The following is a 57,671-nucleotide window of genomic DNA, read 5'->3' as shown; positions in this document are numbered from 1 at the left end:
CAGTTGCAAATCCAGCAAAATTTGCACAATCTTCTTGAAAAGCTTCTGCATCACTAACATCCTCAATTTTATAAGACATGATGCGCGTACCATCTGGCATTTTTTTGGAACCAATCAATTCACCTTGATATTTCGCTGCGATCGCTTTAAAATCAACACCATAGATTTTCCAGGCATCACCCGAACAAGTAATATTTACTTGCCACATATTTCACTCCTAATTACTACCACTAAATATTCATCATCTCATAAATGGGTAACATCTTACACATCACCTCTTTGGGATTGGAATTTTCTATCTAAAGGAAGTACCAAGCCTGATCGGGCTACGCCATAATATTGATGTAAGAACATCTCTAGAAAATTTTATCCAAATTAGTTAAATCCCAAGAGTTGAAAATGCCTAACAATATCAAGCAACAAATTCAAGCCGACTTGCAACAAGCGAAAGAAACTGGACAATTAAGAACTGAGAGGATTCGAGAAATAGTAAAATCCGCAGTTTCTCAAGTAGCTTCTGAGTTTAAACAAGGTTCTAGTGAAGTTCGTAGCATCGTAAAAGATGCAGTGTCTGCTGTAATTGAAAACTTCCAAGAAAAAGGTGGCGAACTCAAAGATGAAGTGACAGCTTCCATTGAAGGAGCGCTGGAAGGGATTAATAGCAAAAGACACGAAAGCATTGCTCAAACTCAAACAGATATAAAAAGGTTACAAGCTCAACTTGATGGTGAAGAAGAACAACTCCAACAAGAGGTTGATGTAATTTTGGCAGAGATTGAAGAAACGGGTAAGGAAAAACCTGCTAGTACTAAAACTGCAATAGATTCTGCTGTCAATGCTATTAAAGATAGTGAAGAAGTCGGATTGTTAAAGAAGCGTTACGCGCAACTGCAAGCACAGCTAGCCATTGTCCGAGCTAATATGGCTGCACGCTACGGCGGACGTAATATGGAGGTTCAAGATTATCTAGACGAGGCTAAACACTGGTACGATAAGGCTCGTCCTCAAGCAGAGTCTATGGCTGTACAGGTAGAACAGAAGCGATCGCAGTTAGAAGATAAACTGGGTGAAGCTGGTACATCTCTAGCCAGAAAAGAGCGGCAAATCAAACAAACATTGAGAGAGTTACTCTTAACGGCGGCTGACTTATTCAAAGATAAGGAACCTGCTACTAAAGAGCGGGAGACTATTCATAAATAGACTAGACTGCTTTTCACGAAAACTCTGATACATATATAATTTTAGTAGGGACACGGCAATGCTGTGTCCCTACTAACGTATTTGTTTGTATATTTCTTAAATACTCAGATTTAGTAGGGTGCGTTAGCACAGAAAGTACGGCAATATTCCAAGCTTGTGATACCTTACACTCTGTTAATACACCCTACAAGACTACTAATATTTTTTTATAAATTAAATATGATTCTTATATGCAAGTTCAACTTGAAATAACTTATAACTTCTTATTCTAGTAAAAACTGAAATGGTGCGTTACGGTTAAAGCCGTAACGCACCATACTTAGGATTACCTAAGATTCATCTTGCGTATTAGTAGATATTTCCTTCTCTATTCATTTGTTCATCATGCTTGGCTATAACCCAAATTGCATGAATACTACCAGGAAGCCAACCTAAAACTGTGAGCAAGATGTTAATAAACAGAGTTGGGCTAACTCCAACAGTCAGGAAAACGCCTAAAGGAGGCACTAACAAACCTAGAAGAAAACGAACTAATTTCATGATTTTGCCGTATTTTTGTGAGTTTCTTTAATTACATTCTGCTGAATATACCGAATTATAAAATATCCACCTTCGGATATTTTATTTGGAGTAGAGATGTGATAAAACTGGTATTTCTACTCCTTATAATACTTACTTATCTAGAAGGTAATTCACCTTGGGTTTTTACATCGCCACTGCTGGTTAACAGGTTTCTTTCAACAAAGTAGTTGTTAATAAAGGTGTTAGCAAAAGTTAGAATCACTGGCCCAAGAAGGAAACCAATAATTCCGCGAACTGCGAACCCAGGAACTAGGACTGCTGCTAACCAGAAACACAAACCGTTGACAACGAGCGAAAATGCTCCAAATGATAGAAAGTTAAGTGGTAGAGAAAGAGCAGACAAAACTGGTTTAACTGAACCGTTAATTAGACCAATTACTAAAGCAGCAATTATAGCCGCGGGAAAGTTAGCAATATTAACGCCTGGAACAACTAAATCAACAATCAACAGGCTCAAAGCTGTAGCTAGGGCGGTTAATAATGGTGTTAACATTTTTCTTACCTAATCACTAAAGATTTTTTGTAACTTCTTATCTCATCTTCAGCTATGTTCTAGGTTTTAACCTCTCTTGTAAGGTAGAATTTGGTTCTACCATTAGGCCTATCATTGAGAAAAATATAGCGGTTCCAATCCTGCGTAGGTTTTACTTAAAAAAGCACTCCGAGGTAGGTTGGGGAGCCACTGCGCCCTTGCAGTTCCCCAACTTGTACCCCTGCGGGGAAGCAAGCTACGCGCAGCGTCTGCCCTTCTACCTTTGGGCTACGGTGTACACACAAGTCTTGAAATCCTACCTAAAACTTGATTTCATCGCCCTATTCCTAAAATTAGGTGGANNNATGAAGTTTCCAGTTGCCCAAAATTTGGGCATTTCGGGGACTAAAAGAGTTGAAACCTTTGCTGCATATACTTGTGTGTACACGGTAGCCTTTGGGAGAGGCTCGCGCCAAGGGAGAAGCACGTGGCGTTTGAGGAACGAAACCCAACATTTTCACGATTTTGTCGGGTTTCACTACCTTTAACCCAACCTATAAATCTTCTTAACCGATTAGTATTGCGATCGCTCAGACTTTCCAGACTCAGGCTTATAATAAAGGGCTGATTTATATAAGACTTGTTCTTGATGGGTTTCTAAAGTGCAATCAGACAAAGGATAAGTTACACAAGTAACAACATAACCAGCCTGTATTTCGCTGGGGCGTAGAAATTTTTGCTCACTTTGATCGACTTCACCACTAATAAGTTTAGCAATACACGCAGAACATTCGCCTTGTTTACACCCAGATGGTAGGCGGATACCAGCTTCTTCCGCCATATCCAGAATATATTGATCGTCTGGTACTGGAATGGTGCGATCTAATCCAAGTGTAGGATTGATAAATCGAACTTGATAAACTGCCATCTGCTGTTTCTAATTATTGTTTAACTGCTTTCATCGATAAACTAATCCGTTTGAGTTTCTCGTTGATTTCTAACACCTGGACTTTGACTACTTGTCCAACTTTGACAACTTTGTTGGGATCGTCTACAAATCTATCAGCAAGTTGGGATATATGCACCAAGCCATCTTGATGTACGCCGATATCGACAAAAGCACCGAAGTTGGCGACGTTCGTCACAATTCCCTCTAGTTCCATTCCCACATTTAAGTCCCTGATTTCCTTAATTCCTTCTCTGAAGGTGGCATACTTAAACTCAGCGCGAGGATCTCTACCTGGTTTTTCTAGTTCGCTGAGAATGTCGCGCAGTGTGGGTTCGCCGACGCTATCGGTAACATATTTCTTCAGATTGGTCTTTTTGAGTTTTTCGGCAATTTCTGTTACCTGATTTAATGGCACATTTAGATCAGATGCGATCGCTTCTACTACAGAATAACTCTCTGGATGCACTGCTGTATTATCCAATGGGTTATCACCGCCGCGAATCCGCAGAAAACCCGCTGCTTGTTCAAAAGCCTTTAGCCCCAGCTTCGGAACTTTCAACAGTTGTCGGCGATTTTTAAAGGCTCCATTCTGGTTGCGATGGGCAACAATGTTATTGGCAACGGTTGCCGTAATCCCAGAGACAGATGTCAGAAGTTCTTTGGAGGCGGTGTTTAAGTCTACGCCGACGTAATTCACGCAGCTTTCTACAGTGTCATCCAATTTCTTTTTCAACAACTTCTGATCGACATCGTGCTGATATTGTCCCACACCAATAGATTTGGGATCGATTTTCACTAGTTCCGCCAAAGGGTCTTGCAAACGGCGGCCGATACTAATTGCGCCACGCACAGTAATATCTAAATCGGGAAATTCTTCTAGCGCCACTTTGCTAGCAGAATATATAGATGCGCCAGATTCATTCACCATCACCTTAACTGGTTTGCGTTCTATATTTTGTAATACTTGCGTAACAAATTCCTCTGTCTCGCGGGACGCTGTACCGTTACCGATGGCGATTAACTCAATTTTGTACTTTTCAATCAGATTTTTGACAGTTTGTGCAGCTTTGAGTCGCTGTTCAGCCGCTTGGTGGGGAAATACTGCCTGATATTCCAAAAATTGTCCCGTTTGGTCGAGGACAGCAACCTTACACCCAGTTCTAAATCCAGGGTCTATCGCCAAGGTTGGTTTCATCCCTGCTGGTGCAGACAGCAGCAACTCCCGCAGATTAGTTTCAAATGTCTTGATTGATTCTATGTCTGCATAAACTTTTTTCTCGGAAATTACCTCTCCCATTAGAGAGATTTTCATCAAACGGTTGAATGCATCCTTTAACATTGATTGATAAAAATCTCGAATTGTCCGTACTTTGGTTTTAATTTCTTTCGACTCAAGATAGTAAAGTACCGTATCCTCATCGAAAGCAATTTCAAAGCTTAATATTTTTTCGGTTTCACCCCGACACAACGCCAGCATATTGTGGGGTGCAATATTTTTTACCCTTATTTGATAGTTACGGTACATCTCAAATTTGGTTGTACCTTCGGGATAATCATCTTTGATGCGGGAGACGAATACCCCTTCTTCTAAAAGATAATCGCGGATATACGCACGTAACTCAGCTTTTTCAGCTACTTCTTCTGCCAAAATATCAGCAGCACCTTTGAGCGCTTCTTCTGCTGTTTTTACTCCCTTGGTTTCAGAAATATACTTAGCCGCTTCTTCTTCCAAAGAAGCCGTTGCACCATTTTTGACATTTAGCGACTTGATGAACTCTGCTAGTGGTTCTAGTCCTTTTTCTCTGGCGATGGTGGCACGGGTGCGGCGCTTTGGGCGATAGGGTAAGTATAAATCTTCAAGTTCGGTTTTTTGTAAGCAAGATGAGATTTTAGCTTTGAGTTCATCTGTAAGTTTATCTTGTTGGGCGATCGCACTTAAAATCACCGATTTTCGTTCTTCCAGTTCTGTTAAATAAGTATATCGATCGGCCAGTTCGCGTAGTTGCACTTCATTCATTTCATCGGTGCGCTCTTTGCGGTAACGTGCAATAAAGGGAATTGTTGCACCCTCCGCCAAAAGTTCCAGCGCGTTTTGCACCTGATGGGATTTGAGGTTTATTTCAGTTGCCAGTATTTGAGGAATGTTCAGCATTAGGTGTCTAAAATGAAAATGCTACTTCTAAAGGTAATATGCTAGACCCTTATCCTGGCGCAAGGCCAAAGTTTTAAGCTAATTTACCAGATGATTGCTCGCAAGAGTGCAATTGGCGAAATAGACAAAACCCACCTACGCAAGTTTTATAACCCTTTCAATCCGCGTAGATGAATCAGAACTTGTCTAGCACAGGGCAGCTTGGCTGATTGAGGAGAACGACAAAAGTAGCATCACCCATAGGAATTGTCTGTTTCTCGGGGACTTCCAAATAAAAAAACATCCCAAATTTTCTTGTCGGATGGGTGTCCCCACCCGTCCCAGATTTAGGGCGCTCATGTTGCCCACCCCACAAAATGGATAATTTATTTCTTGCTTGGAAGTCCCTTAAACACTACGCAATTTCGCGTAGCGTCTCGTACCCACTTTTAAAGCTTGCTACGCTCACCATCGAACACAGAAAAAGGGGTTGTCAAGTTTTTTGGCGCTTCATCTATCGCAATAATTATTCCAATTGGCGTAAAATACAACCTTGCGTAATCTTGATTTTCTATAATATTTATTTCGCTCGACTGTTGTAGCCAAAACCTTATTGGATGTAAGATTAACCACACTTCCAAAAAATTTGTTTGTTCTAAAAACACTACAACCTTTAGTTCAGAGGTTAGTAAAATGCTTTTGTTTTTCTTGATACCACTATGTACTGCTTTAGCTACAGGCTACTTGTTCAAAAATAGTAGTGATGAAATTGCATATCTTGCAGGTGTATTTGCAGCGATTAGCTTTATATTAAGTTTAGTATTAGCACCTTGGCAGATTCAGTTTGGATTATTAATCATTGTCTTCGTCATTACCAACAGACTTTTGCAGGATAATGAGTCCAAACAATAGGAAAACAACCTAGAGAAACCTCTATCCAGCCAATGAAACTCAGCGTTGTTTTTCTTGATACCACTATCTACTGTTTTAGCTACTGCCTACTGGTTCAAAAAGAGTACTAATAAAATTGCATATTTTGCAGCGATTAGCTTGATTTTAAATTTAGTACTAGCATCTTGACAGATTCAATTTGGATTGTTAATCATTATTACCAACAGACTTTTGTGAGGATAATGAATCCGAACAATAGAAATATCTCTACCCAGCCAAGTCAAATTGGCGGACTAATAGCTCTGTCTAAAATATGTGAATTTAGATGGAGATTTTTGTGGATATAAAACAATTCAAACTCTCGATTGTCATCTAAAATTCTGGCTGTAATTTGGTGTAACGTTGTGTGATATTATCAGTGCCAGTACTGTTGTTCGAGCTTAAATTTTCCTTTGGTAAACTTTTAACTTTGCATTTATCGAGTCTAATACTAACTCTTTACTTAATACAAGTAATACAAGTTTAAGTATCTAGGCATAAATAAACTTAAAGTTTGTAGTAAGGACTTTAGTCCTGATAATCCTTACTCTGAGCGATAAATCGCTCACCACAAACTAGGAGTTTATTTTGTATTTAATTATGTCTACCTACTTAATACCCAGAAATTAGTTCATAAATGTACAAAATTCTAAGACAAAAATTTATAATGGAGGAGGGCTTTTATTTTATGAAGTTTTTGTTTAAGTGTATTTGTCAGTAGATAAATTTTTGATAAAGTATAACGATAAATTTGCAACACACCTTTCTCGTGGTATTCTAGTAAGTAATTACATGTAGCAATAAGTTTGGAGAAAAAAGCCTATTTAAAATTACGAGGAGAAATCAAGCAAACCTAATACTGAATGGTGTAGAAATATCTCAAATTCAATACAACTAACGTCAACTTAAAGTTGATTAGCCGACGCTAGTTTGCATTAGTTGTTTTGTTAAAAAGGCTCCATTTGGACATTCAGCGAAATTCCCCATAAACCTGTAAAGCGTATTACTGTAGATTGATTTATCTCCTCTCTATGATTTACGCCCCCAGTCATACTTGTATTACTTATTGCGTTACCATACCCAAAAATAGCACGTATACATACTCAATTTGAGTAAAAGCCTTTACTTTTATAAATCGGCTTAATTGCCAGCCGAAATTACAGATATGTCTGTGAGTCGGGAGAAATTTTATGATATGTTCAGTACATTAATCAACTTTCCTGGAGCAAATAGAGAATATTTATCAATCCAGCTAGGTTTTAGAGCTTGAGAAGAGCAATAGTATCTTCAAAAGATTTCGACAGCAGGATACAACTGATGAAAGTTAATGAATGGGTTAATCAACAATTCNNNCAATCNCATTTTGGTTTAGGTGCATCTGTTGAATATGTGGGTGGAATTAGAGTTCAGCATCAGCGATGTCTACAACTGTCTACACCTACGCACACTGCAAACTTTGTGTATGTAGATATAATTTGTGACAAAGTTATCAACCTTCTCTATATCTGCATCTACTATNNNATTATCGCGATCGCGCTAAAAATAGCGTTAGAGCAAACCTGGGTAGCACAGAAAATATGTGTAATTCACAGTTGGGCAAACTCTAAATTGATTGTGTCAATTGCCAAGCAATAAATTGGTTTGCTTGAGAGTATAACCCAGTAAAAAAAAATAAGCGTGCTTTACTCCCAATCATATCGAACGCTGTCATGATAGAGCAACTATACTGAAATATTACATAGTATTTAGTTTTTAACTTTAGGGCATGAGCTTCAACGATCATTTTGATATCAGTCACTTCAGCATAGCCTTCCTAATTTTGTTGTCTATTTACTGAAGTGGAGATCGAATTTTAGAGAAGGTGTTGCCGGGATATGAAACGTTCAAAACAACTGACTTTTTACTGCTCGGTTCATACCTACTATCTTGATTAAGGCAAAGTACTATGAAATCTATGTCGCAAAGCTCAAACTTTAAAATAATCCCTTATACTATTTTATTTGTAAGTATTTTACTTAGTATCTGTGGACAACTGCTGATGAAAAATGCCATGCTTTATACAAACGAGGGAGTATTTAATTGGGATTTTCTTCAAAAATTATCATTAGCTATTACTGTTTACTGTTTAGGAATAGTAAATTGGATATTGGCTCTGCGCTCTGTAAAATTAAGTATTGCTTATCCACTGACAAGTTTAAATTATGTCGGGATACTTTTCGGTTCATACTACTTTTTTAATGAGGTGATTACATTAACTCGAATAGTAGGAGTAATCACTATCTTCTTGGGTGTTCTTTTAGTAGTTATCCCCATAAAAAAGCTCAAGTTTAGATAATTAATTACTGCAAAAATTAAAAATGAGTATTTTTACTTGGATAAATTTAATGCTTGTTGTTTTGTTTGGAACAACAGCTCAACTCTCACTCAAGTATGGATTTTATATCTCTAACTCTAATAAAGGAGAAAGCGGCTCTCTCAAAAATCTCTTATTATCTCGTTATTTTTTGATTTGGTTTATCTGCTATACATTTATGACTATATTGTGGCTTTATGTATTGCGGACAATTCCTTTAAGTCAAGCGTTTCCCGTTTTAGGATTAATGTATGCATTTGTACCAATTGCTTCTCACTATCTTTTAAAAGAAGAAGTTGTTTTTAGTCAGTGGTTAGGAATTTCCGTTATTATAACTGGCGTAATTCTAGTTGGACATTGATAGATTAACAAGCGAATAATCAGATTATTAATATTAATAGTTTTTGAAGATCATCCTCTAAAAATTTTCACAAAATCTAAATTTAATTTATGAATATCGGCATCGTTGGCGGAGGTATAACTGGGCTAGTATTAGCTCAACGTCTTTCACATCAAGGACATAAAGTCACCATATTTGATAGTAGCAAGCAGCTTGGTGGACTTACTACCTATCATGATTACGGATTATTTACCTGGGATCGCTTTTATCACGTTATCCTACCTTCTGATACTCACTTAATAAACTTTATCAGAGATATTGGTCTTGGAGATAAACTACGTTGGCATCGAAGTTTAACAGGCTTTTATGACAATAAAAAGTTTTATTCTATTAGTAATACTATAGAATTCCTGCGTTTTCCTCTATTTGGAATTATAGGTAAAATCAGATTAGCTTTTACTCTTCTATATGGTTCACGTCTTAATAACTGGCGGCGCTTAGAGAAGATTTTAGTTGAAGATTGGCTATTAAAACTAGGTGGTAAAAACACATACGAAAAGCTTTGGAAACCTTTGCTTTTATCCAAATTAGGAGAAAATTATAAGCGAATCTCAGCAGTTTTTATCTGGGCTTATATCAAACGACTATTTTCAGCGCGTGATTCTTCATTAAATAAAGAACAACTTGGTTATGTCTCCGGCGGTTATAAAACTGTTTTTGACCATATAGAGAAATTAATTTATGCGGCTGGAGGTCATATCCACAAAGGTGTTGCGGTTGAATATATCGCACCTCATCCAGGGGGTGGAATGTGGGTAGAATCTCAGGGTAAAAAAGAGCATTTTGATAAAGTCATCTTTACTGGCCCAGTTAATATCTTGCAACAGGTTGCTGCGAGGGAACTGGTGAAAGTTTCAGACACTACTAAAACAGTAGAATACCTGGGTGTAATCTGCATGGTACTGATTACTCGTAAACCTCTAGTTCCTTATTACGTAGTCAATATTGCCGATAAAAACATTCCTTTTACCGGAGTTATCGGTATGAGTAACTTAGTTTCTTTAGAAGAGACAGCAGGGTATCACATTACATTCCTACCAAAATATATTCTTTCCACCGACCCATTGTTAAAACAACCAGATGACGAATTACGTCCAATATTTTTCCAAGGTATACGTTTAATGTTCCCCGAACTTAAAGCAGATGACATTGTAGCAGCACATATTAATCGAGCGATTAAAGTACAGCCACTACAAGTTTTAAATTATTCCAGCCTTGTTCCAAAAGTGAGTACTGAAAACGATGATTTTTTCGTCGTCAATACCTCACAGTTGGTCAACGATAGCGTCAACAACAACGCAGTAGTTCGACAAGTCGATGAATTTCTCAAAAAATCAGCATTAGTGAATTATTGAAATTTGAGTAATCACACTTTATTTTAAAAATCACGCGAGGTCTTTATGAGTCTTTTTGTTCTTTTACCCGCATATAACGAGCAAGAGTCAATTCGACCCTTGTTCAAAAAGTTCCAAACATTGCAGCAAATCTTTAATATAGAGATAGAACTGATTCTTGTCGATGATGGCAGTAGTGATAAAACTGCTCAGACTGCAATAGATGAATCTCAATCACTAGGTATATTACTGAAGTTAGTCCAACATCCTAAAAATGCTGGTTTAGGTCAAGCAATTAAAACAGGTTTCACGACTTTCTTAGAAATTTCCAAAGAAGGTGATTTTTTAGCGGCGATGGATTGTGATAATACTCAACCACCAGAGCTATTAATAAAAATGTATGACACTATGATAGCTGGTAGCTATGATATTGCGATCGCGTCTAGATATCGCAAAGGTTCTAAAGTCATAGGCTTATCAAAATTTAGAGAGCTGATGAGTTACGGAGCCAGCTGGCTTTTCAGAATTGCCGCCCGTGTACCAGGCGTAAAAGACTACACTTGTGGTTACAGACTGTATAACCGTACTTTCCTCAGTAAACTGGATATGTATTATGGAGACAATCTATTCACTGAAAGTGGATTTGCTTGCATGATAGATTTACTGCTGAAAGCCAAAGCCCTCAAACCAAAAATCGTAGAAATTCCAATGGTTTTGAGATACGACCAAAAGCCGACTGCTAGTAAAATGAAAATTCTTAAAACTATTACTCGAACACTAAAGCTCTTGTTTAAGAATCTACTATCAACAGAGCCAGCTTCTAATTTAGGTCAGACTTTCAAACAGCAAGAAACACTCAGAATTCCACTAAGAATGGCAAACCGTAAATAAACCTGAGAAGAAAAGTCTGGATTCTTTGGTTGAGAAGAGTGCCAGTAAATACATAAATACAAGTGTATTTTTCTACACTTATACAAAAGCGGAGCTTTCCTTGCTCCGCTTTTGTATTCTGACTTCTGAATTATTCGTCAAATAGCTCCAAATTTCTAGTCTGTGGGCGGATTTGCCAAGGCGTTGTTAAAGGGGAGGGAAATCCACACGTTTTTCTAGCAACTGTGGCTTTTGCTCATTTGTTAGACTGAACAAACCAGGATTTTTTCAGTCAAATCTCTGAACTACGCCAGCAGACGAGGCTACCCATGCTTACAAGTACGCTACTTCTCTCGAATCAACTTCCCACTCTCCAATATTCCTCCACACCAGAGCGTTTCGATGAAACCTGGGAAGCCCCCCTGGCTACCCTTCTGGGACTAGGACGCGCCGCTGGTGCTGACTTCATCGAATTATTTTTAGAGCGTCGCAACTATATTAGTTCTCTTGCAGAAGATGACGCCATCACGAGTATTTCACCCAGTCTGTCTACAGGCGCGGGAGTCAGAGTATTTCGTGGTAAAGCTGACTGCTACGTTAGCACCAATGACCTTTCGTTTTCCGGTTTGAAAGCAGCCTTAGAAAAAGGTCTTTCTATCTTGGGATTGCAGCTACCCACTGCTAAGGCTTTCATCCCAGAAATCAACCTAGAATTACTCAGAGATTACGCCACCAAAAGAGGTAAAGATGCATGGCTACCAGTGTGTAGCTCCATCCGAGAAATGGGAGAAATTCTCCTAGATGGTACTGCCCACCTGAAGCAAAAAGCTAGCCATGTTCAATCGCGCCGTGCTACCTATTTCCGGGATTGGCAAGAAGTTTTAATCGCTGCTAGTGACGGGACTTTTGCCCGTGATATTCGCCTCACGCAATCAGTCGGATTTAACCTATTGTGTGCTGATGGTGCTAATCGTACCTCAATTGGCGATCGCGCGGGTAATACTAGTGATGCCAACTTCTTGAGAACTTGGGATTCTCAACAAGCCGCTGAGAAAATAGCAGAATCGGCTGGAAAAATGCTCTACGCAGATTACGTGGAATCAGGTACTTACCCGATTATTATGGCCAATCACTTTGGTGGGGTAATCTTCCACGAAGCTTGCGGACACTTGCTAGAAACCACTCAAATAGAACGTAATACCACTCCCTTTGCTGACAAAAAAGGCGAAAAAATTGCCCATGAAAGTTTGACAGCTTGGGATGAAGGGCGTTCTGAAAATGCCTTCGGAACAATTGACATGGATGACGAAGGTATGCCTGCTCAAAGAACCCTCTTAATTGAAAAAGGTGTTCTGAAAAACTTCTTGGCAGATAGAACAGGTTCCTCACGCACCGGACACCCCAGAACTGGAAGTGGACGCCGCCAAAATTATACCTATGCCGCTGCTAGCCGGATGCGTAATACTTATATTGATTCTGGCGAATATAGCAATGATGAATTATTTGCCTCTGTTGATAAAGGTATTTACTGTAAAAAGATGGGTGGTGGTAGCGTTGGTGCTACAGGTCAATTTAACTTTAGTGTTGATGAAGCTTATTTAATTGAAAATGGCAAAATCACCAAACCGTTAAAGGGAGCAATTCTCATCGGTGAAGCCAAGGAAATCATGAATAAAATTTCCATGTGTTCCCAAGATTTGGAAATTGCACCAGGTTTTTGTGGTTCCGTTAGTGGCAGTATTTACACCACAGTCGGACAACCCCATATCAAGGTTGATTCTATTACCGTAGGTGGACGATAAGAATTTTAGATTTTAGATTTTGGATTTTGGATTGTGAATGAGCAGGAGTTTAAGGCTAGAACAAAGCAGCTGGCGTTATGAGTTATTCGTCTAGTTGAGCAACTACCACAAACTAGAGTTGCAGTCGTAACATCCAAAATCCAAAATTTAATATCAAAAATGGAATCGCTTCCAATCCAAAATATGAAATCCAAAATCCAAAATAGACTATGCCGAATATAAATGAAATTGCAAATTCTGCCAAGGACAATGCTGATAAACTTGGCATTAAGAAATTCGACATTTATGGCTCAACAGTAGATGATACTAGCGTGCAAGTAGACCAAGGTGAGCCAAAACAAGTGAAAGCTTCAAACCGCTCTGGTGTTACTGTTCGTGTCTGGAATGAAGATAATACAATGGGTGTTACCAGCACCACAGATGTAGACCCCAAGGGACTAGAATTAGCTTTAAAAACTGCCTACGAAGCCAGTTTCTTTGGTGTTAAAGAAAATGTTCCTGATTTTAGTCCAGAGGCTACTACTCCGATTCCAAGTAAACCTCAAGATAAAGTACCCCAAGCACCTGTTGCTGAACTCATAGAAAAATTGTTGGTAGCTGAAAAAGAATTACTGGCAGCCCATCCAGCAATTAAAGGTGTACCTTATAACGGTTTATCGCAAAGAGATATTGACAGGTTTTATCTCAATAGCGATGGTGCAGTCAGAACTGAATCTCACTCTCTAGCATCAGTTTATCTTTATAGCAAAACTGAGGAAGATGGCAAAAAACCTCGCAGTGCAGGCGCTTATAGAATCAACCAACGTTTAGATAATCTAGATATTAATGGTTGCATCAAAGAAACCGCCGATAAAACTATCAGTCACTTGAATTATGAAAAAATCAAGACTGGTAAATATCGAGTTGTTTTCTCAGCAGAAGCTTTCTTAAGTCTGCTGGGTGCTTTTTCTAACTTGTTCAATGCCCAAAGTATTTTAGACAATCAAAGCCTATCTACCCCTGATGATTTAGGTAAGCAAATTGCTTCTCCTTTGATTTCAGTTTCCGATGATGCACTGCACCCAGCTAACGTTGGTGCGGAAACTTTTGATGGCGAAGGAACTCCCACTCGTCAAATTTCCCTGATTGAAAATGGCGTTTTAACAGGATTTCTTCATAGTGCTGGCACTGCTAAAAGGTTAAATGCCCAGCCAACGGGTAATGCTAGTATTGGTGCAAAAGTCAGCGTCAGTCCCAATTTTTATCACGTATTTTCAACAGCAACTCCTGAGCAAGAGTTTAGCTTAGACACTGCTGAAAATGTGATTTTTATCGATGATTTACAAGCTCTCCATGCTGGAGTTAAATCCTTGCAAGGTTCCTTTTCTTTGCCGTTTGATGGTTGGCTAGTTAATAAGGGTGTCAGGACGAGTATTGAGTCAGCAACAGTTGCTGGCGATTTCTTGGAACTCTTGAAGTCAATTATTTATGTAGAAAAAGAAGCAGAGTTAACGCCAGGTGGTGTTTGCCCGAAAATCTGGGTTAATGAACTATCGATTACTGGCGAATAAAAGTTAAAAAGTAGAGAGTTAGGAGTTAAGTTAAACTCTTAACTCATTACTTTTGTATAATGAGCGATCATTAATATTCACCACCTACGCTAATGTCAGTATTAAAGACATCAGCACCAGTTAAATCAATATTAGCCAAAACTGCGCCATTTACGTCAGTATTATATAAATGAGCATTACTCAAATCAACGTTGGTAAGATTAGCATTATTTAAGCTAGTACCGCTGACAAAAGCATCTGTAAGATTAGCAGACTTTAAATTAGCACCAGTTAAATCTGCACCTTCTAAGTTAGCACCTTCGAGATTAGCTCCTTTTAAATTTGCATTTCTTAAGTCAGCACCGATTAGATGAGCGCCTTTGAGGTTAGCTCCTGCTAGATTGCATCCCATACATTCTCTAGTTTCTAACAAGCGGCGGACAGGGGCGGAATTTTCTGCTTTGACGGGAATGGGAGCAGCTAAAGATAGCGTGCTGAGTAAGGCTGCTGCCGTCAAAAAAATTCGTTTCATAATTTACCTCGGACACTTCTAGAAGTCATGAAATTCTGATCTTCTACGATACCAGTGTGCCAAGATTAGAGAATTCTGTCCTCATGCGATCGGAAGAATAATAAATGCCATGAGATGAGATATTCTTCCGTAACTTAGTCCGATGGGAGTAAATTTCCAACTGAGATTATATTAAGCTTTGCCGCTACCTAACAAATACAGCAAGGCCATGCGAACGGCAACACCGCTGGTAACTTGTGATTGAATGAGACTAAATTCTGGATCATCCATCAATTCAGAACTAATTTCAACACCACGGTTGACTGGGCCTGGATGCAAAACTTTGACGTTCGGTTTACAAAGTTGCAGTTTTGTGCGTGTAATGCCAAACAGTTGATGATATTCTCGCAAACTTGGCAGTAAATGAGCTGTCATCCGTTCCTTTTGCAGACGTAAAGTCATGACAAAATCGGCATTCTGCAAAGCTGGTTCTAATTGCCAGTGTAGAAATAGTTGGGGATTGGGGGAATAATTTCTGCCTTCTACTTCCTCCGAGATAAACTCGGCAAATAATTTAGGTAAAAGGGTTGGTGGTGCTGCCAGATGAACTTCAGCACCACTAGCAATTAAACTCCAAATATTCGATCGCGCCACACGAGAATGGAGAATATCCCCAACAATGGCAATCTTTTTCCCCTTTAAAAGTTCCAGTCTGGGACTAGCTGGGTCAATTAGAGTAGTTATGGTAAATAAATCTAGCAGTGCTTGAGAAGGATGCTCGTGTTGACCATCACCAGCATTGAGGACGCTAACTCGTACACCTAGACGATCCATTTCAGATGCGATCGCATTTGGTACTCCTGCCTCTCGATGGCGGACTACCATAATATCAGTTCCCATTGCCAAATAGGTTTTCGCCGTGTCGAGAATTGTTTCTCCCTTAGTCATAGAAGATGTGGCGGCGGCGAAGTTTAGTGTATCTGCACTTAAGCGTTTCGCTGCAAGTTCAAAACTGCTGCGGGTGCGGGTAGACGATTCAAAAAATAAATTCGCCACCACCTGTCCCTGCAAGGTTGGTACTTTCTTTGTCCGCCGTGATAGCACCTCTTGAAAACTGGCCGCAGTTTGCAAAACTGTATCGTATTCAGTAGTAGTGAAGTCAGCTAGGGAAAGAATGTGATGACGATTCCAAGTTGTAGTAGGCATAGAATTTGGGGAGTGGAGACAAGGGGGACAAGGAGACAAGCGGGACAAGAAGACAAGGGGGACAAGGAGGACAAGGGGGAATTATTGAACAAGCCTCTCCCTTGTCTCCCCCCTCTTCTTGGTCTACCTTGTCTCTTCTCCATGCCCAATGCCCAATCCCTTTATGTTGGTAAATGCAAAACGTTTAAAGCTAGAGAAATTAGACTAAGGAACGTTAAAAATCCAATTGTATCTAGCATTGTAGTCACTAATGGGCCACTAACCAAGGCGGGGTCAAGCTTCAGTCGTTTCAAAGCCATTGGCAGTAAAGTGCCGAGTGTAACAGCCACAATTGTATTAGTTGCCATGACCATTCCGGCAATTAAAGCCACCCATCGCTCTTGGGGTCGCGCCCAAATTAAGGAAAGCAGTATCATGGTCGTGGCTAAAGCGAGAGCTGTACCTAAACCAGCTAGAAGTTCTTTGCGAAGAATTTTTAAGGTATCTTTGGGTGTTACTTCTCCCACTCCCAAGCCGCGAATTGTTACCGTTAATGATTGAATACCGACAGTACCACCAGTGTTAGAAAAAATTGGCATGATTACTGCTAGAACTGGTACTGCGGCAATTACAGATTGAAAAGGCGCGATCGCACTGGCTGCACCAATATACATGGCCATAATCCCCAACAGCCAAGGCAAGCGGTTGCGGATGGTTAACAGGGGAGAGGATAAAGCTGCTTCATCACCACTCACACCCCCCAGTTTTTGGATATCTTCTGTGGCTTCCTCTTCCAAAATATCCATGACATCATCAATGGTGACAATGCCCACCAATCGGTCTTCCCGATCAACTACGGGGATAGCGATTAAGTCGTAGCGCTGCATAATTCGCGCCACTTCTTCTTGGGGAGTTTCAGTTCTCACTTTGATGACGCGATCGCTAGCAATATCCTTGATGAAAACATCGGGAAAGGTAAACAGCAATTGCCGTAGTGAAACTACTCTCACCAGCGTCCGGTTATCATCGGTGACGTAGGCGTAGTAAATCGATTCCTTGTCTTCGTCCTGACGGCGGATTTTGCTCAAAGCTTCGCCTACAGTCAATCCTTGCCGCAAGCGGACATATTCGGTTGTCATCACCCGCCCAGCAGTGCCTTCTGGATAGCCGAGAATTGTTGCTGTTGCTTGCCTTTGTTCTGGACTGAGTTCTTGCAATAGCCGTTTGATTACCCCAGCGGGTAGTTCATCAAATAATTCTGCCCGTTCATCGGGACTCATCGCTTCTACAAGTTGCACTACCTGGACATCATGTAGAGAATTAATTAGTTCTTCCTGCACCACTGTAGGCAAATATTCAAATACATCAATTGCCTGAGCTTTATTGAGTAAACGAAATGCGATCGCCCGTTGTTGTTCAGGCAATTGTGTAATGTAGTCTCCCACATCCACAGGTTGCAAGCGATTTAAATCCCATTTCAACTGGTTTAAATCGGTAGTATCAGTTAGCAAATCACGAATATCTTCTGTGAGCATGATATATATCTCCTAAGTCTCCCCCGCGCTGGGAGACTTCCTCACCACAGCTCAGAGGAGGTTGATACTGCCATCTTGTGGACTATTGCCCATAAAATTTCAACAATTCAATATCGATAGCTAAATCAAAGCATTGCTAGTCATCATCCTAACCCGGAATAGCGCTGTCCGGTAGATAGTGAGGAAATTTTATATCTTTAGTAGCTTTATATAAATTTTTAGCTTGCTACCTTGATTTTTTTGGCGGAATTATTCTGCGATCACAGTAAGTTTTGCTACTAATATAATCTGTGAGAGCTGGCGATCGCGAATAAATAACCATACGGATGGCTAAAAAAAGGGAGTTGTCTCCAAACAGGGCATTAAAAAACTTCTGCTCATTCACAAATGCTTGAGATTCAGTAATCTAAATTGAGATACTCTTACTTGAGTGTCGTTAACTGATTACTAAATCATAAATAGCTTCTAGCTTGGCAGTTTGCTTGCGGATATCAAAATTTTCGCAAATAAACTCTCGTCCTTTTTCACCCATACTTTTAGCTAAAGCTCGGTCAGACAAAAGAATATCTAATTTTTCTGCGAGAGCTTGATCGTCTTTTTCATCAACTAAAAAGCCAGTTTCTCCATCTAAAATAGCATCTGGGATAGCGCTATGCCAGGTAGAAGCTATTGGTAAACCAGAAGCGGCAGCTTCTAATATTGAAAGCGGTAAACCTTCGCTATCACCGTTTTTTGCTGTTTGACTGGGTAGAGAAAATATTTCTGCATTTCTCATGGTTTTTTGAATCACTTCATAAGGTTTTGCCCCCATAAAATTGACTCTATTACTAATACCAAGCTCATCTGCTAGAGTTTTGAATTTTTCAGTCATTGTGCCATTTCCAATTTGAATAACTGACACATCTGGATGCTTACTGGCAATCCGGGCAAAGGCTTTTAATAGGGTATCAATTCCTTTTTTTTCAGTATGTCTGCCTACACATAAAATATATCTTTCACCTTTTGATTCACTCGCTGGGGCAAATTTTTCTAAATCTATACCACTATTTAGTTTAATAATTTTATCTTCAGGATAACCATATTCAATCATTTTTTTATACAAGAAACTAGAAAAAGCAATAAATTTAGATGCTTTTTGTTTTAATTCTTCTTCATGCAAAAGAAATTGATAAAATGCTGGATTACCTGATAGCCACATGGCACGACGTGAAACTGTGATATCAAAACCGTAAAATGTAACGATGAAAGGAATATTTAATTTTTCTGCCAATCGCATTGCATAAATACCATCTGGCCCAAAATGTCCGTGAATTAATTTTAGATTTTTTAGTTCAGACTCTTTTCCAAACATATCTGGTGAAGCAGAAATTATATGAAATAGTTGCTTAATTTTCCATTGATCGTTATCACTAATAGCAATATTATCAAAAGGAATTTCTTCTAATAGTTTACAAGTAAGAAATAACGGTTTGTAAGTTTGTAAATTATGGGCTTGCTCTCCAATAAAGGTTTCTGATACTCTCGGATAAGCTCGACGATACATCCCAACTGTTTTCATTGTGTTACTCCTATTTAAGATTAATATTTCTCTTTGCAAAAAAAGGAACAAGATATTGGGTAAAAAACTTTTAAGTTCTTTATATAGTTATGCCCCTGGTTCTATCTGCTGCTATTTTGGATAAAATAGTAATTACCTGATTCATTCAGAACAGCAATAAAAATTGTTAGTTTTTTCAAGCTAATACTAGTCTAAATAAGTGCTTAAATTATTTATGTTAGTAAATGAAATAATAATTTTTTTGAACCTATCCTTTAGTAGATATCTTAGGGTGTAATAAAGCAAACTAGGATATTTATTATGTAAACAAACTGATTAATTTTTTATCACTTAGGAATTGACAGGAAAGCCAAAATAGCAACTATGCTTTTCAAGGCTTCTAGGTAGAGTTTTGCGATACGTGCGGTAAATGCTCGCCCACGCAACTAATAAAATATGGTTTGTAAAAGGCTGAACCGATGTCTAGATGTGAATGCACAAGATGATTTATTTGTAAAGTACACAAGCCCTATTTTTTATCAAACTTGATTGGGTTGAGGATAGCCTCCCTTTTTTGACTGCAATTATTTGCTGAATGTCCAACACAAACACATCAATCTTAAAACATATCTACATTAAAATTATATTTATTAAAATTTTTGCAAAAAAATGATTTAGTTTATACCAGCATAAGCATAACCTCGGAGTAGTGATTTAGTTTAGACTAGCATAAGCTCATCCTTCGGAGTGAGGCACTCTTGATTTTTTGACATCATCCCATCACTGATATTATGTCTGGCTAATTAGTTATAATTCCCGAATCTATGTACAAAGCCCAAAAAGCCCTCACCTCTGCGGTCTTAATGATAAGTCTTTAACCGGACACGATATGATTTATTACACCGAATCAATAGTAGATTCCCAAGACTACTCTTGAGAGTCACCTTTCTAAGACTCGACTTACTTGGAGGGATTTATTCCACCCACGCAGAGATCGATATTTCTAGATAAGATTAACGTTTCCGTATACCCTACGGTACGGAATCCTATCTCAATGTCCGATTCCCCATAGCCCAAGTGCAAGAAACCCACTCCTTTAAGGGGTTGAATTCTGCAAGTAGTTCTAAACCAAACCATGAAAACATCTACTAAATTGCTATCTCGCCTAGACTATTACTACCAGCAAATCAAAACGATTATCCTGACTCGTCAAAATCCAATTACGGGTTTACTACCTGCAAGCACAGCGATTACAGCCCACGGTGATTATACTGATGCGTGGGTGCGAGACAACGTTTACAGCATTTTGGCAGTTTGGGGTTTAGGACTTGCATACCGTAAGATTGACGACGACAAAGGACGCACTTATGAACTAGAACACAGTGTCATCAAACTGATGCGCGGCTTGTTGTTTGCGATGATGCGACAGGCTCATAAAGTCGAGACATTTAAACATACTCAGTCGCTACTAGATGGACTGCACGCCAAATATAATACCGCGACTGGTGACATTGTTGTTGGGGATAACGAATGGGGACATTTGCAACTTGATGCCACATCTATATTTTTGCTGATGTTGGCGCAAATGACGGCTGCGGGATTGCCAATAATTTATACAATTGATGAAGTTAATTTCGTCCAAAATTTAGTTTACTACATTGGACGAGCTTACCGCACGCCAGATTACGGCATTTGGGAACGCGGTAATAAAATTAATCGGGGAAATGCTGAATTAAATGCCAGTTCTGTAGGCATGGCAAAAGCTGCTTTAGAAGCTATCAATGGGCTGGATTTGTTTGGTGTGCGTGGTAGTCAAGCATCGGTAATTCATGTGCTACCAGATGAAATCGCCCGCGCCCGGATTACTTTAGAATCGCTATTACCGAGAGAATCTGGTTCTAAAGAAATTGATGCAGCGCTGTTGAGTATTATTAGTTATCCTGCCTTTGCAGTGGAAGATTTGGAGTTACGCGATCGCACCTTAAACGATATTATCAATAAACTCGCAGGTAAATACGGCTGCAAACGTTTTCTGCGTGATGGACACCAAACGGTTTTAGAAGATAGTCAGCGCTTACACTACGAACCGTGGGAACTCAAGCAATTTGAGCATATTGAATGCGAATGGCCGTTATTTTTCACTTATTTAGTTCTAGATGGATTATTTCGTAGCGAACAAGAACAAGTTAAAAAATACCAAGAGCTTTTAGAATCATTACTCATAGAACAAGATGGTTTGCGTTTATTGCCGGAACTTTATTATGTTCCAGCAGAAAATATAGAGGCAGAAAAGTTAGCACCTCAAACGCAACCACGTTTGCCCAATGAAAATATTCCTTTGGTATGGGCGCAGAGTTTATATTTCCTCAGTCAAATGTTGAGTGAAGGGTTATTGGCGGTTGGTGATATCGACCCTTTGGGAAGACATTTGTGTGTAGGAAAACAGCGCGAATCGTTGGTACAAATTGCTTTATTAGCAGAAGATGAAGATTTACAGACGAAACTAGAAGTTCACGGAATTGAAGCCCAAACACCTGCCCAAGTTGAACCGATTCAGGTGAGAAAAGCTGGAGAATTTTCAGCAATTTATACCCAAATTGGACGTAACAACAAACTTGGGTTAACTGGGCGGCCAGTGCGGCGGCTGCGGAGTTTAACAACATCTAGAATCTTTCGTATTAGTGGTGAAACAATTGTATTTTTGCCTTCCTTTTCAGACTCTCAGCAGTTTTATTTAACTCTTGATTACCATTTTTTGCTAGATCAAATTAGAAGCGAACTAGCTTACATTCAAAAGTATTGGAGCGATTTAGGGCGTCCTACTCTGACTTTAATGTTGACACACACCATGTTAGAAAGTGGTTCTGAAGCATTATTAGAACTGATGCAAGAACTGAAAGATGGTGTTTGTAATGGTGTACGGGTAAAATTAGGGCGGCTAAATCAGTTAATGTTGACAGCCGGAATCCAAAGAATTGATTTTCTACCCAATGCAGAATTCTCGCGATCGCCAGTGAAAAATGCTAGCCCACGTTGCTATTATCTAGCATATCATCCTGAGAAAAACTGGCGCTTAGGACATACCCAAGAATTTCAAATGGAGTATGAAACCAACTTTGGGTTATTACTTTCTTCTTTGCGCTCATCAGAGAACATCTACGAGCAAATTGAGTTATTGCAAACTTTAACTCGCTTACAGGGAATGGAATTTGATACAGGGTATGGCGGCCCAGGATATCCTGTCACTGTAGCCGATTTACTCGATGAAGTTTACACCAAAGCTGGAGATTTAGGCATTTGGGCAGTAGTGCGTCGGGCTGCGGGGTTGCGCCAAATGGTTGATATCAGCCTATCAGATGCAGTAACGAGTATTTTGGTGCGGGGTAAGCAAATTGCTGTGGGTAAAGCTTACAGCGAAGCGTCCTTAATTACCGTACCCATGTCTCACGATGAGATTGCCGATAAAATTAACCATTTTTGTCGTGAAGATATCCGCGATCGCGTCCTCACTCAAGAGATTTTAATCTATCTTGGTATCTTAATTCGCTCAGAACCTGAACTATTCCAAGGACTACTAACGCTGAGAGTCGGCTATCTTATCCTGTTAATAACCAGCGAACTAGCGCGGGAATTACACGTTACTCAAGATGAAGCTTACGATTACTTAATGCAACTTTCACCCTTTGAAGTGAAAATGCGTTTGCGTCAGGTATTAACTGGATATACTGGCATGAGTAACCTGTTACGTCAGCAAGAATCACTGCACGTCAAACAAAAAGAAAGTGATATTGCTTGGGTAGTGTTACCAGGAATCGCCGAAGGGATAGAAGTTCCGCCGGGTGGTTGGCGACGGTTTCGCCAAGCTGAAGGTGCGACGGGGCGCGTACCAAAAGAATTTTTTAAGCAAGTTTGGCTATTAATGCAGCATTGCAAAGGTTTAGTAATTGGCGATAAACTAGAGCGCCGCAATCGCTTAGATAGTGAGATAATGCTGTCGGAAATGACAGCCGGGGAAAGAAATTTTGCTCTGTTAGTTGAGCATTTGCTGAATAAAATCGAAGCTCCAGAATATCGGCAAGTTAATATTGAAGCATTAATCGAATTAGGAGCGATCGCGGCTAATAATCCCAAGCTGCAAATTGAAGAATATATTGTGTTGGATGTGTTGATTGGACACGCAGTGCGATTGGCGTGGTTAGAAAATCATAGTCAACGTAGCGATCGGTATGATGAGGATAAAGCGAGTGCGTGGCGATCGTTTTACAATACCTCTCCTAGAGATTGCGCTAGTTATATTTTGAAGGCGTTTAGGTTCTTGACTGAATTTGTGAAAGATTTTTAAACGCAAAGGATCGCAAAGGGAAGCGCAGAGGAACGCAGAGGATGAGAGAGAATGAGTTGAGTGGGGTGATTATTGGGTGTGCGATGAGGGTGCATACTGCTTTGGGGCCTGGTTTGTTGGAGTCGGCTTATGAGGAGTGTTTGGATTATGAGTTGAAGAAGTCCGGGTTGAGTGTTGGTAAGCAAATTCCATTGCCTTTGGTTTACCAAGATGTGCAATTGGAATGTGTTTATCGATTGGATTTGATTGTCGAAAATAAGGTAATTGTAGAGATTAAATCTGTAGAATCCTTCCACCCAATTCACTCCGTTCAACTCCTAACCTATCTCAAACTCGCAAACTGCAAACTAGGTCTTCTCCTCAACTTCAACGTCCTCCACCTCAAAGAAGGCATTAAACGCGTAGCCAACAACCTCTAACCCCTCCTCTCACTCCCTCTCATCCTCCGCGAACCTCCGCGCTTCCCTCCGCGCCCCTACCCTGCGGGAAGGCGAAGCGCCTATGCGTTAAAAAAAATATCCCCCACCTCAAATTCTAAAAGCAGGGGTTTTATTAAAACTACTTAACAGAAACAGCATCAACATCAATAGTGCTTCCACTAGAGCTAGAACCCTCAGTAGTATTAGGTACTTCAGTACCCACCTCACCCTTACGAGCTTTCCAGCCCTCAATCACTAGCCCAGACACTTCACTAACTAGCAGAGTCAAAAGGAAAACATCATCAATCTGTCCCGCAACGGGTATAAAATCTGGGAGAATATCAAATGGGCTGACCAAATAAACCAACGTTCCTAAAATTACCCACCAACGGTATTTGGGGTTACGAAGCACACTGCGATACCAGGCGTAAAGTGATTGGATTGAAAATTTCATATTTTGAACCTCCAGATTATCTTTAATTTTCGCAAATCATCCTAAAAACTCACGGTGCGAATAACCGTCCTAGTTAGTCTGGAAGACGCTACTAGTAATTTGTCAACAAAGATAAACCACTAGTAGCGGGTTCATCCCAAACAGGCAAAAGTTGTTTGTTTATAGGGCTGATTAATCGATGAGTGCTGATATCTGCTGCTCTAGCCATAAGAGATATGCCTATGTACTGATCTTACTTTGCTAGAGATTTTAGAAATTGCTCGGTATAGTCTTAAACTTCTGTGCAGATCCCAAAGAATAATCTTCTAATTTAAAATCAGCAAAAGGCTTCTTTTCTAACCTATTCCGTAGCGCCTCGTCAAGAATGACACCTGATGATTCTCTTTTAACACCAATAATTATTACACTTGTCTGATATGTCGTTAAATCCTGATTTGCCCGACAATCACTCCGTTGAAATTGACCCAAATTCAATAAGCGATAACTTTTGACGCTTGGTGTATTAATAAATAATTTTTTAACCAAAAATTGTATTTGTTTTGAACGTTCTAAAGCCACACGTTCTTGAATTAATCTATCACCTTTGCAAGAAGCTGTACCGACAGAGATAATCTCATTGGGAGCTTCCATTATATTCTCTATACCTTCTTGTTCTAAATTCAACTTCAGAAGGTCAACGCTAATAATTTCATCATTGTATTTAATTTGAAAGTTGCTACCTAAAAGCCATTTATAGTTTAGTGATAAAACCGCTATATTAAACTCAGCAATTCTTCCTTGACTATCCCTACCTTCTTGGTAAGAAAAATAATCAATATTACCTTTTTTTTCTGGATATTGTCTGTAATAAGATGTTTCAGAAAAATCTGATTTCCGCATGGCTAAAGCCACTACACTAAGCAATCCTAATATTGCTAATAAGACTGCAAAAAATGTTAATATCGGCACTTTTTCCGGCTGCTGATTTGGAGGTAATGAGTTTTTATTAATATCTACAGATAAATCTTCAAGGTTAGAATTTTCTAGAATATTACTATTTGTCGGAGTCGTGTCTGTTAATTGAGTTTCTATTTCTTCTAGGGAATGCAAAATTTCTTCAGTACTGGCAGGACGTTGTTCTATATCTGATGCTGTTAGCCAATCAATTAAATTCAATAGTAAGGGTGAAATATGGGTAGCATGATTTTGCCAGTGCAACAAATTTTGCTGGACATCATACATCTCTAAAGGATGGTGTCCTGTCAGCAAGAATACAAAAGTGCGTCCCAAAGCAAAGAAATCTGACTGCGGTACTGCTTGACCATTCATTTGTTCTGGGGCGCTGTAGCCAGATGACATAAGTGCTGTCATCTTGTCGCCGTTGCTTAGTTGGTCTTGGTAGGTTTTATTAATTTCATTGGCGGTGCCAAAATCAATCAGTACTAGATTCCCCCAACTCTGCTCAAGGGGGGATCTAATCATGATATTAGATGGCTTAATATCTCGATGTAGGTACTGTTTTCCATGCACTACATCTAAAATTTCTATCAACTGTCTTAACCAGTCTATGGCTTGTTCTTGAGATATGGGACTATTTTGCTGCTGTAGCCACTGTTCTAAGTTGTAGCCATCGATTTTTTCCATTGCAATGCAATGCAACACTAAACCATTTCGGGTTTGATACTGGAAGTAACTATCTTCTTTAGGAATTCCGGGATGCTTGAATTGTCCCAACACCGTTACTTCTTGCTGAAATAGTTCTACTGCTTTGGCGTCGCCTGATAAATCTTCTTTGAGTATCTTGAGAATTTTGGGGGTATCTTGCTCGTATGCCTCATAAACTTTACTAAAACCTGTTGTCTCACTCAACAGGCACGTTACCCGATAACGCCCTAGCAATTCTAGATGGGAACCACAACTTTGACAAAAGCGGTTTTGCTGATTATTCGGGTGATTTGGTTTAGGGCAAACAGGGTTGATACAAAGGCTCATGACAGGAGAGTGGGGAGTGGGGAGATGAGGGGGCAGGAGAGGCTGGGGAGCTGGGGAGCTGGGGAAAAGGTTAGAGGTTAAAGGTTAAAGGGAAAAGGAATAAATTTAATCTTTCCCCTTTTCCCCTTACCCTTTTCCCCTTACCCCTTTCCCTTTCCCCATGCCCAATCCCTCTAGACATCGCTCCTATTAATTCTTCTGTTGCTGTATGACTAATCCCGTCTAATAATCATGAGATTTTTGATCTGTGTTCTGCCAAGAAAGCTGCCACAGTTTGGTTAAATGTCTCTGGTTGTGTCAAAAATGGCCAATGATTGCCGGGAACTTGGTAGATACGTAAGTTTTGAAGATAGGTTTTGTAGGGTTGAATTTGCCAATTTTGGCGATTCAATCCTTGTTTTGGCTGTACGAATAGGGCAGGGGTGTCAAGGGGAATTGTAAAACCGGGCACTTGCATCACTGCCTCAAAAATGCCGTCGCGGGCGGCTATGGTAAATTTGCTGCCCCAACTTCCATCGGGTTTTTGTTCTATTCCTGCTTGGAAGACTTGCTGTTGTAAAGGACTCCATCCTTGATATTGCTTTAATTGCCGTGCTTGTTGTTCCGCTTCTTCATGGCTGGCAAAGGGCCCCATGCTTTTAAGAAAAGGCAAGAAGCGATATAACATTGGGAAAGTTACCCTGAAAAGACTGGGCATTTTCCAGATAAAAATTGGATCGACGAGAATTATACTCCGTAAACGCTTTGGGTTTTGTCTTGCCCAGATGGCGGCTAATTTTCCTGTCCACGAGTGACTTACAATATGGGCAAAAGTCCATCCAAGACTATCCATGAGTGCTTCAAGGTCTGCGATCGCACTCTCAAAGCTATAATCTATCTCTGGTTTACTACTTTGCCCATGTCCGCGCATATCTGGCGCAACTATGTGGTAATCCGCCGCCAAGTAATCTCCTAAACTAGACCACACCAAAGCATGGTCGCCTAAGCCATGTAACAGCAGTAAAGGTTCTTGACCTTGATTCCATTCTAAATAAGAAAGTTGGATATCAGGCTTTGATAAAGTTTGACGTACAGGCATCATTGCACATCCAGGCTTAGATAGTTTTGCGTTTATATGGTACTGCGAAAGAAGATGGGGAGCAGGGGAGCAGGGGAGGCAGGGGAAAAGGTTAAAGGTTAAAGGGAAAAGGAATAAATTTAATCTTTCCCCTTTTCCCCTTACCCCTTTCCCCATGCCCCATGCCCAATTCAATTGTTACCATTTACCACTTTATGACTCTGAGGATTGTACCAATTGACACGAAATAATGAGGCTAATGAATGCCAAGATCAAGAAAAGGATGCCCCAAGGATATTAAAAGTACTATGCCAGAATTACACCAATCTATTGCCCAGCATTATCACGAACGGACTAAATACAACCCTGAGACTCTCGCTTCTAAAAGTCAGCGGTTAGACTGGACTAAACAGCCAGTGCCCTTCAAAGAATACAAAATTGGCTCTACTTTTGATCTCAAACCCTATATCCAAGAAAAAGCAGAGGCTTATGCTAATAACCCAGATGCTCAATGGTGGCAAAGACTTTCACGGCTATTGTTTCGCAGTTATGGATTGACGGCGAAAATGCCTTCTATGGGTAGTGCAGTGTATTTACGCGCTGCTCCCAGTGCAGGCGGACTATACCCTGCCGAGGTGTATGTGGTTTCCCGTGGGACTTCGTTATTGCCACCTGGTCTATATAACTACCAGTGTAGAACTCATTCTCTCATGCATTATTGGGAAAGTGATGTTTGGCAAACTCTTCAAGAGTCTTGTTTCTGGCATCCTTCTTTAGAAAATACCCAATTAGCAATTATTATCACTGCGGTTTTCTATCGTTCTGCGTGGCGCTATGAAGATCGGGCTTATCGGCGGATTTTTCTGGATACGGGACACTTGTTGGGTAATATCGAGCTAGCTGGTGCGATTACTGATTATCGCCCCCATTTAATCGGCGGCTTTGTGGATGAATCGGTCAACGATCTGCTTTATGTCGATCCGCAACAAGAAGGTGCGATCGCTGTCTTACCTCTGGCAGACTTGTTAGATGTGAATCAAAATTTACCATTGGGATGTACTGCTTTACCTTCCGCCACCGAAACCAGTTATCCTCAAATCCCCGATGGCGAATTACTAACATATTTCCATCGACACACCCAGATCCAACCAGGTGTAACTGGTAATCTTAATCTACCAACTATTAAACAAGAAAAATCTTTAGAGGATAAATACAATTTTCCTTTCTGTTTAAAAATTCCCACCACCACCGCACCGATAAACTGGGGAAAAAAACTATCAGAACTGGAAACCACTATGTATAAGCGACGCTCTACCCGCGCTTACAATGGTGATGATTTAAGCTTCGATGAATTGAAAAGTTTACTCGATTTCACTTACCAACCGCAAAATTACATCGACCAAAGCTTAGATATTTCTCCAGACTACTTCGATCTAAATTTAATCGAAACATTCATTGCTGTTTGCGGAGTTAAAGGACTGGAGGCGGGTTGTTACTATTACGCACCCAAAGCCCAAGAGTTACGCCAAATCCGGTTTAAAAACTTTCGGCGAGAGTTACATTTTCTCTGTTTAGGACAAGAATTAGGGCGGGATGCCGCAGCAGTGTTATTTCATACAGCCGATTTGAAAGCTGCGATCGCACAATATGGCGATCGCGTTTACCGTTACTTACACATGGATGTCGGTCATTTGGGACAACGCCTGAATTTAGCAGCAATGCACCTGAATGTAGGCGTCAGTGGTATCGGTGGATTCTTTGACGATCAAGTAAATGAAGTTTTAGGCATTCCTGCTGATGAAGCTGTTTTATATATCACTACATTGGGACGCCCAAGATAAAAATAATCGCAGAGACGCGGAGAATCCAGAGGTTTCTTTCTCTGTCCTTTAAGTCTCTGTGCAAGCTTAAGGGGCTACAACTTGGGCTAAGCTAAAACACATCTAATTTGCAGATGAAAATTTTCTCAATATCTTGTGGGGTGGGCATCTTGCCCGCCCTGATTATGCAACTTGAATGCTGATTAGCTTAGGATGCAGATAAAATAAGCCTCATCGCTCTTTGTCCTTGTTGGTAATGTTCGACATTTAAATTGCATATACTGGACGGGCAAGATGCCCATCCCACAAGAGTTATATTTAATTCGATTATGCAAATTAGATGTTTTTTAGTTTAGTACTGGTGCTTGTTAAGATTTAGTATCAATAATTCGGCAACTAACTCGTAGGAATCTTCTATATCCATATAATCCAATATAAAAACTGCTATGACGGCGAATAAGTCCCTCCAGATTCTTTAATTCGACCGATATATTTTTGGATACCCGTACATTTAATTTATGGTTGGGGTATAAATACCCATCCATGACGTAATTCAGAGTTGCGAATTGCGAATGGGGATTTTGGTAAATCCGGGTAATTTACATTTTAGTCAATTTTTCCTAAATGAATGTCCTGTTTTGCCTCTCGACTAGCTGTAGATGTGATTAGAAACGGATTATTAGGGAGAATTCTTTGAGCATCGAAAACGACGGTCGCGGCAGTGGCAGGTAATGTTATGGCTTTTGTATTAGTTATAGATAGCGTCGGCGCAGCCCAACCTAGTCATCGCTATAGACTGGTGAAGCTCCGATATTAAGCTGGTGTTATGTTGAATGGGGCAAGAGTGATAAAAAAGGGTTAATGTCTCTTACCTGCTCCCAGATATAGCTCACCCACTTTCGGGTCATTCAACAATTCTTCACCAGGGCCGGAGATCGCATCACGTCCCGATTCTAATACATACCCACGATTAGCCATCTCTAAAGCTTTACGGGCATTTTGTTCTACTAATACGATCGCAGTACCTGCCTGATTAATTTGTTTAATCTGCTCGAACACTTGTGTCACTAAAATCGGTGACAAAGCAGCAGATGGCTCATCTAAAATCAGCAAACCAGGTTCCAACATCAAAGCTTTGCCCATCGCTAGCATCTGGCGTTCTCCTCCAGAGAGAGTACCAGCACGTTGACGACGGCGATCGCTTAATCTCGGAAACATAGTAAATATTTTATCTTTAATTGGTTTCAGGGGAACGTTAAGCACAAAAGCACCCATCTCCAAATTCTCTTCAACACTGAGAGAGGGGAAAACATTGGCGATTTGCGGTACGTAGCACATTCCTCGTTGGACAATTTCATTGGACTTTAGCCCCACGATATTTTCACCTTTGAAGGTAATTGTGCCTGTGTGGGGGATCAAAAGCCCAAAAATTGCTTTTGCCAAAGTAGATTTACCTGCACCGTTGGGGCCAATCACTGTCACCAATTCCCCTGGTGCAACCTGAAAATTCACACCTTGCAGGATATCTACATCTTTGATGTATCCAGCGTGAACATTTTGAACTTCTAATAAATAATCATTTGTCATTGGTCACTTGTCATTGGTCATTGGTCAACAGTCAAGCATAACTATTGACTGTTGACTATGGACTATTACGGAGTTTTTTGCAACTCTGGTCGTTCTTCTGCAAGAATCGCCCCTTCTACAGGGCAAACTTGGAGACAGATACCACAGTCGATGCAAGTAGCAAAGTCAATCCAGTACCAATCAGTTCCCTTGGTGTTTTTGCCTGGGCCATCATGAATACAAGCTACTGGACAGGCATCTACGCAGTCAGCAACGCCTTCACAGACTTCTGTAACAATTGTATGCGGCATGTTCTCGATTCCCTCTTTTCTGTATCGGCTCTTTCTAGCCTAGCAGGGGAGGGGGCATGGGGCAGGGGAGGCAGGGGGGCAGGGGAAAAGGTTAAAGGTTAAAGGGAAAAGGAATAAATTTAATATTTCCCCTTTTCCCCTTACCCTTTTCCCCTTACCCCATACCCAATGCCCAATTCCCAACTCACTTAACCCAATGGTTCAATTTTTGGTGAACCATCAGCTTTGATCCAGGCAATTTGGGCAATGCGGCGATCGCTTGCATATTGGCGAATCGCCTCTGCATCTCTTCCCCCCAAGTCAATTTCTACTCGCACCAAATCAGTAGAATCTCTGAGTTTTTGTGCGTAGACAAAGGCGGCGGCGTTAGCACTAGCTGTCTCTGGTGCTACCAACCAGTCAGTCGCTGGAGTTTCCTGCGGTAATTGCTGAGTAGACAACAGAACTTGGTATAAATCTTCGATACTTAGTCCAAAACCAATTCCGGGGATGTTTTCTCCTTGAGGATGATATAGCCCCAAAAGCTGGTCATAGCGACCACCACGCCCTAAAACTCTGGCTTGGGATTCGGTATCGTTGACAACTTCAAATACAATACCAGTGTAGTAATCTATGGTTTGGATCAGGCTGAGGTCGAGGATTAACGGAAATTTTTTCTCTGATTCTAGTAATTCTACTAGGGATTTGAGGTTATTTACTGCCTCTCGCTGTTCTTGATCTAGATCCAGACTACTAACTTTTTGCAACACGTCTGCACTTGGCCCACGCAAATCCATGATGGTTTGGGCGCGATCGCGGAGTTTGTCACTTAGAGGTAAATTATCTATGGTGATGCGGTCAAGATGAGCGATCGCACTGCGAACTTGATCTTGGAGATTAGCAGGAAAGGCACTCAGGAGCGATCGGGTAATTCCCGCCTCACCTAAAATTACATGCCATTCCTGCAAACCCAGTGCTGCCAAACAATCTGCTACTAACAGTAGTACTTCGGCATTCGCCAGCAATCCGCCAGTACCTAACAATTCCACCCCAGCTTGATAAAACTCTTGCTGGCGATTATGCCTACTTTCCCAAGTGCGGCGAAACACATTGGCGTTGTAATACAACCGTTGTGGATAAGTAACACCAGCCATCCGAGTCACAACAGTACGAGCAATAGATGCTGTTAATTCTGGACGTAGCCCTAATTCATCATCTTCGCCATTTTGTTGTAGTTGAATCACCATCTGACGCTGGATGGCTTCCCCCGCCATCAGGGTATCCATCCGTTCTAAAGTCGAGGTGATAATCCTGTGATATCCCCAACGATGAAACACCTGCTGTAACCGATCTTCAATCCAGCGTTTTTTCTCCACATCCAAGGGCAATAAATCCCTGGCTCCCGCTGCTGGTTGATACACCATTATTTTTTCTTCCCACCAAACAAACCACCGAACAAACCACTACCAGATTTCTCTGGTTGCTTATCTCCATTATTGGGGGATGAAGTCACCTTATGATCGCTAGGTTGTTGTCCTAAAGCCTTATCTATTTTAGGTTTCCATTGCAGAGCCGTTTCGTCACTGGGATCTAATTTTAGAGCGTTGTCAAAGTGGATTTTGGCCATTTTTAGCTGATTTTGCTTCAAATACACCATTGCAATTAAGCTATGACAGCGACTATTTTTTGGTTCTAGCTTCAGGGCCTCTTGCAACTCTACTTTGGCTGGGGAAAATTGGTTTTTATCAATCAAAGATTGAGCGCGACGAATATACTGTTCTACAATCAAGTCTTCTTTTGGTGGGGCTGGTGTTGGTGCTGTATTTTTTGGTGTATTTGGCTGAGGCGTACCTGATTGGACTTTAGGTTGAGCAGATGGTGGCGCTGCGGATGATTTACCGGCACTCCGCATTAAATACACTAAATTCAACTCACTAGCTTGGGCAATGACTTGCTGCGCTTGTTCTAAAGAATCATATTGGGTTTGGGCTAGTTTGGCGATCGCAGTTTTATAAAAATGATCGATATTACCTGCCTCAACTAACTGTTTAGCCAAGTCGGTGTTTAGAGTTACCGAAGTAGACTCTTGTACTAGACGTTTGCCAATTTGCGACAAAATTAGAATATATTCAGTGCGAGTGCGATCGCTAGCAAGTTTTTCGTAAGCCGGGTTAACCAGCTTTGATAACAATTCATTACCGAGATGTTTTTGAGCAGCAGTTTCAGTAAGACTACTGTCTGGGTGCAAACGACGAGCAACTTGGAGATAGCGTTTGCGAATCTCTTTGACATCGGCATCAACTGGAACGCACAGCACTGCGTGATGATCTATGAAATCATATTTAAATAGTCCACGATCTATTTTGAAAGACATATAGAGTTTTTGCACCAAAGGAGCAGTTAGATTGCTTTTAGTGTACCCAAAGTCTTAGGGAAAGCCCCCATCTGCTACACCCAAGCTGACAGTGGTGGAACCCGTAAAAGTTCGTTACTGAGAGAGTCGTGAATATAACTATTGGTGGCAAGAATTCTACCTGACTCAATTTTGACAGCAGTACCATCGTAGGCAGTAATTTTGCCCCCGGCTTCTTGTACCAAAATTATCCCAGCGGCAATATCCCAAGGAGAAAGTCCCCGTTCCCAGTAACCATCGACACGTCCACAGGCAACATAGGCTAAATCTAGCGATGCCGAACCGCTACGTCTAACTCCTTGGGTAAGATGGGTGAGGTGACTAAATTCTGCGTAGTTGTTATCAGAGGTTTCGCGGCGATCGTAGGCAAATCCTGTTACTAGTAGGCTTTTACTCAGTTCAGATGTTGCTGAAACCTTTATGGGCTGACGGTTACGCGTTGCCCCTAAGCCAGCAGCAGCACGGAATAGCTCATTGTGAAATGGGTCATAAATTACACCAACTTGGGGAACGCCATTAATTAACAGCCCGATGGAAACGGCAAAAAATGGGTATTGATGAGCGTAGTTGGTTGTACCATCTAGAGGATCTATTGCCCAGAGATATTCATTCTCTTGATTACCTAATTTCCCTGACTCTTCAGCGAGGATCGAGTGCTGGGGAAAGTGGCGGCGCAAAATTTCTAAAATCAACTCCTCTGAGGCTTTATCAGCAGCCGTGACTAAATCACCAGGGCGTCCTTTTTCAATAATTGCGTCTTCTAACTTACCCAAGTAACCTTGCAAAATTGCACCAGCAGCCAAGGCCGCTTCTGTAGCAATATCTAGAAAAATTTGTAGATTAGTCATTAGTCATTAGTCATTTGTCATTAGTCATTTGTCATTTGTCATTGGGAAGGGTGCAGAGGAGAAAGAAATATATTTGGTATTTTCTCCCTGCCCCCTGCCCCAATCCCCATTCTTCAAAGATTTTGGCGGCGAAACTCACCGGGAGTAAGGCGCATGGGCTTTTCTGGGTTCCAGATTCCTTGCCCCATGAGTCTAGCCCATTGTTGGGCGCGTTCTAAACGCAGGTCATACTTGTGGTTGGGCGATCGCCCCACAAACATTGCATTCCCTTGTTTGACTAATTCTTCATTTAACAACACCTTATTTTTCCACACATAAGCTAGAGTTCGCCCGATTTTGTCTTTTGCTTCTAAATCAAACTCCAGCGTTACCGATTGTTCTACACCACCAATTAGATTCTCTAACTGTTCTTTTGCTGCTTCTCCCCAAGGGCGCTGTCGCAAATCTGGTGCATCAACACCCACTAACCGCACTTGGGAAATCAAATTTGGTTGTTCAGCCATGCCTAAAACTTCCAAACTTTGCCCACTAACTACCCGTGCTACTTTCACCTGGGCTTCACTGTTTGGCAGTTGGTTTTTACCTTGACAACTCACCAACAGCAATAAGCAAGCCAAAATCGCTATTTTTCGCACCCACTCACCAAAATTTACAGGCATCAGAAATTCGGTGATTTTGAATTGTTTATCGAGACAGAATTCTGAATTCTGACTCCTGTTAGCGGTAGCGGGGCGTTTAGCCCATTCTGAATTCTTCTTCATTCCTCATCTAAGGGTAAACCCGCTTTAATTCTCCCCCTAGCAAAATAGCGTCCAAACTGGAGTTCGTAGACTTCATCTTCGTCTTGTGTCTCCATTTCTAAGTCAGAACGGGGGTAACTCACACACAACAAGGCATAACCTTGGCGACGTAAATCTGGCGACAAGCCGATCGCTTCTGGTTGGTAAATTTCTCCTGATAACACTCTCACAGCACAAGCAGTGCAAGCCCCGTTGCGACAGGAAAACGGTAGTTCCACCCCTTGTTTTTCGCCAGTGTGCAGGATGTAGCGGTCTTCTGGCACTTGTAGGGTGTGTGTTTTGCCAGTGGCGCGATCGCGAACTTTAATTGTGTATGTACGGGACATCTGGATTTGCGTTTTAGGATTGGACTTTCAGATTCAATCTAGAATATCTTTCTTTATCTTTGCATTTTTTAGAATTCTATAGTATGATCGTAACTTGTGACACCTGGAGAGGTGGCCGAGTGGTTTAAGGCGCAGACCTGGAAAGTCTGTTTAGGGAAACTTAACGGGGGTTCGAATCCCCCCTCTCCGTTTTCAGACCTAATTCTAAATATATAGTTTGAACCATAGTTCTACAAATAGTTAGGTTCAGTAAGAAGCATATCTAAAACTCAGACTAAACATTGCCTAAATTGAATCTTTTTAGGCAATGCTCAATTGCTTTATAACGGAATAATAAGGGTTGTGGCTTATCCAAAAAATACTGCTTAAATTCTCTTTTAAGCAGCATTTTGTCAAGTGCGTAACTTTCTGCATGAATGCTACTAAAACCTCGACTAAGGTGATTTCCGACAAAGAAAATACCTGTGTTAGCGAGTTTCGACAACTCTTGCAGACGCTACGCGTAGCTTGCTTCCCCGCAGGGGTACGCTCAACTCTCGATCTATGAGTTGGTTGAGCGAAGCGATGCACTGAGCCTGTCGAAGTGTCGAAACCAACGGCATCGGTATATTTATTCTTGTAAATCACCTAAGACTGTGGAACCCACACAGAAACAGAACCAGCATCGCATCGAAAATCAGCCCAGCCCTCATCATTCGTTGTCACAGGTTCGCTGATATGTTCAGTAATATCAATGTAAGTGCTGTTGGGTTGCCCAACTTCCATCCACTTAGTCCCTTCTCCTCCATTACTCAGAACTACTGCCATACCGCCAGGATGTTCTTCGTCTCCTAAGCGTGTCCAGGCGATTGTATTGGCGTGATCGAAGTAATCGTATTGGTCGCCATAGGCATAGGTTTGACGAACGTGCAAAAATTTATCAATTATCCATTTATGACTATCGAGCCAAATCTCATGCTCATTGCCATCGCTGCCCGTATCCTTGTAATTAGCACCATAGTAATCCGCATAGAAGATACAGGGATAACCCTCACTTCGCAGTAGAATCAACGCATAAGCTAACGGTTTAAACCAGCCTTCCACTACAGATTCCAACGACTGCAAGGGTTGAGAGTCATGATTGTCAACTAAGGTGACGGCTAAAGCAGGTTGCTGTTGCACCAATGTGTTATCAAATATCTGCCGCATATCGTAGTCATTGCCTTGTTTGCTGGCAGCGCTAAAGTTATAGTGCAATGGCGCATCAAACAGCAACACATCGCCACCGGTGACGTTAATGAAATGGTGCAGCGCTTCAACTTCATAAGACCAATACTCACCGACGGCAAAAAGATCGCGACCAGCCTTTTGGCGACAGTGTTGCAGCCATTCTGGGAAAAAGCCAGCTCTAACGTGTTTAACCGCATCAAAACGAAAGCCATCTATATCAGTGGTTTCTACAAACCACTCACCCCAGCGATTCAACTCCTCGCGAACTTCTGGACTTTCCATATCCAAATCGCATCCCATGAGATAGTCGAAAGCGCCTTTTTCCAGGTCAACCTGTTCGTCAAATTTTTTATCTTTGAATAGATAAACTGCGTTTTCACCTTCGTTGTAGACGTTGTAATCAACTGCGTCGAAGTGCCACCAGTGCCATTCCATATCGGAGTATTTGCCCTTCCGACCTGGGAAGGTAAAGTGAGTCCACACTTTTATTGTTTGCATCTCACCGATTGGCTCGTGGCGATTGTCTGGATTGTAAGGAGTTGCTTCTACCTCTTCGGGTTCGTCTGCACCTAACTTGTGGTTAAGGACAACATCAGCATAGACTCGAATGCCAGCAGCTTTTGCCGCCTTAACAGCAGCAATATACTCGTCTTTTGTGCCGTACTTTGTCCGAACCGAGCCTTTCTGGTCAAACTCGCCTAGATCGTACATATCGTAGACTCCGTAGCCGACATCGTAGCCACCCCCTGTTCCTTTGTATGCTGGGGGTAGCCAAACAGATGTAACACCTACATCAGCTAACTCTTTGACTTTATCTTTCAATTCATTCCAAAGATTGCCATCTGGAGGGATATACCAATGGAAGTACTGCATCATTACACCATTCAGTTGAGCCATATCTATCCCTCTGGTTAAATATACGATGAGTTGTGATTTCCGACACAAAGACTCTACATTAAGTTTTATTTTTTGTCTTTCAATAGAAACAAAAATCTATTAAAAAACTTTGCTCAGCTCATGTTGTTTTCTTCTGTGGCTGACAGTTCTTCAGCTAAGTTTTTCTGGAGTGCTTCCAATACCGCGATCGGGTCAGCTGGTTCCTGCATCGATTTCGCTTCCGAATCTTGCCGATTTATCACATTAGGCAAATCGGTACGGAGTTCTTCTAATAGAGCAATAATCTTGGCAATTTTTTGCTCGGAGAGCAGGTTAAGCTGTAGCATCAATTGCGCCCGTTGTTCGGCAAAGTTTTCTTGGCGAGTTTGTCGTACTAGTACTCCGGTTGAAATCACCAATGACGCTGCATCTAAGCCTTGACCTGACCAGCTAAACGAGGGTAGATTGAATGGCAAAAAGCGATCAAAAAAACTGCTAAAAATCCAGATAGCCAGTATGACTAGCAAACTATACAGAAATATCGATCGCCCAAAGAATGTAGCGATCGCTTCTAGTATCCGCTGGTGGACGGGAATATCTCGAACTTCCTGGGCATGAAGTGAAATAATCGCTTCAATATTTTTTGCAATCGGGTCTGGTAATGGAGCCGTGATCACTTGATTTCGAGAAGCTTTGTCTTTGAGTTTGTTAGCATCTGAACTGAAGTGTCTGTTTGCTGTCTCGTCTGCGTCATCGGTCATGCACCAACTCCTGAATCTGGATGTTACTCGATTATTGCTTATCTTCCACCGACGATGGCGCGCATCCCAATACTGCTCGATTATTTAGATTTAGAACTAGAAAAATTAAATATGATTTCCAAATCAATCGACTTTAGGGGCGTACATCTGTATGCCCCTAATAGGTATTTCGTAAAACCAAGGGTATTGAGTTCTAAGGCACTTCAATGGGAATCAAAGCATTTTCTGGCAAATAGTTGGAAAAACGCCCTTCATCTGCAAGCACCAAAATCAGACGCAGAGGATAATCTGGCGGAACTTGCAAATCTGCCCACGGTACTGCCAACTCTAAACAATTATTTAAAGCTACTTGAGCGCGGCTGAAACGGGGATGCCATTGATAATTGTCTCCAGCTTCTCGAAATTGAATCGATTGCGTCAGCAAGTTAACTTCCAGAAGATGGTGGAAATGGTAATTAAGTGGGGCTGAATCTGGTACATCTGCCAAGGGAATTGGGCTGTTCACCATTGTTTTTTCTGGATAGAACCACAACAAATTTAACTCTGCTGGAAAACCCCGCCCTGGTGCAACGCCACCTTTAAAGTCCAACCGCAAATAGAAATTTAAGTGATCTACCCCATACCAAAGTCGCTGGATAATACTGCTATTGTGCATCGTCCCCCGCGCCCCGCCGATTTCTATGCGTCCAGCTTTGTCCCAATCTTGTTCGTCACCCTTGCCATCAATGACGGGGTGAATAAAGCCTTGTGGGGTGTGGCTTTTCTGTGCTTCGTGGATTTCCAGCGGTTGCTTGAGATAGGGCGGTACAGGTTCATTTAAAGCTTTGTAAATACCAAACAGATGTTCTCGAAACAACCGATCAAAAATGGCATCCTGATTTGAGGAGTGTCCTGTACCAAACCACCAGAACCAGTCGGAACCCTCTGCGGCATACAATGCTTCCCACGCTTCTGGGTTGTTTTCTTCCGTCGCTTCGGGATGACTTGCAAGCATAATTCTAGCTTCTGTCAAGTAATCCCAAGCACGATTTTTGACGGGATCGCCGATCCAAGTGGTGAAGTTGCCATCTACCCAAGAACCACTATGTAGTTGCCCTCCGGGGATGGTGGCTGTGGCTGGAAATTCTTCCAGAAATTCGGAGACAGTGACGAGTTTGAGGTGGGGTTCATCGCTCAAACTTTGATATAAAGCTTCTAAGAAAGGTTTGCCATCTTGGGGATAAAATTCCCAGCAATTTTCCCCATCTAAGGCGATGGTAACTAGCCAAGGTTGATCACTGTGACTATCTCTTTGCATTTTAGCGATCGCTTGCAAATGTCCTACTAAATCGGCTGCTGCCTGTTTTGCTGGCATTGCACCATAAGTAAAACCAATCAAATCTGATAATCTATGGTCACGAAACACAATTGACAAGTCACCCTCGGCGGTTTGCAAGCGATAGGGTCGATACAACAGTTCTGGTTGCTCCACATTCCCCGCCCCATCCCGATGAAAAAAGTGTTTCAGCGTCCACCCTAAGACGGCTTCATCTGAGCATATCCACTTAAAACCTTGGTTAATAATATGCGGAAGTACCGCCGGACTAACTGACTGTTCCGAAGGCCACAAACCACGAGGTATCTGTCCAAAGCGGTCTTTATAGAAGTTCCAAGCTTTCCGCAAGTGGCGGGGAATATCTTCTGCCCACTCAAAGCGTTGCTTCGGTAGTGTCATATTAGGCACAGCTACCCGACCAGAATTAGTATCAGCTAGCAAGGGTAAAATCGGGTGGGCGTAAGGCGTGGTGGTAACTTCTAGCTGCCCCGACTCCTGCATTTTTCGATGTTGGGGAATAATCCGGCTGAGGATTTCTCGCTGTTTGGAATAAATGCGCTGGCGATCGCTTAAAGTAAAATTCCGTCCCTGTTTTAACCAAGCAGCAATTTCTGGGTCATCCCAAAACAGCGGATCGATCCAAGCCAAATTGTGCCAAGCTAGCAAATCGCCATAATCTGGCAATTCCCAATTTGCTAAACACCAAGCTTGTCCTTTTTCCTGCCTTTGCTGATACAACTCGGCATAGCGGGGATGAGGGTCAATCAGAGTATGGTGATTGGCATCAAAAAAGTGTTGGATAATAAATTCGCGCTGTTGCTGGGTGAGTTGCTCATTCGGTGTCAAGCTGGCTGTGAGGTAAGGGTCAAAAGCAGTGCCAGCAATATAATCTTCGAGTTGCAATATTAGCGATGGAACTAAATTCACCGTTTGGTGTAACTTAGGATACCGCTCTAAAAGCAATACCAAATCCAAATAATCTTTAGTGCCATGCAAACGTACCCAAGGAAGACGGTACTGCTGACTTGGAGATAGCGAAACGCCGCTGCCAGGAGATTTGTACAGCGGCTGATGTTGATGCCAGATAAAAGCAATGTAGAGAGGATGAGACATATAAATAGTTAGGAGTTAAGAATGAGGAGTTAGGAGTTAATTGAAAACTCATAACTCCTAACTCCTAACTCCTAACTTTTACACCACTTGTTCAATTTCTGCAATTTCGGGAATCATTTCCTTAAGGCGGCGCTCAATACCCATTCTCAGGGTCATTGCAGAACTGGGACAAGAACCACAAGCACCTTGGAGGCGCAGTTTTACAACGGGGCCATCAAGTTCTACGAGTTCCACATTGCCGCCATCAGACATGAGATAAGGGCGCATTTCATCTAAAACTGTTTCAACGTTGTCAATTGTGAGTTCCATAGTTTAGACCTGCTAAGTTAATGATGGGCATTGGGCATTGAATAATAATGATCTCTGTGCCAGATGCGGCGTTGCTCATTAACCATTATCCAAAATATTATTTTCCAGCTTTGTTAAATCGATCCTAAATCTAATTGCCGCTATATTGCCAGGTGTCAGTTTTTTATGACTTTTGACTAAACCACTGCTGGTTTTAGCAACTTGATATTAGATTAGCTGAACAATTTCTCGTGCAAGCCCTCCTACTCTACTTTAGCCTGTAAAGTACTGAAGAGAACGCAAGGAGGTAAGGACAAGGAAGCTTTTTTCCCAATACCCCTCAAGAATGCTGAGTAATGAGTACTGAGTAATGAGTGCTGAGTGCTGAGTATTGAGTTTTGATACTTGGTAATACTGGGTTTTGAGTTTTAAACTTTAAAGTTTTTTAGTAATTATTATTTAATAACCATATTAGGGATGGGGCAAAACAGTTCCGAGTTGTGAGTAAGGAATCCTACTCATAACTCATAACTCATTACTCATAACTCAACATTCAGCACTACTTGTTGAGTCGCTATCATTAGACGAAACCATGACTGGTTGTTGATATAGTGGCACGGTGAATGTGACTGTTGAGCCAAGTCCTTCGCCCAAGCTATAAAAATGTACCTCACCGCCCATAGCCTCCACTAACTTCTGCGATATTACCAGTCCCAAACCTGTGCCGCCGTACTGGCGAGTGCGGGAGCCATCCACCTGAGAGAATAATTGAAACAGTTTATCTTGTTTGTCTAAAGAAACACCTATGCCCGTGTCTGCTACACGTACTCTCACCATGCCAGGAAATTGCTGATCTTGAAAGTTCGCCTTTTTGAGTACCAAATCAGCGCTGACAGTAACGCCGCCTTCATGGGTGAACTTGATGGCATTGTTCACCAAATTAAGCATCACTTGTAGTAACCGTTGATAGTTGCTTTGGACAATGATTTCATCGGAGGTAGCAGGCATTTGCATCCGAAAGCTAAGGTTTTTCATTTGTGCTTGGGGACGCATGAAACCTTCTACATGACTGAATAGCTCATCTAGCTTGACTGGAGCGTAAGCTAGCTCCATTTTACCAGCTTCGATTTTGGCAATGTCCAAAATGTCGTTGATGATATTCAGCAAATGTATCGATAAGTGATGAGCTTCTGCTAAAAACTGGTTTTGTTCTTCTGGATCATCAGCCATCCCTTCCAAAATCAGCTTCAAAAACCCAATCATACCGTTGAGGGGGGTACGAATTTCATGGGATACATTAGCCAGAAACTCACTTTTGAGGCGGGAAGCTTCTTCGGCTTTCTGACGCGCTACTTCTAATTCTTCATATAAAGTAGCATGAGCGATCGCAGTTCCCAATTGATCTGCTGCTTCTTTTGCCAGTTCTAATTCCGATTCTGTTAATGTATAGCATTCATCCTGCCAATTTAAGGCAACCAATCCATTAGCTTGGTCTTGATAGCAAGTCGCAACTACTAAAGTTTTCTGCCGCCCAGACTCTTTGTATCCAGGCACTTCCATCGTAACTGGTTCTAGGGTTGCCAAGGCTTGAGCAAAGGCAGGTTCAGAAGCTATATCTATGTCTGAGCCAAGCATTGATTTGAGTTCTGGCTGGCGATACTCAGCCTTCACCTGCACTTTTGAGCTTGAGGGCTGATAAGGACAAATAATGCAGCGTTCTAGCCGCAGTGCTTTCCCTAAACTATCAACTGTTTGCTGCCAAATAATATTTAAATCCAATGTCCTGCGAATATTTCTGGTAATGCGATTTACCAATTTTTGGTGTTGCTGTGAACGCAAAGCCAACTCTATTTGTGTGGGCGTTTTTGATGCCACACGCGCTTGCTTTTTGTTGAGTGTCGCTTGTACTAACCGTCCCATCACTAAAACGGTAGTAGCAGTGGTTCCCCAACTCGGCATAATCGGACTAATCACTAAGTCCAACTCAAATAATTCCTTCTGATAGCTAAACCAACACTGAAACCTTTCTGGCACCAAATTTGTCAAAATTCGGTGCAATCGTTCCAAGTAAGTAACCTTATCCACGGGGACAAAGGTTTGGGTCTGGTTTAGCTCGTCAACTATTTTTTCAGTATTTAACCCCAGGAGTTCGCTGTACTGCCAACAAAAGGTCAGATAGCGCCCTGCCCCATCTTGCGTATAAACCAACTCGGCTCCTAGAGTTGGTAATGAGCCATCAGTCTTACTGGTACTAGATTCCAGATTTTGGGAAAATACATTCGACAATTGGGAATTGGCAGTAATAGTCATTAATTGAGTTGGATAGACAAAGGGTATCCGACCGTAATTTTACTAAAGCCGCTGAAATTTATACATAAATTTTTACAGCTTTTTTGGGTTTGATGGGGTATTTTTTGGCGTTCTAAAAACCAGATTGGCAAACTTTACTTTTTTTAACTTGCATTGACAGTTAAATAATGGCGTCAATCGTTCCATTCACCGCGAGGAGGAACAGGAGTACGCACAGGCGTGCGCGTTAATTCGTCATCTCTGAGGATTTCACCCCGTAACCACTGGCGAATTGCCACCTCAATTACTTTACTTGGGTCATTGGTGAGATGCTGAATTTGCTCTAGTAACTCGGAGTCTAGGCGGACAGCGATTTCTACCTTATCGGCTTGTGTATTTTCCGCTTTGGTAGTTTTCTCTCTCATATTCATAGGTTTATATACTCTAAATTCTTTGAATTGGTTTTGTCTAAAGCTTTGTAAAGTAGTTATATTCATTATTTGGGCTAATTCGCTGAAAAATTTTCAAGGGCACAGTTAAATACTTCCCTGAAATAGCACCAAAGTAACAGCTTTAAGTTTTAAATCGCATTTTTCATATAACTGACTAGACAATGGCTCTAGAAGTTTTGCCGATAAACCAGCGATTATGGGCAATTACCAGTCGCAATTGCCCACGATCCCTACACGATCCCTACATGTACTTATTTACATTTATTGTACGCTTCTAGCTGTTGAATACTAGCAGCGACAAATAGACTTTCATAATATTCTTAAATGTCCACCTATTTAGATCGAAAGTTAAAGATGGGGTGAAGAGAGGCAGGGAGCAGAGGGGCAGGGGAGCAAGGGGAGAATAACTAATGACGAATGACGAATGACTAACTCAGCACTAAAAGCGGAGCGTCTTGGCTAAGAAAGCATTAAAATACATTAAGTAAATTGCCCTTTTAACTTTGGTTGCTGCTAAGGCAAAGATAGTATATGACTGACGTTCCCGCAGTTCGCATTCGCAATTTTTGTATTATTGCTCACATCGACCACGGGAAATCAACCCTCGCCGATCGCTTGCTACAAGCTACTGGCACTGTTGAAGACCGACAGATGAAGGAACAGTTTCTCGACAATATGGATTTGGAACGGGAGCGCGGCATTACGATTAAGCTGCAAGCTGCCCGGATGAACTACACAGCTAAGGATGGACAGCAGTATGTGCTGAACTTGATTGACACTCCGGGACACGTGGATTTCTCTTATGAAGTCTCTCGCTCTCTTGTTGCTTGCGAAGGAGCGCTATTGGTAGTAGATGCGTCCCAAGGTGTGGAAGCGCAAACTTTGGCAAATGTATATTTAGCATTAGAGAATAACCTGGAAATTATTCCAGTTTTGAATAAAATTGATTTGCCTGGGGCTGAACCAGAACGGGTAATTGGCGAAATTGAAGAAATTATCGGTCTAGATTGCAGTGGGGCAATTCTGGCTTCTGCTAAAGAGGGAATTGGGATTAATGAGATTTTAGAAGCAGTTGTCGAGCGGATACCGCCACCACCCAATACCATAAATGAACGCTTACGAGCGTTAATTTTTGATAGTTATTACGACAGTTATCGGGGAGTAATTGTGTATTTTCGGGTGATGGATGGCACCGTGAAAAAAGGCGATCGCATCCATTTAATGGCATCGGGTAAAGAATTTGAAATTGATGAATTAGGCGTTCTTTCTCCGACTCAAAAGCAAGTTGATGAACTGCACGCTGGAGAAGTAGGCTATTTGGGAGCGGCAATTAAAGCTGTCGCTGATGCACGGGTAGGAGACACAATTACCCTGAGTAAGGCGAAAGCAGATGCACCCTTACCAGGCTACGCAGAAGCGAACCCAATGGTTTTTTGCGGGATGTTCCCCATTGATGCCGATCAATTTGAAGATTTGCGGGAAGCCTTGGAAAAGCTGGAACTCAACGATGCAGCGCTGCATTACGAACCAGAAACTTCGAGCGCAATGGGGTTTGGGTTCCGTTGCGGATTCTTGGGTTTGCTGCACATGGAAATTGTCCAGGAACGTCTAGAGCGAGAGTATAACCTAGATTTAATCATTACAGCCCCCTCAGTGGTTTATAAGGTGATTACCCTCAAAGGCGAGGAACTGTACATCGATAATCCTAGCCGTTTACCTTCTCCCAACGATCGCGAAAGAATTGAAGAACCCTACGTCCAAGTCGAGATGATAACGCCGGAAACTTATGTTGGCAGCTTGATGGAGTTGTCACAAAATCGCCGGGGCATTTTCAAAGATATGAAATATCTCGCCCAAGGACGAACCACACTTACATACGAACTCCCCTTGGCGGAAGTTGTAACTGACTTTTTTGATCAAATGAAATCGCGATCGCGCGGTTACGCCAGTATGGAATATCACATCATCGGCTACCGTGAAAATCCTTTGGTGAAGCTGGATATCATGATTAACGGCGATCCTGTGGATTCCTTGGCGATGATTGTACATCGAGATAAAGCTTACAACGTCGGGCGGGCAATGGCAGAAAAGCTCAAGGAACTAATTCCCCGCCATCAATTTAAAGTGCCAATTCAGGCATCTATTGGCAGTAAAGTTATTGCCAGCGAACATATCCCCGCTTTGCGTAAAGATGTGTTAGCCAAATGCTACGGTGGTGACATCAGTCGCAAGAAAAAACTTTTGCAGAAGCAAGCAAAAGGTAAAAAGCGGATGAAATCTGTAGGTACTGTAGATGTACCGCAGGAAGCCTTTATGGCAGTACTGCGCTTGGATCAAAACTAATAGAATTCAGGAGTCAGGAGTCAGGAGTCAGGAGTCAGAATTCAGAATGAATTTGAGTCCGAATGGCGGATATCGCTACGCAAAGCGAGTCCGCATACTCCTGCAAAGCAGCAAGCTAGCAAAAGCGTCTGAATCTACTATTTTCAGTCCCCCACCAAAATTTTTTATTCTGAATTCTGAATTCTTTATTCTTCTTCAACATTCGTTAATTTTAATTACAACGCCTGTCAACAGCAGCCTCAAATGAGTTCCAGGCTGCTGCTGGCAGGTTAAACAATCCTTGAGTGTGCCTCTAGTGCGGGATTTCTAACAGAAAAAATGATAATTTATTGTAGAAATTCAAAACGTCATGAGCCGCAAGCAGCCCCAAGAACAACTCTCTGAGGCAGAGCAAAAGTATCGTACTCTCGTAGAACAAATTCCCGGCGTTGTTTACGTCTCACCGATTAATGACACTACAAAAGTTGCTTATATTAGTCCACAACTACAACAATTATTAGGCATTGCCCCTGAAGACTGGAATTTTGGTTTCTTTAATAGTTGGTTAGATTACACTCATCCAGAAGATCGCGATCGCGTTTGGCAAGCTGTAAATACTACAATTGCCACGGGAGAGCCTTTCAGTGTCGAGTATCGGATGATTAGGCGCGATGGCAGAATAATTTGGGTACGGGATCAAGCCAATCTCGTTCTCGATATCGATGGAGAAACTCAGGTACTTCAGGGTTTAGTATTTGATATTAGCGATCGCAAACAAGTAGAAGCTGCACTGCAAGAGAGCGAAGCGCGTTCTCGTGCCATCCTCGAAGACTCAAACGGAACTGATTGCTAGAGGCTTACCAGATGGCACTTTTACCTTTGTTAATGAAGCTTACTGTCGATTTTTTGGGCTGGAGCGAGACAAAATTATCGGTCAGCACTACAAACCTGTTGTGTTTGAGGAAGATCAAGAACGTGTGTTTAGTCTGGTAAATTCCATCAGCTTAGAAAATCCCGTTATTACCATTGAAAATCGCGTCGTAGCTTGCGAAGGGGTGCGGTGGACGCAATGGATTGTTCGAGGGATATTTGATCCGCAGGGGATGCTTGTAGAACTTCAATCTGTTGGAAGAGATATAACTGACCGCAAATTGGTAGAACAAGCTTTAAGTGAAAATGAGCAAAAATTCCGGGCGATTTTCAATCAAACCATTCAGTTTATCGGATTGCTTGAGCCGAATGGGATAGTATTAGAAGCGAACCAAACAGCACTGGACTTTGCTGGGATTAGTCGAGAAGAAGTCGTTGGCAAGCCATTTTGGAAAGCAAAATGGTGGACAATTTCTCTAAACACTCAAGAGCAATTAAAAACTGCGATCGCATCTGCTGCTAATGGTCAACCTATTCGCTATGAAGTTGACATTATAGGTCGAGATGGTCAAGCGATCGCGATTGATTTTTCAATGCGTCCCATACTTGATGAAACTGGGCGTGTGACACTACTCATTTCTGAAGGACGAGATATTACTGAATATAAAGTCGCGCTTCAGGAACGCCACAAAGCTGAAGAGGCATTACGCTCAAGTCAAGACTTTCTACAAAAGGTTGCTAATACCGTACCGCATATTTTGTATTTGTTTGACCTCTTAAAAGGAACAAGCATTTATCTGAATGAGAAAAGTGTGACTATTTTAGGCTACTCTCCAGAGGAATTTTGTAACGCAGATCCGCAGTGGTTCATGAATTGCTTTCATCCAGACGACAGACACCTCTGCTATGACATTCCAAGTCGCTTTGTTAACCTTAAAGATAATGAAGTACTTTCCACTGAATACCGATTCCGACACAAAAATGGAGAATGGCGTTGGCTAAATACACGAGAAGTGGTATTTGCCAGAGATGGTAACGGCGCTCCAACGCAGATTCTTGGCTCGGTAGAAGACATTAATACTCGTAAAGAAGCTGAAGTAATGTTGCGACAGCAAGCAGAGGGAGAACGGCTAATTACCGAAGTAACTCAACAGATTCGACAATCACTGAATTTGGAGGAGGTTCTGAATACAACAGTCAACAGTATTCGCCAGTGTTTGGGTTCAGATTCCGTGGCTATCTACCAGTTAGAATCTGACGGAAGTGGCAATTTTGCGGCGGAATCACTGAGTGATAACTATCCTCAGAGATTAGAACTGACAATGCAACCATTTTCGCTCAACCAAGATTTTAGCTACTATTACCAGGGATTACCTAAAGTCTTCCATGATATTCAGGAGTCTGATTTTTCAGCCGATCTTTTTGAGTTATTACAACTCTATCAAATTAAGGCTGCTGTAATAGTACCGATTTTGAATGGGGAGCATCTGTGGGGTTTACTCATTGCTCACCAGTGTGGCGCACCTCGTTATTGGCAAGCATTTGAAGTTAATTTGTTGCACCAACTGGCAAGTCAAGTAGCGATCGCTATTCATCAATCAGTACTCTACCAGCAAGTGCAAGCTGCCAATGAAGAATTACAAAGATTAGCTACTCTAGATGGCTTGACTCAAATAGCCAATCGCCGCCGATTTGATGAGTATCTTGAAGCTGAGTGGCAGCGACTTAAACGCGAGCAAGTGCCTGTTTCTTTAATTTTGTTCGATGTCGATTTTTTTAAACCCTACAATGATACTTATGGTCATTTAGCAGGGGATGATTGTTTGCGACAATTAGCAAGTTCCCTCAAAAATATTGTTAAGCGTCCAGCCGATTTAGTCGCTCGTTATGGTGGCGAAGAATTTGCTATCATTCTGCCTAATACAGAGATTCAAGGAGCAATCTATGTAGCTGAAACTATTAGACAAGCAATCCGCGACTTAGCCATTCCTCATACTCAGTCTCGCGTGTGCGATCGTGTTACCGTTAGTCTAGGCGTTGTTAGCATTGTGCCAAATTCCGAAATTTCGCCGACAGACTTGATTAATGCAGCAGACAAAGCACTTTATGTAGCCAAACAGCAAGGACGCGATCGAGTTCATGCCGTTTCTGTCGTTATCCCTTCTTGACACCTGGTTGCGAGAGGCTCAATTGTTCTAATTACGAATTATTACTATACCTTGCTTTTTATCCTTAACTTACAGTTAATCGCCTTTAACAAAATCACTGTTAAAAAATCTAAAAATTTTAGTAAAAGTACTCACTACATTGGCCAGACTTGTATTTTTAGGTAAATGTAGTTTGTTAGATATTTATAAAGTGTTGGGGAGTCTAGTAGATGAAGATACTGGTACTGAGTTGGGAGTTTCCACCAAGGATTATTGGGGGAATTGCGCGGCATGTGGCGGAGTTGTACCCAGAACTGGTAAAGCTAGGACATGAAATTCACCTGATTACAGCGGAGTTTGGTCACGCGTCGATGTATGAGGTGGTTGAAGGAGTAAAGATACATCGAGTACCAGTGGCATATAGTAACGACTTTTTCCACTGGGTAGTGAATCTCAACTTGAGTATGGGAGATCACGCTGGTAAGTTAATTTTAGAAGAAGGGCCCTTTGATTTAATTCATGCCCATGATTGGTTAGTCGGAGATGCTGCGATCGCTCTCAAGCATAATTTTAAAATACCACTAATTGCCACAATTCATGCTACAGAATACGGACGATATAACGGTATTCACACAGATATTCAAGGTTATATAAATGGCAAAGAAACCTTGCTAGCTTACAATGCGTGGCGGATTATTGTTTGTAGCGACTATATGCGCCAAGAAGTAGAACGAGCGCTACATAGTCCTTGGAACAAAATTGATGTCATTTATAACGGTATCCGAGCCGAAAAGAAACAGCATCATACAGATTTTCATGCTCTAGATTTTCGCCGCCAATTTGCCGCAGACGATGAGAAAATAGTTTACTACCTCGGTCGTATGACCTACGAGAAAGGTGTACCTATATTACTTAATGCCGCACCCAAAATCCTTTCAGAAATGGGAGGTAACGTGAAATTTGTGATCGTTGGTGGCGGCAATACTGACCATCTCAAGCGCCAAGCCTGGGATTTAGGAATTTGGCATCATTGTTATTTTACTGGTTTTCTCTCCGATGAATATTTAGATAAATTTCAGACTGTCGCAGACTGCGCGGTTTTTCCGAGTCTTTACGAACCCTTTGGGATTGTAGCTTTAGAAAGCTTCGCTTCTCGTGTACCTGTAGTAGTTTCTGATACTGGTGGTTTTCCTGAAGTGGTGCAACATACCAAAACAGGCATTGTCACTTGGGTGAACAATCCCGATTCTTTAGCTTGGGGAATTTTGGAAGTGTTGAAAAATCCAGGTTATCGCCAATGGCTGGTGGATAACGCTTATGAGGATTTAGAAAGACGCTTTAGCTGGCCGAAACTAGCCAAGCAAACCGAACGAGTATATCAGCAAGTTGTACAAGAGCGATCGCAAATACCTTGGTAATATAGATCCCCGATTTCTTGAAGAAATCGGGGATCTAAAATTTTATTTTAACTTGCATAAATCCTTAATCAACTTTGAACAATCCATAGCTCAATACGCTTGGGTTAGCGCCAAAAATCTTCAGTTGTGTAGGTTGGGTTGAGGAACGAAACCCAACATTTATGACTATATAAAATAAACTGCTATTTTGGGATAAATTATGAGCTAAAAAAGCTAATAATATTGTTTATTGTGGACTATTTCTACCTTGGATTCACGCTTCTATTTTTCAATCGCTGGCAATGATCAGGAAGAACTAAATGCTGAAAATAATTTAATTTGTGTTCCCAGTTATTCAGCATATTGGGTAACTATTCCCAGTAATTACGGAAGCATCTGAACAATCAATACCTAATCTATTTTAAATTTTATCTGGTCAGAATTAAACGCTACAAGCAATGTAGATATTTTCGCACAGTAGCACAGAGAATTAATGATCACTCTGCGTTATTTTGCGTTAACAAACAGTACAAGACCTGTACGCTGGAAATTCTACCCGATCTAGTGCCACAGTTAAGCTAGTGCGCGTCTCAATTGCATATTTTTCGTTAAGACTGTCCTAAGTCAATTGGTTATTCACAACAACAGATAAATGACTAATGACAAAGAACAAATTTCACGAATAAATAAGCAATTAAAATGCGTCACAGCCTAGCAATAATTGCAGTTTGCTCTAGAAGTTTAGTATGACAAAGGCATTCCCAAGCATAGCAAGGCGCTTGAAAAGTACAGGAATCAAGTTGTTGAAAATGGGAACCTTCCTAATAACCCGTTTTATTGCAAGCTGGAAACGCTTCTTTCTGGGTGATACTGTTGATGTTCGCCCCTCCACCTCTGACTCCTTTGATGTCCGTCCCTCCTTAGCGGGCCCAGTCCTGAGTTTGGGTGGGGGAGGCCCCGATGTCGATGATGCTATCCAGTGGATGATTAACCAAGTTAGAGGAGGTAGTAACTCCAGCACTAAAGTTAATGTTGTAGTTATCCGCACTAATGGTAATCACGATTACAATCGGCTAATTTATGCCATGAAGGGTGTAAATTTTGTGGAAACTCTTTTGGTTAGGGATAGACAAGAGGCAAACAAAGCTGAGATTTATGAAAAAATCCGAAATGCTGATGTAGTTTTCTTTGCTGGCGGGGATCAATGTCAATACATCCGCAACTGGAAAGATACCAAGCTTGAGGCTGCCGTTAAATCAGTTTACCTTAAGGGAGGTGGTATTGGTGGCACTAGTGCGGGTGCAATGATCCAAAGTGATTGTGTTTATGATGCTTGCGCTTCTTCCGAAAAAGGCATTGAAACTAGAGACGCACTTGAAGATCCCTACCGAGACATTACTTTTACTTACAACTTTTTCAATTGGAGTAATTTGAAGGGAACTATCGTAGATACACACTTTGACAGGCGGGAAAGAATGGGTCGAATTATGACTTTCATTGCCCGTCAAATTAAGGATGGTGTATCTAGCAGTGTTTTAGGTATAGCGGTTAGTGAAAGTACGGCGGTTCTTGTGGATAAAAACGGTTTGGTGAAAGTTATGGGTAGGGGTGCAGCATACTTTGTACTTGGCAATCATCTACCAGAAGTATGCGAACCCCGAAAGCCTTTGACCTTTTCCAATTACAAAATTTGGAAAGTTCGCAGTGGCGACACCTTCAACTTAAGAAATAGACCAACTTCTGGATACTATCTCAGGAGTGTCAAAAGGGGACGGATTGATTCAAATCCCTATTGAGTGGCAGGGCTGATTCTTCTCATTTAAAACAGGATTTGTCAAGATGGTTAGCAAGAAAATTGGGCGTTGCTGAATCAAGGGATGATTCTTGTAGGGTGGGCGTCTCGCCCGCCCTGAAATACATGGGACGGGCAAGATGCCCATCCCACAAAACTAGCAAAATCATCCCGCAAATATGCAACGCCGAAAATTGTAACTAAGGGTGACGGTGAGATGAACATTTAAGCACTTAAATAGGGAGAATCTCACCTTTGCAAATATATCAGGCGTGTTTTTACACTCATTGAGATGCTCCCCTTAAATATCAGTAAAATAGTTAATTTTATCGGCACGCTGATAACAAACCAATCAATTTTTAATTGCTAGAACCCTTGATTTTTAAAGCTATTTGGGGAATGTAACACGCCCAACACCCATAACATTTTCTCATTTTGAAAATAGCTTTCAGGAGCTTTTAGCTCACTTGGGTAAGGGAGGGTCAAATAAAAGTAATTTTAGAAAAGAATCTGACAGAACCTGAGCTTCGGTTTTGCTCGGCTCAACCTGGCATATATAAGATTTTGAAAGTAATTTCGGGCAATACTAGGCGCTGATGGGTTGTTGTTCAGATTCAATTAACTGATTATTAGGTACATCAAATCTAATAGTACTAGCTGCCCAGTCTTTAAAATCGGGTGCTAGCCAGACTAGCTTACGCAGAATTTCATCATTGACCCACAACACCAAGGGAAACTGAAACTGTTTGCGAAACTCATCTCGCATGATATTGGTACTAATAATCAGTTGGTTAATTGCCACTACAGATTCTAAGCCTCGTACCATCAAAGCTTCGGGTTGAGTAGTACCAATTTCACTGGTAATAGCTGTGTACAATTTGTCAGCAGAAGGTGAGAGCAAAATTTCGTGAATATCTGCTGATGAAAATTCTGTTAACAAATTCAACACTTGCTGCTGCTTTTGAACACAGTTGCAACACGCCAATAACAGTGAAAACTGTCCACCGGAAACCATCATCGCCCTTGCTAGTCTCTTAGTGGCTGCTGTGCTGCTAACTGTGCCGTTTTCTGAATTAGTTAAGCCGATCATTAAAAACACCCTTCTTTTGATTTTCAAACATATTCAGTAATTCTACCCTATTAATTTTTATTTAAAAGTGTTAATTGGGTAACTTTGATGACTTGTCTCTGTAATATTAAGCATTATATAACGAACAAGCAGATGGTGCATTATCTCATATTCACAATTAAAGGATAATGTAAAGATAATATCAACACAATGTCAGTAATAGGGGACAAGCGAAGAATTAACAATTGAATTATCACTGGATTTTCATAGATTTTTGCATCTGCTAGCAAGTAAGTAATTTTTTGTTAAGCCACAGTAAAAAAAATACTCGGTAAAAGTCTAACAGTAAATGTTAGCAAGTGGCAAAACTTATAGCAGTTTTCAAACGCACTCCTACTTAAACATTAGGTTTTCCATGTCACCCTCCTCTTGTGGTTGCACTATAACTTTGCTTCACGCTAACACCAGTTATCTACAGCAGTAAACCCCCTACAGCATGAGTTCACCGCGTCACTGTGTCTTCTCAACAAGCTATCTGGGGAGGGATATTGAGTGTGGAGTAGTAAAATAGTCTCAGCACAAGATGCAGAAATCTTGTTGCATTAAAGCTAACTCATCCGTTTGATAGAACTGTAAATATAAGATGTCGCTCCGTTAGTGGAGGACAGGGAATATTTAGCTTTCTAAGATCGATTTAGAACATCTGAACTATAACAACCAGACAAGTTTGGAATTTGCTCAATTGCTCCATTTTTTGAGGTTGATAGCCAATAACAAACTTATGTAAATATTTATTTTTTTTTGGAAACCAATCAATTAGGAATATAACACCATGCTATTTAAAGATCGGAGGTTTGCGGGTCAAGTTTTGGCTAAGGAGTTAAGCGCTTATGCTAACGACCCAAATGTTCTGGTATTAGGGCTACCAAGGGGTGGTGTACCCGTCGCCTTTGAAGTTGCCAAAACGTTAAATGCCCCCTTAGATATTTTAGTGGTACGTAAATTGGGTGTACCCGATCAAGAAGAACTAGCTATGGGAGCGATCGCTTCTGGTGGTGTGCGGATAGTCAATAAATATATTATCAACCTGGAAAAGATATCCGATGAAGTAATTGCCAGAGTGGCGGTGCAAGAAGAACGGGAGTTAGAGCGGCGGGAACGGCTTTATCGGGGAAATCGCCCCTTAAGAGATTTGAAAGGACGTACAGTCATCTTGGTAGATGATGGTTTAGCCACAGGTGCAACGATGTGGGCTGCTGTTGTAACTGTGCGAAAACAGCAACCTGCTCAGATTGTGATTGCTGTGCCTGTGGCTGCACCTGAAACTTGCCAAGAGTTAGAAACTGAGGTTGACGAAATCGTTTGCATCTCCAGACCCAGACCGTTTCAGAGTGTTGGTCTTTGGTACGAAAACTTTCCTCAAACGACCGATGAAGAAGTCCGCGACTTACTCGCAAAAGCGGCAAAGAACGGTGAAGCAATACCTCTTGGTACGTAGATAAAGATTAAGTTTATGAGATGGTCTTAACTCACCAACTGAAGTTTTAACGGGACAGAACTCAAATGGCGTGATGATAGCGGTTCGGATTAGTAACGTTGCCGATACAAAAACGTCGATCGAGTATACAAACTAATTGATATGGTTGAATAATGCTGAGTTCATCTAGAAACGGCACTCGATGTTTCACAATCCATACTCAATAATCCCCAGGAATAAATATGTCTCTTATTCCAATACCTTAGCCAAAATAAGAGGATGAGGAGAGAGGGCCGATGTAGTAGAGTTATTGTCTCTCACAACGACAACTCAAAAACTACAATCAGCCCATGTCCGATATCTTATCACTGCTACAATGCTTGCTACCGCAGATAAACGCTACGACGATGCGGCAATTGAACCAGATAATCCTGGCTATGTTAGCGATGAGCGGACGAGTCACGATGTTGGGAATTTCCCGTTGGGCAGGCATTGGTGGTAGTTATCGGACGATGTTGCGGTTTTTTCATACAGTAATACCTTGGGCTACATTGTTTTGGCTATTTTTCCGCAAGCATTTGTTCCGTGCGAATGAGGTATATTTGCTTGCAGGAGATGAAGTTGTAGTCAGTAAATCGGGTAAAAAGACTTATGGATTAGATAGATTCTTTTCTAGCCTAGCCAATAAACCGATATCAGGATTATCTTTCTTTGTATTATCATTAGTGAGTGTTGAACAGAGGCACTCGTTTCCGATTCAGATAGAACAGGTAATAAAGAAAGATACTCAAACAAAAAGTACCTCGACAATCGAAAAACCAAACAAAAAAGAAAAGCGTGGGCGTGGACGACCAAAAGGAAGTAAAAACAAAAATAAAAAGGAAGTGATATTAACATCTGAATTAATACTAATTCAGAAAATGATTGGTTCACTATTCAAGTTATTAGCTAACTCTATTTCCCTCACCTACTTGGTAGTAGATGGTCATTTTGGTAACAACAATGCTTTGCAGATGGCACGTCTTGTCAACTTGCAGATAATTTCCAAATTGCGCCATGATTCAGCATTATACTTCCCTTATGAAAATCCTGACTCCAGTAAGCGCTCTCGTCGTAAATACGGTGATAAGCTAGACTATCGTAATATACCTGACAAATACTTATGTAAAAGTGCTATTGAGGATGATATTCAAACTGATATTTATCAAGCCACTCTTATTCACAAAGAATTTGCCCAAGCTCTCAATGTAGTGATTTTGGTCAAAACCAATCTTAAAACTAATGCTTGCAGCCATGTAATTATTTTTTCTAGCGACCTAACTCTGTCATTTGAAAAAATTATCGACTATTACAAACTCCGTTTCCAAATCGAGTTTAATTTTAGGGATGCCAAGCAGTTTTGGGGATTGGAAGATTTTATGAACCTGAGCCAAACTGCCGTGACTAATGCTTCTAATTTAGCATTTTTTATGGTCAATTTATCCCACCATCTTCTCGCTGATTTCCAGCAACTCAATCCCGGTTCTGGCATTATTGACCTTAAGGCTTACCATCGTGGTTTTCGATATGTTCGTGAAATGTTAAAAATGCTTCCCGAAATCCCTGAGCCTATTTTATTAACCCAGATTTTTGCCAAGCTTACTTCTTTAGGACGTATTCATCCCGTTTCCACTGGCGTTGAACCCTCGTAAATTGGCAGAGGTATTGTTATTCAAAACAAAGTGGTAATCATCACCGGAGCCAGCAGTGGTTTAGGCGAGGCAACTGCGAAGCGACTTGCTGCTAGTGGAGCCAAACTGATGCTGGCTGCCAGACGCGAAGATCGTCTCAAAGAATTGGTTGGAGCGATCGCTAAATCAGGAGGGACTGCAACCTATCAAGTAACGGATGTGGCAGATTGCGCACAGATGGAAGCCTTAGCGAAGGAAACTTTGAGTACATACAGCCGGATCGACGTGCTAATTAATAATGCCGGGTTGATGCCGCTTTCTCCCCTCGACCAAGTAAAGGTGGAGGAGTGGGATCGGATGATCGATGTGAACATTAAGGGTGTCCTCTATGGCATTGCTGCCGTGTTACCAATTATGCGTCAGCAAAAGTCTGGTCACGTCATTAACCTATCGTCAGTGGCTGGACATAAGGTGTTTGCGGGAGCAGCAGTCTACTGTGCCACTAAGTACGCAGTGCGGGCGATTTCTGAGGGGCTGCGGTTAGAGTCAAATGGTGAAATCCGTTCGACTAATATCTCACCAGGAGCCGTTGCCACCGAACTGACTAATACGATTACCGATCAAGACACAGCAGCAGGAATTAATCAACTTTATACGATCGCCATTGATGCAGATGCCATTGCCCGTGCGATCGCATACGCCATTGAGCAACCCGATGATGTTGATGTGAATGAAATGATCATTCGTCCGACACGTCAAGAACTTTAGATTTCGGCTTCCAGAGCAAGCATTCCGCTCAGATCAACTCTCAAAAAGTAGGCTTGGGACTAGATTTACTATTTGAAGTGGAAAAAGTTATTCTTAAAATTCAGCAAAACCCAAATTTAGGAACCCCACACAAGATTGAAGGAATACGTCGTGATGCTATTCAACGTTTTCCCTATCTNGATTTTTATACGGTGCTTGAAGAAGTGATATCATGTCCGCCAAATTACCCA

Annotated in this window: 46 protein-coding genes and 1 tRNA gene (1 of these 47 only partly in view); 20 read left to right on the top strand and 27 right to left on the bottom strand. The window is 41.4% G+C overall.

What is annotated here, in order from left to right; genetic code table 11:
- Positions 1–208, bottom strand: partial view of a hypothetical protein gene (locus QUD05_RS12845; protein ID WP_289796390.1) — the 5' portion only. It extends 17 nt beyond the left edge of the window; 208 of the gene's 225 nt are visible here — the first part of the coding sequence; it begins with the start codon at positions 206–208; its stop codon lies beyond the left edge, outside the window.
- Between the two features lie 191 nt (positions 209–399).
- Here QUD05_RS12845 and QUD05_RS12840 point away from each other — a divergent pair, with 191 nt between their 5' ends.
- Positions 400–1,200, top strand: a complete 801-nt coding sequence (locus tag QUD05_RS12840; protein WP_289796389.1) for a histidine kinase — start codon at positions 400–402, stop codon at positions 1,198–1,200.
- A 348-nt stretch (positions 1,201–1,548) separates the two neighbouring features.
- Here the strand turns inward: QUD05_RS12840 and QUD05_RS12835 are convergent, their stop codons facing one another.
- From QUD05_RS12835 to QUD05_RS12820, 4 genes are all read right to left on the bottom strand, one after another.
- Complete coding sequence (locus QUD05_RS12835; RefSeq protein WP_289796388.1) at positions 1,549–1,740, bottom strand: YqaE/Pmp3 family membrane protein; 192 nt, start codon at positions 1,738–1,740, stop codon at positions 1,549–1,551.
- A gap of 136 nt (positions 1,741–1,876) precedes the next feature.
- Positions 1,877–2,275, bottom strand: coding sequence for a phage holin family protein (locus QUD05_RS12830; protein WP_190940546.1), 399 nt, complete (start codon positions 2,273–2,275; stop codon positions 1,877–1,879).
- Positions 2,276–2,828: 553 nt separating this feature from the next.
- Positions 2,829–3,182, bottom strand: coding sequence for a 2Fe-2S iron-sulfur cluster-binding protein (locus tag QUD05_RS12825; protein ID WP_099103344.1), 354 nt, complete (start codon positions 3,180–3,182; stop codon positions 2,829–2,831).
- 13 nt (positions 3,183–3,195) lie between these two features.
- The gene (locus QUD05_RS12820; RefSeq protein ID WP_289796387.1) at positions 3,196–5,355 is read right to left on the bottom strand and encodes a Tex family protein; all 2,160 of its coding nucleotides are present in this window, start codon (positions 5,353–5,355) and stop codon (positions 3,196–3,198) included.
- Positions 5,356–6,027: 672 nt separating this feature from the next.
- On the opposite strand from QUD05_RS12820, the gene QUD05_RS12815 reads away from it, so the two are divergent.
- The 7 genes from QUD05_RS12815 (at position 6,028) to QUD05_RS12785 (ending at position 14,573) form a co-directional block, all read left to right on the top strand.
- Entirely contained in the window at positions 6,028–6,246 is a 219-nt protein-coding gene (locus tag QUD05_RS12815) for a hypothetical protein (RefSeq protein WP_289796386.1), read from the top strand.
- 1,963 nt (positions 6,247–8,209) lie between these two features.
- Positions 8,210–8,599 carry an EamA family transporter gene (locus tag QUD05_RS12810; protein ID WP_289796385.1) on the top strand — a complete coding sequence of 130 codons (390 nt, stop codon included), beginning with the start codon at positions 8,210–8,212 and terminating at the stop codon, positions 8,597–8,599.
- A gap of 22 nt (positions 8,600–8,621) precedes the next feature.
- Positions 8,622–8,978: an EamA family transporter gene (locus QUD05_RS12805; RefSeq protein WP_289796384.1), complete on the top strand. Its 357-nt coding sequence runs from the start codon at positions 8,622–8,624 to the stop codon at positions 8,976–8,978.
- A gap of 89 nt (positions 8,979–9,067) precedes the next feature.
- Positions 9,068–10,372 carry an NAD(P)/FAD-dependent oxidoreductase gene (locus tag QUD05_RS12800; RefSeq protein ID WP_289796383.1) on the top strand — a complete coding sequence of 435 codons (1,305 nt, stop codon included), beginning with the start codon at positions 9,068–9,070 and terminating at the stop codon, positions 10,370–10,372.
- A gap of 45 nt (positions 10,373–10,417) precedes the next feature.
- Positions 10,418–11,242, top strand: coding sequence for a glycosyltransferase family 2 protein (locus QUD05_RS12795; protein ID WP_289796382.1), 825 nt, complete (start codon positions 10,418–10,420; stop codon positions 11,240–11,242).
- Positions 11,243–11,550: 308 nt separating this feature from the next.
- A complete protein-coding gene (locus tag QUD05_RS12790; protein ID WP_289796381.1) occupies positions 11,551–13,023 on the top strand; it encodes a TldD/PmbA family protein in 1,473 nt (490 codons plus the stop codon).
- 209 nt (positions 13,024–13,232) lie between these two features.
- Complete coding sequence (locus QUD05_RS12785) at positions 13,233–14,573, top strand: TldD/PmbA family protein (RefSeq protein ID WP_289796380.1); 1,341 nt, start codon at positions 13,233–13,235, stop codon at positions 14,571–14,573.
- A gap of 70 nt (positions 14,574–14,643) precedes the next feature.
- Here the strand turns inward: QUD05_RS12785 and QUD05_RS12780 are convergent, their stop codons facing one another.
- The 4 genes from QUD05_RS12780 to QUD05_RS12765 form a co-directional block, all read right to left on the bottom strand.
- The gene (locus QUD05_RS12780; protein WP_289796379.1) at positions 14,644–15,084 is read right to left on the bottom strand and encodes a pentapeptide repeat-containing protein; all 441 of its coding nucleotides are present in this window, start codon (positions 15,082–15,084) and stop codon (positions 14,644–14,646) included.
- Positions 15,085–15,255: 171 nt separating this feature from the next.
- Positions 15,256–16,269 (bottom strand): aspartate carbamoyltransferase catalytic subunit, encoded by a 1,014-nt coding sequence (locus QUD05_RS12775; protein WP_289796378.1) that lies wholly within the window; start codon positions 16,267–16,269, stop codon positions 15,256–15,258.
- A 161-nt stretch (positions 16,270–16,430) separates the two neighbouring features.
- Complete coding sequence (mgtE, locus tag QUD05_RS12770) at positions 16,431–17,783, bottom strand: magnesium transporter (protein WP_289796377.1); 1,353 nt, start codon at positions 17,781–17,783, stop codon at positions 16,431–16,433.
- Between the two features lie 436 nt (positions 17,784–18,219).
- Positions 18,220–19,341: a glycosyltransferase gene (locus tag QUD05_RS12765; protein ID WP_289796376.1), complete on the bottom strand. Its 1,122-nt coding sequence runs from the start codon at positions 19,339–19,341 to the stop codon at positions 18,220–18,222.
- Between the two features lie 1,114 nt (positions 19,342–20,455).
- Between QUD05_RS12765 and QUD05_RS12760 the strand changes: the two genes are divergently transcribed.
- Both QUD05_RS12760 and QUD05_RS12755 read left to right on the top strand, forming a co-directional pair.
- On the top strand, positions 20,456–23,662 hold the full coding sequence (locus QUD05_RS12760) for a glycoside hydrolase family 15 protein (protein ID WP_289796375.1): 3,207 nt from the start codon (positions 20,456–20,458) through the stop codon (positions 23,660–23,662).
- A 41-nt stretch (positions 23,663–23,703) separates the two neighbouring features.
- A complete protein-coding gene (locus QUD05_RS12755) occupies positions 23,704–24,081 on the top strand; it encodes a GxxExxY protein (RefSeq protein WP_289796374.1) in 378 nt (125 codons plus the stop codon).
- A gap of 139 nt (positions 24,082–24,220) precedes the next feature.
- On the opposite strand, the gene QUD05_RS12750 is transcribed toward QUD05_RS12755, so the two are convergent.
- The 3 genes from QUD05_RS12750 to QUD05_RS12740 form a co-directional block, all read right to left on the bottom strand.
- Entirely contained in the window at positions 24,221–24,535 is a 315-nt protein-coding gene (locus QUD05_RS12750) for a YkvA family protein (RefSeq protein WP_289796373.1), read from the bottom strand.
- Between the two features lie 249 nt (positions 24,536–24,784).
- Positions 24,785–26,506: a protein kinase domain-containing protein gene (locus QUD05_RS12745; RefSeq protein ID WP_289796372.1), complete on the bottom strand. Its 1,722-nt coding sequence runs from the start codon at positions 26,504–26,506 to the stop codon at positions 24,785–24,787.
- Between the two features lie 229 nt (positions 26,507–26,735).
- On the bottom strand, positions 26,736–27,584 hold the full coding sequence (locus QUD05_RS12740) for an alpha/beta fold hydrolase (protein WP_289799949.1): 849 nt from the start codon (positions 27,582–27,584) through the stop codon (positions 26,736–26,738).
- Between the two features lie 287 nt (positions 27,585–27,871).
- On the opposite strand from QUD05_RS12740, the gene QUD05_RS12735 reads away from it, so the two are divergent.
- Complete coding sequence (locus tag QUD05_RS12735) at positions 27,872–29,404, top strand: SagB/ThcOx family dehydrogenase (RefSeq protein ID WP_289799948.1); 1,533 nt, start codon at positions 27,872–27,874, stop codon at positions 29,402–29,404.
- Between the two features lie 837 nt (positions 29,405–30,241).
- On the opposite strand, the gene QUD05_RS12730 is transcribed toward QUD05_RS12735, so the two are convergent.
- The 7 genes from QUD05_RS12730 to QUD05_RS12700 all read right to left on the bottom strand — a co-directional run bounded on the left by QUD05_RS12730 (position 30,242) and on the right by QUD05_RS12700 (position 35,626).
- Positions 30,242–30,970: an ABC transporter ATP-binding protein gene (locus tag QUD05_RS12730; RefSeq protein WP_289796371.1), complete on the bottom strand. Its 729-nt coding sequence runs from the start codon at positions 30,968–30,970 to the stop codon at positions 30,242–30,244.
- A gap of 65 nt (positions 30,971–31,035) precedes the next feature.
- On the bottom strand, positions 31,036–31,260 hold the full coding sequence (locus QUD05_RS12725) for a ferredoxin family protein (protein ID WP_094353237.1): 225 nt from the start codon (positions 31,258–31,260) through the stop codon (positions 31,036–31,038).
- A gap of 188 nt (positions 31,261–31,448) precedes the next feature.
- Entirely contained in the window at positions 31,449–32,663 is a 1,215-nt protein-coding gene (locus QUD05_RS12720; RefSeq protein WP_289796370.1) for an ATP phosphoribosyltransferase regulatory subunit, read from the bottom strand.
- Positions 32,663–33,613, bottom strand: a complete 951-nt coding sequence (locus QUD05_RS12715) for a J domain-containing protein (protein WP_289796369.1) — start codon at positions 33,611–33,613, stop codon at positions 32,663–32,665. Before QUD05_RS12715 ends, QUD05_RS12720 begins: the two co-directional genes overlap by 1 nt.
- 74 nt (positions 33,614–33,687) lie before the next feature.
- Positions 33,688–34,500, bottom strand: coding sequence for an inositol monophosphatase family protein (locus tag QUD05_RS12710; RefSeq protein ID WP_289796368.1), 813 nt, complete (start codon positions 34,498–34,500; stop codon positions 33,688–33,690).
- A 113-nt stretch (positions 34,501–34,613) separates the two neighbouring features.
- Positions 34,614–35,159: a thermonuclease family protein gene (locus tag QUD05_RS12705; RefSeq protein ID WP_289799947.1), complete on the bottom strand. Its 546-nt coding sequence runs from the start codon at positions 35,157–35,159 to the stop codon at positions 34,614–34,616.
- 98 nt (positions 35,160–35,257) lie between these two features.
- The gene (locus tag QUD05_RS12700) at positions 35,258–35,626 is read right to left on the bottom strand and encodes a 2Fe-2S iron-sulfur cluster-binding protein (RefSeq protein ID WP_289796366.1); all 369 of its coding nucleotides are present in this window, start codon (positions 35,624–35,626) and stop codon (positions 35,258–35,260) included.
- Between the two features lie 105 nt (positions 35,627–35,731).
- Here QUD05_RS12700 and QUD05_RS12695 point away from each other — a divergent pair.
- Positions 35,732–35,815, top strand: a tRNA-Ser gene (locus QUD05_RS12695).
- Positions 35,816–36,253: 438 nt separating this feature from the next.
- Here QUD05_RS12695 and QUD05_RS12690 read toward each other — a convergent pair.
- From QUD05_RS12690 to QUD05_RS12665, 6 genes are all read right to left on the bottom strand, one after another.
- Complete coding sequence (locus QUD05_RS12690; RefSeq protein WP_289796365.1) at positions 36,254–37,732, bottom strand: alpha-amylase; 1,479 nt, start codon at positions 37,730–37,732, stop codon at positions 36,254–36,256.
- A 113-nt stretch (positions 37,733–37,845) separates the two neighbouring features.
- Positions 37,846–38,472, bottom strand: a complete 627-nt coding sequence (locus tag QUD05_RS12685; RefSeq protein ID WP_289796364.1) for a DUF1003 domain-containing protein — start codon at positions 38,470–38,472, stop codon at positions 37,846–37,848.
- A 193-nt stretch (positions 38,473–38,665) separates the two neighbouring features.
- Positions 38,666–40,900 carry a glycoside hydrolase family 57 protein gene (locus tag QUD05_RS12680; protein ID WP_289796363.1) on the bottom strand — a complete coding sequence of 745 codons (2,235 nt, stop codon included), beginning with the start codon at positions 40,898–40,900 and terminating at the stop codon, positions 38,666–38,668.
- Between the two features lie 78 nt (positions 40,901–40,978).
- Positions 40,979–41,209: a NifU family protein gene (locus QUD05_RS12675; RefSeq protein ID WP_012408256.1), complete on the bottom strand. Its 231-nt coding sequence runs from the start codon at positions 41,207–41,209 to the stop codon at positions 40,979–40,981.
- Positions 41,210–41,734: 525 nt separating this feature from the next.
- Positions 41,735–43,498 (bottom strand): sensor histidine kinase, encoded by a 1,764-nt coding sequence (locus tag QUD05_RS12670; protein WP_289796362.1) that lies wholly within the window; start codon positions 43,496–43,498, stop codon positions 41,735–41,737.
- A gap of 173 nt (positions 43,499–43,671) precedes the next feature.
- Complete coding sequence (locus QUD05_RS12665; protein ID WP_289796361.1) at positions 43,672–43,908, bottom strand: hypothetical protein; 237 nt, start codon at positions 43,906–43,908, stop codon at positions 43,672–43,674.
- A gap of 552 nt (positions 43,909–44,460) precedes the next feature.
- Here QUD05_RS12665 and lepA point away from each other — a divergent pair.
- From lepA to QUD05_RS12640, 5 genes are all read left to right on the top strand, one after another.
- Entirely contained in the window at positions 44,461–46,272 is a 1,812-nt protein-coding gene (gene lepA / locus QUD05_RS12660; RefSeq protein WP_289796360.1) for a translation elongation factor 4, read from the top strand.
- Between the two features lie 349 nt (positions 46,273–46,621).
- Positions 46,622–47,104 carry a PAS domain-containing protein gene (locus QUD05_RS12655; RefSeq protein ID WP_289796359.1) on the top strand — a complete coding sequence of 161 codons (483 nt, stop codon included), beginning with the start codon at positions 46,622–46,624 and terminating at the stop codon, positions 47,102–47,104.
- Positions 47,067–49,289, top strand: coding sequence for a diguanylate cyclase domain-containing protein (locus tag QUD05_RS12650; RefSeq protein ID WP_289796358.1), 2,223 nt, complete (start codon positions 47,067–47,069; stop codon positions 49,287–49,289). The genes QUD05_RS12655 and QUD05_RS12650 overlap by 38 nt, the downstream gene beginning before the upstream one ends.
- A 209-nt stretch (positions 49,290–49,498) precedes the next feature.
- Positions 49,499–50,686 carry a glycosyltransferase family 4 protein gene (locus QUD05_RS12645; RefSeq protein ID WP_289796357.1) on the top strand — a complete coding sequence of 396 codons (1,188 nt, stop codon included), beginning with the start codon at positions 49,499–49,501 and terminating at the stop codon, positions 50,684–50,686.
- Between the two features lie 725 nt (positions 50,687–51,411).
- On the top strand, positions 51,412–52,461 hold the full coding sequence (locus tag QUD05_RS12640; protein WP_289796356.1) for a cyanophycinase: 1,050 nt from the start codon (positions 51,412–51,414) through the stop codon (positions 52,459–52,461).
- A 582-nt stretch (positions 52,462–53,043) separates the two neighbouring features.
- Here the strand turns inward: QUD05_RS12640 and QUD05_RS12635 are convergent.
- Complete coding sequence (locus tag QUD05_RS12635) at positions 53,044–53,547, bottom strand: hypothetical protein (RefSeq protein ID WP_289799946.1); 504 nt, start codon at positions 53,545–53,547, stop codon at positions 53,044–53,046.
- A gap of 811 nt (positions 53,548–54,358) precedes the next feature.
- On the opposite strand from QUD05_RS12635, the gene QUD05_RS12630 reads away from it, so the two are divergent.
- The gene (locus QUD05_RS12630; protein WP_289796355.1) at positions 54,359–55,024 is read left to right on the top strand and encodes a phosphoribosyltransferase; all 666 of its coding nucleotides are present in this window, start codon (positions 54,359–54,361) and stop codon (positions 55,022–55,024) included.
- A gap of 61 nt (positions 55,025–55,085) precedes the next feature.
- Here the strand turns inward: QUD05_RS12630 and QUD05_RS12625 are convergent, their stop codons facing one another.
- A complete protein-coding gene (locus tag QUD05_RS12625) occupies positions 55,086–55,214 on the bottom strand; it encodes a hypothetical protein (protein ID WP_289796353.1) in 129 nt (42 codons plus the stop codon).
- A 139-nt stretch (positions 55,215–55,353) separates the two neighbouring features.
- On the opposite strand from QUD05_RS12625, the gene QUD05_RS12620 reads away from it, so the two are divergent.
- Positions 55,354–56,694 (top strand): transposase, encoded by a 1,341-nt coding sequence (locus QUD05_RS12620; protein ID WP_289794346.1) that lies wholly within the window; start codon positions 55,354–55,356, stop codon positions 56,692–56,694.
- Between the two features lie 30 nt (positions 56,695–56,724).
- Positions 56,725–57,441, top strand: coding sequence for an SDR family oxidoreductase (locus QUD05_RS12615; RefSeq protein ID WP_289796351.1), 717 nt, complete (start codon positions 56,725–56,727; stop codon positions 57,439–57,441).
- Positions 57,442–57,671: the final 230 nt, after the last annotated feature.

Source organism: Nostoc sp. GT001 (assembly GCF_030382115.1).
GTDB lineage: Bacteria > Cyanobacteriota > Cyanobacteriia > Cyanobacteriales > Nostocaceae > Nostoc.
The sequence above is the reverse complement of the archived record's forward strand: the minus strand, read 5'-3'. Positions and strand labels throughout refer to the sequence as shown.

Coding starts and splice junctions, on each gene's coding strand:
- QUD05_RS12840 (WP_289796389.1), top strand. CDS start 400: ATGCCTAACAATATCAAGCAACAAATTCAAGCCGACTTGCAACAAGCG.
- QUD05_RS12835 (WP_289796388.1), bottom strand. CDS start 1,740: ATGAAATTAGTTCGTTTTCTTCTAGGTTTGTTAGTGCCTCCTTTAGGC.
- QUD05_RS12830 (WP_190940546.1), bottom strand. CDS start 2,275: ATGTTAACACCATTATTAACCGCCCTAGCTACAGCTTTGAGCCTGTTG.
- QUD05_RS12825 (WP_099103344.1), bottom strand. CDS start 3,182: ATGGCAGTTTATCAAGTTCGATTTATCAATCCTACACTTGGATTAGAT.
- QUD05_RS12820 (WP_289796387.1), bottom strand. CDS start 5,355: ATGCTGAACATTCCTCAAATACTGGCAACTGAAATAAACCTCAAATCC.
- QUD05_RS12815 (WP_289796386.1), top strand. CDS start 6,028: ATGCTTTTGTTTTTCTTGATACCACTATGTACTGCTTTAGCTACAGGC.
- QUD05_RS12810 (WP_289796385.1), top strand. CDS start 8,210: ATGAAATCTATGTCGCAAAGCTCAAACTTTAAAATAATCCCTTATACT.
- QUD05_RS12805 (WP_289796384.1), top strand. CDS start 8,622: ATGAGTATTTTTACTTGGATAAATTTAATGCTTGTTGTTTTGTTTGGA.
- QUD05_RS12800 (WP_289796383.1), top strand. CDS start 9,068: ATGAATATCGGCATCGTTGGCGGAGGTATAACTGGGCTAGTATTAGCT.
- QUD05_RS12795 (WP_289796382.1), top strand. CDS start 10,418: ATGAGTCTTTTTGTTCTTTTACCCGCATATAACGAGCAAGAGTCAATT.
- QUD05_RS12790 (WP_289796381.1), top strand. CDS start 11,551: ATGCTTACAAGTACGCTACTTCTCTCGAATCAACTTCCCACTCTCCAA.
- QUD05_RS12785 (WP_289796380.1), top strand. CDS start 13,233: ATGCCGAATATAAATGAAATTGCAAATTCTGCCAAGGACAATGCTGAT.
- QUD05_RS12780 (WP_289796379.1), bottom strand. CDS start 15,084: ATGAAACGAATTTTTTTGACGGCAGCAGCCTTACTCAGCACGCTATCT.
- QUD05_RS12775 (WP_289796378.1), bottom strand. CDS start 16,269: ATGCCTACTACAACTTGGAATCGTCATCACATTCTTTCCCTAGCTGAC.
- mgtE (WP_289796377.1), bottom strand. CDS start 17,783: ATGCTCACAGAAGATATTCGTGATTTGCTAACTGATACTACCGATTTA.
- QUD05_RS12765 (WP_289796376.1), bottom strand. CDS start 19,341: ATGAAAACAGTTGGGATGTATCGTCGAGCTTATCCGAGAGTATCAGAA.
- QUD05_RS12760 (WP_289796375.1), top strand. CDS start 20,456: ATGAAAACATCTACTAAATTGCTATCTCGCCTAGACTATTACTACCAG.
- QUD05_RS12755 (WP_289796374.1), top strand. CDS start 23,704: ATGAGAGAGAATGAGTTGAGTGGGGTGATTATTGGGTGTGCGATGAGG.
- QUD05_RS12750 (WP_289796373.1), bottom strand. CDS start 24,535: ATGAAATTTTCAATCCAATCACTTTACGCCTGGTATCGCAGTGTGCTT.
- QUD05_RS12745 (WP_289796372.1), bottom strand. CDS start 26,506: ATGAGCCTTTGTATCAACCCTGTTTGCCCTAAACCAAATCACCCGAAT.
- QUD05_RS12740 (WP_289799949.1), bottom strand. CDS start 27,584: ATGCCTGTACGTCAAACTTTATCAAAGCCTGATATCCAACTTTCTTAT.
- QUD05_RS12735 (WP_289799948.1), top strand. CDS start 27,872: ATGCCAGAATTACACCAATCTATTGCCCAGCATTATCACGAACGGACT.
- QUD05_RS12730 (WP_289796371.1), bottom strand. CDS start 30,970: ATGACAAATGATTATTTATTAGAAGTTCAAAATGTTCACGCTGGATAC.
- QUD05_RS12725 (WP_094353237.1), bottom strand. CDS start 31,260: ATGCCGCATACAATTGTTACAGAAGTCTGTGAAGGCGTTGCTGACTGC.
- QUD05_RS12720 (WP_289796370.1), bottom strand. CDS start 32,663: ATGGTGTATCAACCAGCAGCGGGAGCCAGGGATTTATTGCCCTTGGAT.
- QUD05_RS12715 (WP_289796369.1), bottom strand. CDS start 33,613: ATGTCTTTCAAAATAGATCGTGGACTATTTAAATATGATTTCATAGAT.
- QUD05_RS12710 (WP_289796368.1), bottom strand. CDS start 34,500: ATGACTAATCTACAAATTTTTCTAGATATTGCTACAGAAGCGGCCTTG.
- QUD05_RS12705 (WP_289799947.1), bottom strand. CDS start 35,159: ATGCCTGTAAATTTTGGTGAGTGGGTGCGAAAAATAGCGATTTTGGCT.
- QUD05_RS12700 (WP_289796366.1), bottom strand. CDS start 35,626: ATGTCCCGTACATACACAATTAAAGTTCGCGATCGCGCCACTGGCAAA.
- QUD05_RS12690 (WP_289796365.1), bottom strand. CDS start 37,732: ATGGCTCAACTGAATGGTGTAATGATGCAGTACTTCCATTGGTATATC.
- QUD05_RS12685 (WP_289796364.1), bottom strand. CDS start 38,472: ATGACCGATGACGCAGACGAGACAGCAAACAGACACTTCAGTTCAGAT.
- QUD05_RS12680 (WP_289796363.1), bottom strand. CDS start 40,900: ATGTCTCATCCTCTCTACATTGCTTTTATCTGGCATCAACATCAGCCG.
- QUD05_RS12675 (WP_012408256.1), bottom strand. CDS start 41,209: ATGGAACTCACAATTGACAACGTTGAAACAGTTTTAGATGAAATGCGC.
- QUD05_RS12670 (WP_289796362.1), bottom strand. CDS start 43,498: ATGACTATTACTGCCAATTCCCAATTGTCGAATGTATTTTCCCAAAAT.
- QUD05_RS12665 (WP_289796361.1), bottom strand. CDS start 43,908: ATGAATATGAGAGAGAAAACTACCAAAGCGGAAAATACACAAGCCGAT.
- lepA (WP_289796360.1), top strand. CDS start 44,461: ATGACTGACGTTCCCGCAGTTCGCATTCGCAATTTTTGTATTATTGCT.
- QUD05_RS12655 (WP_289796359.1), top strand. CDS start 46,622: ATGAGCCGCAAGCAGCCCCAAGAACAACTCTCTGAGGCAGAGCAAAAG.
- QUD05_RS12645 (WP_289796357.1), top strand. CDS start 49,499: ATGAAGATACTGGTACTGAGTTGGGAGTTTCCACCAAGGATTATTGGG.
- QUD05_RS12640 (WP_289796356.1), top strand. CDS start 51,412: ATGACAAAGGCATTCCCAAGCATAGCAAGGCGCTTGAAAAGTACAGGA.
- QUD05_RS12635 (WP_289799946.1), bottom strand. CDS start 53,547: ATGATCGGCTTAACTAATTCAGAAAACGGCACAGTTAGCAGCACAGCA.
- QUD05_RS12630 (WP_289796355.1), top strand. CDS start 54,359: ATGCTATTTAAAGATCGGAGGTTTGCGGGTCAAGTTTTGGCTAAGGAG.
- QUD05_RS12620 (WP_289794346.1), top strand. CDS start 55,354: ATGTCCGATATCTTATCACTGCTACAATGCTTGCTACCGCAGATAAAC.